At 70.6% G+C, this 54,812-nt stretch carries 54 protein-coding genes and 3 pseudogenes (1 of these 57 only partly in view); 31 read left to right on the plus strand and 26 right to left on the minus strand.

Features of this window, described 5'->3' with window-relative positions; genetic code table 11:
- Both ACWD35_RS12445 and ACWD35_RS12450 read left to right on the plus strand, forming a co-directional pair.
- Window positions 1-662, plus strand: the 3' portion of a protein-coding gene (locus ACWD35_RS12445; protein WP_451351156.1) for an MFS transporter. It extends 616 nt beyond the left edge of the window; the window shows 662 of its 1,278 coding nt (coding positions 617-1,278); its start codon lies beyond the left edge, outside the window; its stop codon occupies window positions 660-662.
- Window positions 659-1,696, plus strand: coding sequence for a TolB family protein (locus ACWD35_RS12450; RefSeq protein ID WP_451351157.1), 1,038 nt, complete (start codon window positions 659-661; stop codon window positions 1,694-1,696). Before ACWD35_RS12445 ends, ACWD35_RS12450 begins: the two co-directional genes overlap by 4 nt.
- 3 nt (window positions 1,697-1,699) lie before the next feature.
- Here ACWD35_RS12450 and ACWD35_RS12455 read toward each other — a convergent pair whose 3' ends face one another.
- Entirely contained in the window at window positions 1,700-2,383 is a 684-nt protein-coding gene (locus ACWD35_RS12455) for a DUF899 family protein (RefSeq protein ID WP_451351158.1), read from the minus strand.
- Between the two features lie 165 nt (window positions 2,384-2,548).
- Here ACWD35_RS12455 and ACWD35_RS12460 point away from each other — a divergent pair, with 165 nt between their 5' ends.
- The gene (locus ACWD35_RS12460; RefSeq protein ID WP_451351159.1) at window positions 2,549-3,208 is read left to right on the plus strand and encodes an NADPH-dependent FMN reductase; all 660 of its coding nucleotides are present in this window, start codon (window positions 2,549-2,551) and stop codon (window positions 3,206-3,208) included.
- A 10-nt stretch (window positions 3,209-3,218) separates the two neighbouring features.
- Here ACWD35_RS12460 and ACWD35_RS12465 read toward each other — a convergent pair whose 3' ends face one another.
- Window positions 3,219-4,328 (minus strand): PP2C family protein-serine/threonine phosphatase, encoded by a 1,110-nt coding sequence (locus ACWD35_RS12465; protein WP_451351160.1) that lies wholly within the window; start codon window positions 4,326-4,328, stop codon window positions 3,219-3,221.
- A gap of 179 nt (window positions 4,329-4,507) precedes the next feature.
- A complete protein-coding gene (glnA, locus tag ACWD35_RS12470; RefSeq protein ID WP_451351161.1) occupies window positions 4,508-5,869 on the minus strand; it encodes a type I glutamate--ammonia ligase in 1,362 nt (453 codons plus the stop codon).
- A 359-nt stretch (window positions 5,870-6,228) separates the two neighbouring features.
- On the opposite strand from glnA, the gene ACWD35_RS12475 reads away from it, so the two are divergent.
- The gene (locus tag ACWD35_RS12475) at window positions 6,229-7,413 is read left to right on the plus strand and encodes a globin domain-containing protein (RefSeq protein WP_451351162.1); all 1,185 of its coding nucleotides are present in this window, start codon (window positions 6,229-6,231) and stop codon (window positions 7,411-7,413) included.
- 172 nt (window positions 7,414-7,585) lie between these two features.
- Here the strand turns inward: ACWD35_RS12475 and ACWD35_RS12480 are convergent, their stop codons facing one another.
- Window positions 7,586-8,029: an RrF2 family transcriptional regulator gene (locus ACWD35_RS12480; protein WP_451351163.1), complete on the minus strand. Its 444-nt coding sequence runs from the start codon at window positions 8,027-8,029 to the stop codon at window positions 7,586-7,588.
- Between the two features lie 143 nt (window positions 8,030-8,172).
- On the opposite strand from ACWD35_RS12480, the gene ACWD35_RS12485 reads away from it, so the two are divergent.
- From ACWD35_RS12485 to ACWD35_RS12495, 3 genes are all read left to right on the plus strand, one after another.
- The gene (locus tag ACWD35_RS12485; protein WP_451351164.1) at window positions 8,173-8,823 is read left to right on the plus strand and encodes a DUF3105 domain-containing protein; all 651 of its coding nucleotides are present in this window, start codon (window positions 8,173-8,175) and stop codon (window positions 8,821-8,823) included.
- The gene (locus ACWD35_RS12490; RefSeq protein ID WP_451351165.1) at window positions 8,823-9,443 is read left to right on the plus strand and encodes a DUF305 domain-containing protein; all 621 of its coding nucleotides are present in this window, start codon (window positions 8,823-8,825) and stop codon (window positions 9,441-9,443) included. The genes ACWD35_RS12485 and ACWD35_RS12490 overlap by 1 nt, the downstream gene beginning before the upstream one ends.
- 210 nt (window positions 9,444-9,653) lie before the next feature.
- Window positions 9,654-11,597, plus strand: a complete 1,944-nt coding sequence (locus ACWD35_RS12495; protein ID WP_451351166.1) for a S53 family peptidase — start codon at window positions 9,654-9,656, stop codon at window positions 11,595-11,597.
- Between the two features lie 220 nt (window positions 11,598-11,817).
- Here ACWD35_RS12495 and ACWD35_RS12500 read toward each other — a convergent pair.
- A pseudogene (locus tag ACWD35_RS12500) lies at window positions 11,818-12,273 on the minus strand (MFS transporter); the annotation flags it as partial.
- On the opposite strand from ACWD35_RS12500, the gene ACWD35_RS12505 reads away from it, so the two are divergent.
- Window positions 12,272-12,937, plus strand: a complete 666-nt coding sequence (locus ACWD35_RS12505) for a TetR/AcrR family transcriptional regulator (RefSeq protein ID WP_451351167.1) — start codon at window positions 12,272-12,274, stop codon at window positions 12,935-12,937. The pseudogene ACWD35_RS12500 and the gene ACWD35_RS12505 overlap by 2 nt on opposite strands.
- Before the next feature lie 45 nt (window positions 12,938-12,982).
- On the opposite strand, the gene ACWD35_RS12510 is transcribed toward ACWD35_RS12505, so the two are convergent.
- The 4 genes from ACWD35_RS12510 to ACWD35_RS12525 form a co-directional block, all read right to left on the minus strand.
- Window positions 12,983-14,203, minus strand: coding sequence for an MFS transporter (locus ACWD35_RS12510; RefSeq protein ID WP_451351168.1), 1,221 nt, complete (start codon window positions 14,201-14,203; stop codon window positions 12,983-12,985).
- A gap of 101 nt (window positions 14,204-14,304) precedes the next feature.
- The gene (locus ACWD35_RS12515) at window positions 14,305-15,354 is read right to left on the minus strand and encodes an endonuclease/exonuclease/phosphatase family protein (protein ID WP_451351169.1); all 1,050 of its coding nucleotides are present in this window, start codon (window positions 15,352-15,354) and stop codon (window positions 14,305-14,307) included.
- Window positions 15,355-15,565: 211 nt separating this feature from the next.
- On the minus strand, window positions 15,566-16,195 hold the full coding sequence (locus ACWD35_RS12520) for a TetR/AcrR family transcriptional regulator (protein ID WP_451351170.1): 630 nt from the start codon (window positions 16,193-16,195) through the stop codon (window positions 15,566-15,568).
- Between the two features lie 75 nt (window positions 16,196-16,270).
- Window positions 16,271-17,857, minus strand: coding sequence for an MFS transporter (locus tag ACWD35_RS12525; RefSeq protein ID WP_451351171.1), 1,587 nt, complete (start codon window positions 17,855-17,857; stop codon window positions 16,271-16,273).
- 209 nt (window positions 17,858-18,066) lie between these two features.
- Here ACWD35_RS12525 and panB point away from each other — a divergent pair, with 209 nt between their 5' ends.
- The 3 genes from panB (at window position 18,067) to ACWD35_RS12540 (ending at window position 21,057) form a co-directional block, all read left to right on the plus strand.
- Window positions 18,067-18,933 carry a 3-methyl-2-oxobutanoate hydroxymethyltransferase gene (gene panB / locus ACWD35_RS12530; protein WP_451351172.1) on the plus strand — a complete coding sequence of 289 codons (867 nt, stop codon included), beginning with the start codon at window positions 18,067-18,069 and terminating at the stop codon, window positions 18,931-18,933.
- A gap of 205 nt (window positions 18,934-19,138) precedes the next feature.
- Window positions 19,139-20,164 (plus strand): ATP-binding cassette domain-containing protein, encoded by a 1,026-nt coding sequence (locus ACWD35_RS12535; RefSeq protein WP_451351173.1) that lies wholly within the window; start codon window positions 19,139-19,141, stop codon window positions 20,162-20,164.
- 113 nt (window positions 20,165-20,277) lie between these two features.
- Window positions 20,278-21,057, plus strand: a complete 780-nt coding sequence (locus ACWD35_RS12540; protein WP_451351420.1) for an ABC transporter permease — start codon at window positions 20,278-20,280, stop codon at window positions 21,055-21,057.
- An 11-nt stretch (window positions 21,058-21,068) separates the two neighbouring features.
- Here the strand turns inward: ACWD35_RS12540 and ACWD35_RS12545 are convergent, their stop codons facing one another.
- Together ACWD35_RS12545 and ACWD35_RS12550 are read right to left on the minus strand one after the other, a co-directional pair.
- Window positions 21,069-24,341 carry a BTAD domain-containing putative transcriptional regulator gene (locus tag ACWD35_RS12545; protein WP_451351174.1) on the minus strand — a complete coding sequence of 1,091 codons (3,273 nt, stop codon included), beginning with the start codon at window positions 24,339-24,341 and terminating at the stop codon, window positions 21,069-21,071.
- Between the two features lie 14 nt (window positions 24,342-24,355).
- A complete protein-coding gene (locus ACWD35_RS12550; RefSeq protein WP_451351175.1) occupies window positions 24,356-24,844 on the minus strand; it encodes a DUF6578 domain-containing protein in 489 nt (162 codons plus the stop codon).
- Window positions 24,845-24,992: 148 nt separating this feature from the next.
- On the opposite strand from ACWD35_RS12550, the gene ACWD35_RS12555 reads away from it, so the two are divergent.
- Both ACWD35_RS12555 and ACWD35_RS12560 read left to right on the plus strand, forming a co-directional pair.
- On the plus strand, window positions 24,993-26,396 hold the full coding sequence (locus ACWD35_RS12555; RefSeq protein ID WP_451351176.1) for a recombinase family protein: 1,404 nt from the start codon (window positions 24,993-24,995) through the stop codon (window positions 26,394-26,396).
- A 144-nt stretch (window positions 26,397-26,540) separates the two neighbouring features.
- Window positions 26,541-27,338 (plus strand): site-2 protease family protein, encoded by a 798-nt coding sequence (locus tag ACWD35_RS12560; RefSeq protein ID WP_451351177.1) that lies wholly within the window; start codon window positions 26,541-26,543, stop codon window positions 27,336-27,338.
- Here ACWD35_RS12560 and ACWD35_RS12565 read toward each other — a convergent pair.
- The 3 genes from ACWD35_RS12565 to ACWD35_RS12575 form a co-directional block, all read right to left on the minus strand.
- A complete protein-coding gene (locus ACWD35_RS12565; protein ID WP_451351178.1) occupies window positions 27,328-27,519 on the minus strand; it encodes a hypothetical protein in 192 nt (63 codons plus the stop codon). The two genes, ACWD35_RS12560 and ACWD35_RS12565, sit on opposite strands and share 11 nt — an antisense overlap.
- A 61-nt stretch (window positions 27,520-27,580) precedes the next feature.
- A complete protein-coding gene (npdG, locus tag ACWD35_RS12570) occupies window positions 27,581-28,294 on the minus strand; it encodes an NADPH-dependent F420 reductase (RefSeq protein ID WP_451351179.1) in 714 nt (237 codons plus the stop codon).
- Between the two features lie 37 nt (window positions 28,295-28,331).
- Window positions 28,332-29,411, minus strand: a complete 1,080-nt coding sequence (locus ACWD35_RS12575) for a sialidase family protein (RefSeq protein ID WP_451351180.1) — start codon at window positions 29,409-29,411, stop codon at window positions 28,332-28,334.
- A gap of 145 nt (window positions 29,412-29,556) precedes the next feature.
- On the opposite strand from ACWD35_RS12575, the gene ACWD35_RS12580 reads away from it, so the two are divergent.
- A complete protein-coding gene (locus ACWD35_RS12580) occupies window positions 29,557-30,150 on the plus strand; it encodes a hypothetical protein (RefSeq protein WP_451351181.1) in 594 nt (197 codons plus the stop codon).
- A gap of 66 nt (window positions 30,151-30,216) precedes the next feature.
- A complete protein-coding gene (locus ACWD35_RS12585; protein ID WP_451351182.1) occupies window positions 30,217-31,485 on the plus strand; it encodes an MFS transporter in 1,269 nt (422 codons plus the stop codon).
- A 32-nt stretch (window positions 31,486-31,517) separates the two neighbouring features.
- On the opposite strand, the gene ACWD35_RS12590 is transcribed toward ACWD35_RS12585, so the two are convergent.
- The gene (locus ACWD35_RS12590; RefSeq protein WP_451351183.1) at window positions 31,518-31,751 is read right to left on the minus strand and encodes a hypothetical protein; all 234 of its coding nucleotides are present in this window, start codon (window positions 31,749-31,751) and stop codon (window positions 31,518-31,520) included.
- 58 nt (window positions 31,752-31,809) lie between these two features.
- Here ACWD35_RS12590 and map point away from each other — a divergent pair, with 58 nt between their 5' ends.
- A complete protein-coding gene (gene map, locus ACWD35_RS12595) occupies window positions 31,810-32,667 on the plus strand; it encodes a type I methionyl aminopeptidase (RefSeq protein ID WP_451351184.1) in 858 nt (285 codons plus the stop codon).
- A 157-nt stretch (window positions 32,668-32,824) separates the two neighbouring features.
- A pseudogene (locus ACWD35_RS12600) lies at window positions 32,825-33,470 on the plus strand (biliverdin-producing heme oxygenase).
- Window positions 33,471-33,487: 17 nt separating this feature from the next.
- Here the strand turns inward: ACWD35_RS12600 and ACWD35_RS12605 are convergent.
- On the minus strand, window positions 33,488-34,132 hold the full coding sequence (locus ACWD35_RS12605; RefSeq protein WP_451351185.1) for a PhzF family phenazine biosynthesis protein: 645 nt from the start codon (window positions 34,130-34,132) through the stop codon (window positions 33,488-33,490).
- A gap of 197 nt (window positions 34,133-34,329) precedes the next feature.
- On the opposite strand from ACWD35_RS12605, the gene efeO reads away from it, so the two are divergent.
- Genes efeO through ACWD35_RS12625 form a run of 4 tightly spaced genes read left to right on the plus strand, consistent with a single transcriptional unit; the run spans window position 34,330 to window position 38,612 of the window.
- A complete protein-coding gene (gene efeO / locus ACWD35_RS12610; RefSeq protein WP_451351186.1) occupies window positions 34,330-35,466 on the plus strand; it encodes an iron uptake system protein EfeO in 1,137 nt (378 codons plus the stop codon).
- Between the two features lie 28 nt (window positions 35,467-35,494).
- Window positions 35,495-36,772 (plus strand): iron uptake transporter deferrochelatase/peroxidase subunit, encoded by a 1,278-nt coding sequence (efeB, locus tag ACWD35_RS12615; protein WP_451351187.1) that lies wholly within the window; start codon window positions 35,495-35,497, stop codon window positions 36,770-36,772.
- A gap of 3 nt (window positions 36,773-36,775) precedes the next feature.
- Window positions 36,776-37,648, plus strand: coding sequence for an iron uptake transporter permease EfeU (efeU, locus tag ACWD35_RS12620; RefSeq protein ID WP_451351188.1), 873 nt, complete (start codon window positions 36,776-36,778; stop codon window positions 37,646-37,648).
- A complete protein-coding gene (locus ACWD35_RS12625; protein WP_451351189.1) occupies window positions 37,608-38,612 on the plus strand; it encodes a hypothetical protein in 1,005 nt (334 codons plus the stop codon). The genes efeU and ACWD35_RS12625 overlap by 41 nt, the downstream gene beginning before the upstream one ends.
- Before the next feature lie 15 nt (window positions 38,613-38,627).
- On the opposite strand, the gene ACWD35_RS12630 is transcribed toward ACWD35_RS12625, so the two are convergent.
- The 4 genes from ACWD35_RS12630 to ACWD35_RS12645 all read right to left on the minus strand — a co-directional run bounded on the left by ACWD35_RS12630 (window position 38,628) and on the right by ACWD35_RS12645 (window position 42,968).
- Window positions 38,628-39,368 (minus strand): bifunctional DNA primase/polymerase, encoded by a 741-nt coding sequence (locus ACWD35_RS12630; protein ID WP_451351421.1) that lies wholly within the window; start codon window positions 39,366-39,368, stop codon window positions 38,628-38,630.
- A gap of 107 nt (window positions 39,369-39,475) precedes the next feature.
- Window positions 39,476-40,468, minus strand: a complete 993-nt coding sequence (locus ACWD35_RS12635) for a small ribosomal subunit Rsm22 family protein (protein WP_451351190.1) — start codon at window positions 40,466-40,468, stop codon at window positions 39,476-39,478.
- A gap of 83 nt (window positions 40,469-40,551) precedes the next feature.
- A complete protein-coding gene (locus ACWD35_RS12640) occupies window positions 40,552-41,721 on the minus strand; it encodes a serine hydrolase domain-containing protein (RefSeq protein ID WP_451351191.1) in 1,170 nt (389 codons plus the stop codon).
- Window positions 41,673-42,968 (minus strand): multidrug effflux MFS transporter, encoded by a 1,296-nt coding sequence (locus tag ACWD35_RS12645; RefSeq protein ID WP_451351192.1) that lies wholly within the window; start codon window positions 42,966-42,968, stop codon window positions 41,673-41,675. The genes ACWD35_RS12640 and ACWD35_RS12645 overlap by 49 nt, the downstream gene beginning before the upstream one ends.
- 177 nt (window positions 42,969-43,145) lie before the next feature.
- On the opposite strand from ACWD35_RS12645, the gene ACWD35_RS12650 reads away from it, so the two are divergent.
- Window positions 43,146-43,904, plus strand: a complete 759-nt coding sequence (locus tag ACWD35_RS12650; protein ID WP_451351193.1) for an SDR family oxidoreductase — start codon at window positions 43,146-43,148, stop codon at window positions 43,902-43,904.
- 333 nt (window positions 43,905-44,237) lie between these two features.
- On the opposite strand, the gene ACWD35_RS12655 is transcribed toward ACWD35_RS12650, so the two are convergent.
- Complete coding sequence (locus ACWD35_RS12655; protein WP_451351194.1) at window positions 44,238-45,422, minus strand: D-alanyl-D-alanine carboxypeptidase family protein; 1,185 nt, start codon at window positions 45,420-45,422, stop codon at window positions 44,238-44,240.
- A 152-nt stretch (window positions 45,423-45,574) separates the two neighbouring features.
- Window positions 45,575-45,901 carry a nuclear transport factor 2 family protein gene (locus ACWD35_RS12660; RefSeq protein ID WP_451351195.1) on the minus strand — a complete coding sequence of 109 codons (327 nt, stop codon included), beginning with the start codon at window positions 45,899-45,901 and terminating at the stop codon, window positions 45,575-45,577.
- 144 nt (window positions 45,902-46,045) lie between these two features.
- Between ACWD35_RS12660 and ACWD35_RS12665 the strand changes: the two genes are divergently transcribed.
- Both ACWD35_RS12665 and ACWD35_RS12670 read left to right on the plus strand, forming a co-directional pair.
- Window positions 46,046-46,591, plus strand: a complete 546-nt coding sequence (locus ACWD35_RS12665) for a DoxX family protein (RefSeq protein ID WP_451351196.1) — start codon at window positions 46,046-46,048, stop codon at window positions 46,589-46,591.
- A 36-nt stretch (window positions 46,592-46,627) separates the two neighbouring features.
- Window positions 46,628-46,981 (plus strand): MazG-like family protein, encoded by a 354-nt coding sequence (locus ACWD35_RS12670; protein ID WP_451351197.1) that lies wholly within the window; start codon window positions 46,628-46,630, stop codon window positions 46,979-46,981.
- A 47-nt stretch (window positions 46,982-47,028) separates the two neighbouring features.
- Here ACWD35_RS12670 and ACWD35_RS12675 read toward each other — a convergent pair whose 3' ends face one another.
- Window positions 47,029-47,961 (minus strand): S1 family peptidase, encoded by a 933-nt coding sequence (locus tag ACWD35_RS12675; RefSeq protein WP_451351422.1) that lies wholly within the window; start codon window positions 47,959-47,961, stop codon window positions 47,029-47,031.
- A gap of 299 nt (window positions 47,962-48,260) precedes the next feature.
- Here ACWD35_RS12675 and ACWD35_RS12680 point away from each other — a divergent pair, with 299 nt between their 5' ends.
- A complete protein-coding gene (locus ACWD35_RS12680) occupies window positions 48,261-49,145 on the plus strand; it encodes a lamin tail domain-containing protein (RefSeq protein WP_451351198.1) in 885 nt (294 codons plus the stop codon).
- A 102-nt stretch (window positions 49,146-49,247) separates the two neighbouring features.
- Here the strand turns inward: ACWD35_RS12680 and ACWD35_RS12685 are convergent, their stop codons facing one another.
- The 3 genes and pseudogenes from ACWD35_RS12685 to ACWD35_RS12695 all read right to left on the minus strand — a co-directional run.
- Complete coding sequence (locus ACWD35_RS12685) at window positions 49,248-49,601, minus strand: hypothetical protein (RefSeq protein ID WP_451351199.1); 354 nt, start codon at window positions 49,599-49,601, stop codon at window positions 49,248-49,250.
- A 16-nt stretch (window positions 49,602-49,617) separates the two neighbouring features.
- A complete protein-coding gene (locus ACWD35_RS12690; protein WP_451351423.1) occupies window positions 49,618-50,601 on the minus strand; it encodes a transcriptional regulator in 984 nt (327 codons plus the stop codon).
- Window positions 50,602-50,742: 141 nt separating this feature from the next.
- Window positions 50,743-50,871, minus strand: a pseudogene (locus ACWD35_RS12695) (helix-turn-helix domain-containing protein); the annotation flags it as partial.
- 232 nt (window positions 50,872-51,103) lie between these two features.
- On the opposite strand from ACWD35_RS12695, the gene ACWD35_RS12700 reads away from it, so the two are divergent.
- The 6 genes from ACWD35_RS12700 to ACWD35_RS12725 all read left to right on the plus strand — a co-directional run bounded on the left by ACWD35_RS12700 (window position 51,104) and on the right by ACWD35_RS12725 (window position 54,407).
- Complete coding sequence (locus tag ACWD35_RS12700) at window positions 51,104-51,271, plus strand: hypothetical protein (protein ID WP_451351200.1); 168 nt, start codon at window positions 51,104-51,106, stop codon at window positions 51,269-51,271.
- Window positions 51,268-51,474: a hypothetical protein gene (locus ACWD35_RS12705; RefSeq protein ID WP_451351201.1), complete on the plus strand. Its 207-nt coding sequence runs from the start codon at window positions 51,268-51,270 to the stop codon at window positions 51,472-51,474. The genes ACWD35_RS12700 and ACWD35_RS12705 overlap by 4 nt, the downstream gene beginning before the upstream one ends.
- A gap of 230 nt (window positions 51,475-51,704) precedes the next feature.
- On the plus strand, window positions 51,705-51,965 hold the full coding sequence (gene tgmA, locus ACWD35_RS12710; protein WP_451351202.1) for a putative ATP-grasp-modified RiPP: 261 nt from the start codon (window positions 51,705-51,707) through the stop codon (window positions 51,963-51,965).
- Between the two features lie 5 nt (window positions 51,966-51,970).
- Window positions 51,971-52,933, plus strand: a complete 963-nt coding sequence (tgmB, locus tag ACWD35_RS12715; RefSeq protein ID WP_451351203.1) for an ATP-grasp ribosomal peptide maturase — start codon at window positions 51,971-51,973, stop codon at window positions 52,931-52,933.
- On the plus strand, window positions 52,930-54,093 hold the full coding sequence (gene tgmC / locus ACWD35_RS12720; RefSeq protein ID WP_451351204.1) for an ATP-grasp peptide maturase system methyltransferase: 1,164 nt from the start codon (window positions 52,930-52,932) through the stop codon (window positions 54,091-54,093). Before tgmB ends, tgmC begins: the two co-directional genes overlap by 4 nt.
- A 17-nt stretch (window positions 54,094-54,110) precedes the next feature.
- Entirely contained in the window at window positions 54,111-54,407 is a 297-nt protein-coding gene (locus tag ACWD35_RS12725) for a DUF6087 family protein (protein WP_451351205.1), read from the plus strand.
- The last annotated feature ends 405 nt before the right edge of the window (window positions 54,408-54,812 follow it).

A 54,812-nucleotide genomic window follows, 5' to 3' on the forward strand; every position in this document is an offset into this window, starting at 1 on the left:
TCCTGGTGCTCTTCGTGCCGGGTGGGGCCAGGGGGAAGCAGGAGACACCGGCCGAGCGTCCCACCCTGCGGGCCGCCGTGGGGCTGCTTGGGCAGCGCGATCTGCGGCGGATCACCGTGTGCGCGTTGCTGCTGGGCCTCGCCACGGTCAGCGACTCGTTCGTGTACCTGCTGCTGCAGCGCAGGCTCGGGGTCCCGGACCGCTGGTTCGCGCTGCTGCCGCTCGGCACGGCCGCCGCGTTCCTGCTGCTCGCGGTGCCGCTCGGGCGGCTAGCGGACCGGGTGGGCCGGTGGACCGTGTTCCTGGCCGGTCATGGCGCGCTGCTGCTGGCGTATGCGCTGCTGCTCACCTCGTGGCACGGGAGCGGTCTGCCGTACGTCGTGCTCGCCCTGCACGGCGGCTTCTACGCGGCCACCGACGGCGTACTGATGGCGGTGGCCTCGGCGAGCGTGCCGGAGGCACTGCGCTCCTCCGGGCTGGCGCTCGTACAGACCGGGCAGGCGATGACCCGGTTCGCCTGTTCGCTGCTGTTCGGCGCGGCCTGGACGGCGTGGGGCGACCGTACGGCGCTGGCCGGGGCAGCGGTGGCGCTGGCGGCGTGTGCCGCGTACTCCCTCACCCTGCGACCGCGAAACGAACGGGAAGGCACCTCGACCGCATGACCGTACGCACCCGCATCCTCGTCCTGCTCTCGGCCGTCGTCGCCCTGGCGGCGGTCGGGGTGGCGTCCGTGCTGCACGCCTCGGCGCGGGCGGACCGCCGCAACCACACCCAGGCGGGCGGCCCGCAGATCACCCCCGGCACGGTGACCCTGACAGAGCACGGGCGGATGGTCTTCCGGAACATGGCGTGGGGGCCCCATCGCGACGAGCTGGTGTCGGTCCCGGCGAACGACCCGGCCGGTCCGCGTACCGCCTCCGGGGTCAAGTGCCTGCGGTTCTACGCCGCTTCGGGCACCGGAGTGTGTCTCCAGGCGGTGCACGGGCCGGTCTCGGACACCTACCGTGCACTGATCCTGGACGCCCGCCTGAAGGAGCGCGACCGCTACGACGTTCCCGGCATCCCCTCCCGCGCCCGGGTCTCCCCCACCGGGCACTACGCCGCGTGGACGGCGTTCGTGGGCGGTGACTCGTACGCCGGTACGAACTTCTCCACGCGCGCCGCGATCGTGGACACCCGCACAGGCGAGCTGATCTCGTCCCTGGAGACCTTCCGGATCATCAAGTACGGGCACTCGTACCGGTCCGCGGACGCGAACTTCTGGGGGGTGACGTTCGCGTCGGACGACCGCACCTTCTACGCCACGATGGCGACCAAGGGGAAGACGTACCTGATCCGCGGGGATCTGCGTGCCCGTACGGTCACCACCGTGCACACCAACGTCGAGTGTCCTTCGCTTTCGCCCGACGGCACCCGCATCGCGTTCAAGAAGCGCGTCAAGGGCCTGTCCAAGGATGCTCCCTGGCGTCTTTACGTGCTCGATCTGCGGACGATGAGGGAGACCCCGCTCGGGGTGTCCCGCAGCGTGGACGACCAGGCCGTGTGGGAGGACGACCGGACGATCGTCTACGCCCTGCCCGGGGACTTCGGCGCCGATCTGTACCAGGTTCCGGCGGACGGGTCGGGGCAGCCGCGGCGGATCGCCCGCTCGGCCGTGTCTCCGGCCTTCCTCGGGGACACGGGGGCGGTGTCCTGACCGTCAGTAGTCCAGGCCGGCGTACCAGTCGCCACGCCCGCCCGGTGTCAGGTCCAGGAGGTGCCAGACGGGGTTGAGCAGGTCGATGCCGCGCTGGTCGATGTCCTCGGCCATGCGCGGGTGAGCGGAGTAGAAGTGGCGGACCGTGCCGTCGGCGTCCCGGGTGAAGACCGAGACGGTGGAGTCCTGTGCGCCGTCCTCGTCCTCGCTGCCGAGGTCGTACTTGAAGGTGCTGTCACCGCAGCTGAGCAGCCGGAGCCGGGACCAGCCCCGGTTGCGGGCGTGCCGGCGCAGGGTGGGCGGGTCGGCCGCGGCGGCGATGGCGAAGTCGGCGTTCTGCGCGATCTGGTGGGCTACGCCGTTGAAGCCGTCGATCCACAGGGTGCACATCGGGCAGGGGTCGGTCTGCCCTTTGCCGTACATGAAGTGGTAGATGATCAGCGGGCGGTCCGGCGCGGTGAACAGCTCGCTCAGGGCGACCTCGCGGACGGGGGTGTCGCCCAGGTCGAGGGCGGCCGGGCCTTCGAGGAAGCGGTAGTCGTCGACGGCGGGGCCCGGGGGCAGTGACCGGCGCAGGGCCGCGACGTTCTCCCGGTGCCGCATGAGCTCGATCTCGGCGAGCCGGAGTTCCTCGCGGGCGACGAGCTGCTCCTCGGTCTCGCCGGGCAGTCGGGTCTGCCGCAGCATCACGTCCTCCTGGGTGGGAAGCCTCCTACGTTTCCACGGTGTGCCTGCGAGCGAGCGGGCGCCACCGCGCGGCCCTCTGTCGGTCGCGCGTCGGCCCCCTCGGAACCACACTGGTCATCGGGGCGCCTCGCCAAAGGCGCGTGCCCGCGACAAAAGGACGGACCCATGCCCACAGACACGCATCCCGGCCCCCTGCGATTCCTGGTCTTCGGTGCGGCGCTGCGGGCCGATTCGGCCAACGCCCGCCTCGCCTCCCTCGTGGCCCGGCTCATCTCCGACACCGGTGCCACCGTCGACCTCGCCCACATGCGCGACTTCGACATGCCCTTGTACGACGGCGACAGGGAGGCCGACGAAGGGCTGCCGCGCGGCGCCCTCGCCCTGCGCGACCGGCTTGAGCAGAGCGACGCCTTCGTCATTTCCTCACCGGAGTACAACGCCTCCGTGCCGGGAGTACTGAAGAACGCGATCGACTGGGTCTCCCGTGTCCGGCCGCAGCCGTTCAAGACCAAGCACGCGATGCTCGTCTCCGCCTCGCCGTCCCTGGTCGGCGGCAACCGCGGGCTGTGGGCCCTGAGGATTCCCCTGGAACACCTGGGCACCCGCGTCTACCCGGACATGTTCAGCGTGGCCGACAGCTACCAGGCCTTCACCGAGGACGGAGCGCTGGCCGACGCCGGGCTGCAGCAACGTCTCACCGAGACCGTGGCGGGCTTCCTCAGCCTCGTCGAGGCGGACGTGCGCTACGTCTGCCTGGAACGCCGGTGGTACGAGTTCCTGGGAGACCGCACCGAGGCAGCCATCACCCAACGGGCCGAGGCGTAGCGGGCCGGGTTCACAGGCGCACGATGACCAGGGCGGTGTCGTCGGTGGCGCCACCGGGTGGGAGCAGGTCGTCGAGCACGGCGTCGGCGAGGGCTTCGGGGTCGTCCGCCCGGTGGCGGGCCAGGGAGTCGGCGAGCCGGGCGAGGCCGGTGTCGATGTCTTCGCGGCGGCGTTCGATCAGGCCGTCGGTGTAGAGCACGAGAACGGCGCCCTCGCAGAAGGCCGCGACATCCTGGATCCGGGGGGCGTGTTCAGGGCGGGCGGCCAGTGGCGGGTCGGTGGCCTGGTCCAGGAACTCGACGGTCCCGTCCCTCTGCAGGAGCCCGGGTGGGGGGTGGCCGGCACTGCTGTAGGTGATGGTGCGGGTCTCCCAGTCGATGAATGCCGTGGCCACGGTGGTGTTCTCGGCGCCGTCGACGGTGCGCGCGTACAGCCCGAGGACTTCCAGGGCGCGGGCGGGGCCTTCGGCGACGAGGGAGACGGCGGTGAGGGCGCTGCGCAGCTGTCCCATGACGCCGGCGGCGGGCAGGCCGTGGCCGACGACGTCACCGACGGCGACGGCGATGCGATCGCCGGGCAGGTCGACCAGGTCGTACCAGTCGCCGGCCACATTCAGCGCTTCGGCGGCGGGCCGGTAGCGTACGGCCGCCGGATGCCGACCGACCGGGCGGGGAGCGGGCAGCATGGCTTGTTGCAGGGTCAGCGCGACTTCACGGGCGCGGATGAGTTCGGTGACGTCCTCCACCCGGTGCAGCAGCAGCGTCACCCGCCCGTCAGGTCCGAACACGGGAACGTTGGTCAGGTTGAAGTACCGCTCGTCCCAGACCCCGGGCTGCTCGGGGTCCTCCACGTCGTAGCGCTGCAGCGCCACGATGCTGCGCTCACCGGTGTCCGCCGTCCGGCGCAGTGACGCCAGAATCCTGAGCAGGAGAGGCTCGACGGGGTCTTTTTCGGGATGGTCCTCGGGCAGGAAATGGCCGATCACCTGCTCGCGGGGGCGGCCCCGGATGCGCAAGAACTCTGCGTTGGCGTCCGCGTAGATCAGCTCCGGGGTCACCAGCGCCACCGCCCCGGGAAGGGCCTGGAACACCGCCGCGTAGTCGACCGCCGGTACCTTCATGACTTCCCTGCCTTGCTACGGCACAGCTGCGTCTCCTTTCACGATACGAGCGGGCAGTCACAGCTCGCCCCATGAGCGCCGGACCACATCCGGCACAGGTGCAGGACACTTCGGGGCCGGCGGTCCGCGACCGCCGGCCCCAAGAGGTCGTTTCGCCGAAAGCCGGCCCTGACCTGCGCCTACAGCACCGGCAGGTTCTTGCGCAGCTCGAACGCCGTGACCTCCGAGCGGTACTCCTCCCACTCGGAGCGCTTGTTGCGCAGGAAGAAGTCGAAGACGTGCTCGCCGAGGGTGTCGGCGACCAGGTCGCTGCGCTCCATGAGGGAGAGGGCCTCGCCCAGGTTCTGCGGGAGGGGCTCGATGCCCATCGCGCGGCGCTCGGCGTCGGAGAGGGCCCAGACGTCGTCCTCGGCGCCCGGCGGCAGCTCGTAGCCCTCCTCGACACCCTTCAGGCCGGCGGCGAGGAGGACGGCGTAGGCCAGGTACGGGTTGGTGCCCGAGTCGAGGGAGCGGACCTCGATGCGCGCGGAGCCGGTCTTGCCGGGCTTGTACATCGGGACGCGGACGAGGGCCGAACGGTTGTTGTGGCCCCAGCAGATGTACGACGGGGCCTCACCGCCGGCGCCGGCGGTGCGTTCGGCGCCGCCCCAGATGCGCTTGTAGGAGTTCACCCACTGGTTGGTGACCGCGGAGGTCTCCGCCGCGTGCTTGAGCAGGCCCGCGATGAAGGAGCGGCCGACCTTGGAGAGCTGGTACTCGGAGCCGGACTCGTAGAACGCGTTCCGGTCGCCCTCGAAGAGGGAGAGGTGCGTGTGCATGCCGCTGCCGGGGTGCTCGGAGAACGGCTTCGGCATGAAGGTGGCCTGGACGCCCTGCTCCAGCGCGACCTGCTTCATGACCAGGCGGAACGTCATGATGTTGTCGGCGGTGGAGAGCGCGTCGGCGTAGCGCAGGTCGATCTCCTGCTGGCCGGGGGCGCCCTCGTGGTGGGAGAACTCGACCGAGATGCCCATCGACTCCAGCATGGTGATCGCCTGGCGGCGGAAGTCCATGCCGACGTTGGTCGGGGTGTGGTCGAAGTAGCCCGAGTTGTCGGCCGGGGTGGGGCGGGAGCCGTCGAGGGGGCGGTCCTTCAGCAGGAAGAACTCGATCTCCGGGTGGGTGTAGAAGGTGAAGCCCAGGTCGGAGGTGCGGGCGAGGGCGCGCTTGAGTACGTAGCGCGGGTCGGCGAAGGACGGGGAGCCGTCCGGCATGAGGATGTCGCAGAACATGCGGGCGGTGCCGGGGGCCTCGGCACGCCAGGGCAGGATCTGGAAGGTGGAGGGGTCCGGCTTGGCGATCATGTCGGACTCGTAGACGCGGGCGAAGCCCTCGATGGCGGAGCCGTCGAAGCCGATGCCCTCGTCGAAGGCCTGCTCCAGTTCGGCGGGGGCCACGGCGACCGACTTGAGGAAGCCCAGCACGTCCGTGAACCACAGGCGTACGAACCGGATGTCGCGCTCCTCCAAGGTCCGGAGCACGAACTCCTGCTGCTTGTCCATCTTCCGCTTCCCCATCCTTGCTGGTCAGGCCGCCTGTCCGCCGTAGCACGGGAGGCGGTCGGGCACCTGAGCATCCCACCACAACACCATTTCATGCGCGTTGCAGACCTTGATCGCACGAGCGTCTTCGGGCTGAACGCCTGTCGTCCGGCAGGTGTACTGCTCTGTCGCCCATCTTGCCTGCTCGGACCGGTATCCGTAATGGCCGATCCGGCTTCCGCACAAGGGCCGACCGGCCCAAGTGCCGCGTGAGGGACCCCACCCCGATTTAAGTTGCATCTCAGATGCAACTTTATTAATTTGCATCGCAGATGCAAGTTTTCATCCCGTCCTGATCAGCCCCGATCAGAGGAGTCCCGATGCTGACCGAGCCGTCCGCCGCCACCGTCCGCGCCACCCTGCCCGCCGTCGCCGGAGCCATCGGCGAGATCACCGAGCGCTTCTACGCCCGCCTCTTCGCCGCCCACCCCGAGCTGCTGCGGAACCTGTTCAACCGGGGCAACCAGGCCTCCGGCGCCCAGAAGCAGGCCCTCGCCGGCTCCATCGCCGCCTTCGCCGTGCATCTGCTGGACCACCCGGACCAGCGGCCCGACGCCCTGCTGAGCCGCATCGCGCACAAGCACGCCTCCCTGGGCGTCAGGCCCGAGCAGTACGAGGTCGTCCACGAGCACCTCTTCGCCGCCATCGCCGAGATCCTCGGCGAGGCTGTCACGCCCGAGGTGGCGGCGGCCTGGGACGAGGTCTACTGGCTGATGGCGAACGCGCTCATCGCGATCGAGCGGCGGCTGTACGAGGAGAGCGGCGGGCCCGTGTGGCGGGAGTGGGAGGTCGTGACGCGGGTCGCCGAGACCGCGGACGTCGCCACCTTCCGGCTGCGGCCGGTGGACGGGGGTCCGGTGGCCGGCTTCCGCGCCGGGCAGTACGTCTCCGTCCGCGTCGCCCTTGCGGACGGCGCCCGGCAGATACGCCAGTACAGCCTCTCCGGGGCCCCGGGCGAGACGGTCCGGCAGATCAGCGTCAAGCGCGTGCACGACGGTACGGCGCCCGACGGCGAGGTCTCCAGCCACCTCCACGCGCACGTGCGCGAGGGCGACGTCGTCGAACTGTCCGAGCCGTACGGCGACCTCGTGCTCGGCGCCACCGGCGACCGTCCCCTGCTGCTCGCCTCCGCGGGCATCGGTGTGACCCCGATGGTGGCGATGCTCGCCGCGCTCGCGGCCGACGGCCACCGCGCCCCGGTCACCGTCGTGCACGGCGACCGCTCCCCCGCCGACCACGCCCTGCGCACCGACCACGTGGCATACGCCGGGAAGCTGCCCGAGGCGTCCGTGCACCTCTTCTACGAGCGCGACGCCGAGCCCGGCACCCGTACCGGACTGGTCGACCTGGCCGGCATCGACGTACCGGCGGGCACGCGCGCGTACCTGTGCGGCCCGCTGCCCTTCATGCGCGCGGTCCGCGCCCAGCTGATCGAGCAGGGCGTGGCCCCGGCCGACATCCACTACGAGGTGTTCGGCCCGGACCTGTGGCTGGCCCAGGGCTAGGTCCTGTCGTCAAATTCCCGTCGTCCGCCCGCAGGGCGGGCCCCGCGGCGTCTGGTGCGTGCGATCGCAAGGCGCCGGAGCGTCCGCGTGGCGGAGTCACGTGGGCGCTCCGGCAACGCGGCGAGCGTGCGTGCCAGACGCCGCGGGGCAGGCGGGAATTTGACGACAGGGCCTAGGCGGCCGGCGGCCTGCTGGAGATGCCCAGGAGCAGCGGGCCCGTCGGCTCGGCGACGATCTCCTCGATCGTCACCGGGTCGAGCGTGGCGAAGAACGCCTCCTGGGCCCGGCGCAGCGCGCCCCTCAGGCGGCAGCCGGTGTTCAGGGGGCAGGGGTGCTCCCCCTCGCACTCGACCACCTCGCCGTCGCCCTCGAAGGTGCGCACGACCTTGCCGACGGACACCGTGCGGCCCCGCTCGGTGAGGCTCAGGCCGCCGCCCCGGCCCCGGCGGGCGTCGACCAGGCCCAGGTGCTGGAGCTCGGCGACGACCTTCGCGGCATGCGTGTAGGGCACGCCCATGTCCTCCGCCACCTGGCGGGTCGTGGGCGTGGTGTCGCCGACCGTGGCGAGGCGCATGAGGAAGCGCAGGGCCAGATCGGTGGAGCGGAGCAGCCGCATACCGCGAGGGTAGGTAATGGGCATCCGGGGTTCAAATTTATCCGGTGGATATCCTGCCCTTGCCTACGGTGGGACACGTCTGGCGCATTACGATCGGTGCGCCCCACCGTCCACGCCCCTTTCCCCCCAGAAGGACACGTCTCATGGGTTCCGCCAAGAACAAGAGCAGCGCGGCGCGCAAGGCGCGAATAGAGGAGATGCGGCGCGCCGAGCGCGCCCGCGAGCGCCGCGGCCGGGCGCTCACCATCGGCGCGTCCGTGGTGATAGTCGCCGGTCTGGTGGTCGGCGGCGTGGTCCTCGTGAACTCGCAGTCCGACGACAGCAAGAACGAAGCCTCCGGGCACTGGGTCACCGCCGCGGACGGCGTGAAGACCTGGTCCGGCAAGCTGGGCCGGACGCACGTCACGGGCAAGGTGTCGTACCCGATGCACCCGCCGGTCGGCGGCAACCACAACCCGGTCTGGCTGAACTGCAACGGCGACGTCTACACCAAGCCGGTGCAGGACGAGAACGCGGTGCACGCCCTGGAGCACGGCGCGGTCTGGGTGACGTACACCAGCAAGGCGAACAAGGCCGACGTCGACGCGCTCGCCGCCAAGGTCAAGAAGACGCCGTACTCGCTGATGAGCCCGTACGAGAACCAGGCCGCCCCGCTGACCCTGTCGGCCTGGGGCCACCAGGTGAACGTGAAGAGCGCGAGCGACCCCGAGGTGAACAAGTTCTTCTCCACCTACGTGCAGGGCAAGCAGACGCCCGAGCCGGGCGCCTCCTGCACCGGCGGAGCCATGAAGTGATGCGGCGGCACGTCGGCTGGATCGCGGGAGCCGCGGCGGCAGTGCTCGTCGCGGCCGGCGCGGTCACCTACTCGCTCGCCGAGGGCGGCGGGGACGACACGCCGGGTGCGGAGTCGGCGGACGCCGGGTTCGCACGGGACATGGCCGTGCACCATCAGCAGGCCGTGGAGATGTCGTACATCATCCGCGACCGCACGACCGACGCGGACGTGCGACGCCTCGCCTACGACATCGCGCAGACGCAGTCCAACCAGCGCGGCATGATGCTGGGCTGGCTGGATCTGTGGGGGCTGCCGAAGGTGTCCGCCGAGCCGCCGATGACCTGGATGGGCATGGGCGACATGGCCGACGGCAAGGACGGCGCGCTGATGCCTGGCATGGCGACCAACACCGACCTGAAGAAGCTCCAGTCGCTGAAGGGCAAGCAGGCGGAGATCCTCTACCTCCAGCTGATGACGAACCATCACAAGGGCGGCATCCACATGGCCGAGGGGTGTGTCGTCAAGTGCAAGGTCGGCGTGGAGAAGCGGCTCGCGCAGGGCATGGTCGACGCGCAGCAGTCGGAGCTCCAGGTGATGGCCGGCATGCTCAAGGAACGGGGCGCACAACCCCGTTCGTAACACCGCCGTAAGGATAAAAGGCTCAAATCACCCCGGTTGACGATTACTTGAGCTTCTCTTGACTTTTACGTTCCCCTGACATGAACGGTTCATCGAAAGAGTGGCCACCATCGTGTGATCCATTCGCCGGCCGACGCCGCCGCGGGCCGGTGCCCGGAACCACGACGTACCGACCACTACATGCATGCGAACCGCATCGCAGGGGGTTCTATGAGATCCAACCGCGCCAAGGTGCGCGCCAGCGTGAGCATGGCAGCGACACTGCCCATGATCGCCGGCGCGCTGGCGCTGGGCATACCCGCGGCGCACGCCGCGGACAGCCCGGCCCGTAATGCGCTGGCGGGCACCAAGCCCGCGTGGGCCACTGCCACGGCGGACAAGGGCGCCGCAGCCGACAACGCCCAGGTCCACGCCCGGGTCTACCTGGCCGGGCGGGACGCGGCCGGACTCGCCGCCTACGCCAAGGCCGTGTCCGACCCCAGCTCTCCGCTGTACGGCAAGTACCTGAACGCCAAGAAGACGCAGGCCCGCTTCGGGGCCACCAAGGCCCAGGTGGCCGCCGTCAAGTCCTGGCTGAAGTCGGCCGGACTGACCGTCACCGACGTGACCGCGCACTACGTCTCCGTCTCCGGTGACGTGGCCGCCGCCGAGAAGGCCTTCGGCACCCAGCTGCGCAACTACGCCAAGGGCTCGAAGGTTTACCGCGCCCCGGCGAAGACCGCCTCCGTCCCGGCCGGCCTGAAGGGCGCCGTCCTGACCGTCACCGGTCTGGACACCGCCCCGCACAAGTCGACCCACGACGACCAGCTGCCGCCGCCGGACGCCGTGTTCAAGAACTCCGGGCCGTTCTCCTCGTACTACGGCTCGAACATCGCGAGCACGCTGCCGGACGCGTACGGCCAGAAGATCCCGTACGCCATCAAGGGCTACACCGGCAAGCAGCTGCGCGCCGCCTACGGCGCGGGCACCTACACCGGCAAGAACGTGCGCATCGCCATCACGGACGCGTACGCCTCGCCGACCATCGCCTTCGACGCGGGCACCTACGCGATGAAGAACGGTGACGCGGCCTGGAAGACCGGTCAGCTGCACCAGTCGCTGCCGAAGAACTACACCAAGACCAAGGAGTGCGGCGCGGCCGGCTGGTACGGCGAGGAGACCCTCGACGTCGAGGCCGTGCACGCGGTCGCGCCGGCCGCCGACGTCACCTACGTCGGTGCGGCGTCCTGCTACGACGCCGACCTGCTCGACTCGCTCAGCAAGGTCGTCGACAACCACCTGGCCGACATCGTCTCCAACTCCTGGGGCGACGTCGAGGCCAACCAGACGCCGGACCTGGCCGCCGCGTACGACCAGGTCTTCCAGCTGGGCGCGGTCCAGGGCATCGGCTTCTACTTCTCCTCCGGTGACGACGGCGACCAGGTCGCCAACACCGGTACGAAGCAGGTCGACACCCCGGCCAACTCCGCCTGGGTGACCGCGGTCGGCGGTACCTCGCTGGCCGTCGGCAAGGACAACACGTACCAGTGGGAGACCGGCTGGGGCACCGAGAAGGCGGTCCTGTCCGCCGACGGCAAGTCCTGGACCAACTTCCCCGGCGCGTTCAACTCGGGCGCGGGCGGCGGCACCAGCAAGACCGTGGGGCAGCCGTACTACCAGAAGGGCGTCGTCCCGGACTCGCTCGCCAAGGCCAACAGCGCCGACGGCAACCGCGTCGTCCCGGACATCGCGGCCATCGCCGACCCCAACACCGGCTTCCTGGTGGGTCAGACCCAGACCTTCCCGGACGGCACGGAGCAGTACAGCGAGTACCGCATCGGCGGCACCTCGCTGGCCGCGCCGGTGATCGCGGCGATCCAGGCCCTGGCCCAGGAGGCGAAGGGCGGCAAGGCCATCGGCTTCGCCAACCCTGCGATCTACGCCAAGTACGGCAAGAAGGGCGCCTTCCACGACGTCACGGACAACCCGACAGGCTCCGACCTGGCGGTCGCCCGCATCGACTTCGTGAACCGCTACGACGCCACCGGCGGCCTCGCGACCTCGGTCCGCAGCCTCGGCAAGGACAGCTCGCTGAAGGCCGTGAAGGGCTACGACGACGTGACCGGCGTGGGTACGCCTGCGGGCGGGTACGTGCAGTCGTTCCGCCGCCACTGAGTTTCGGTGACGCGCTGATCCGCTGAGCGGAGGGGGCGTGGGGTCTTCGGACCTCACGCCCCTTTGCGTGATCGGTGGATCTGTTCCACCCGTGCAGCGTGAAGGCGCGTGACGTGCAGGCGTTCCCCCTTGCTCGCCTGGGACGAATTCACCAATCACAGCCTGCGCAGCCCAACATGCCCCATCACGGTTGTGGTGGCCCGGCAGCGCATCTGCCGGCCAGACCACCCGCCAGCACCCCCAGCGCTCCGCCCGCTGCGTTCACCCCGCTCCACACTCCGAGCGCGCGTACGCGCTGCGGGCCCTCGGTGAACGTGGTGGTGAGCATCGCCAGCGTGGCCGGGGTGGCTGCGGCGGCTCCCAGGCCCTGACCGGCGCGGGCAGCGATCAGTTGCCAGGGGGCCTGGGCCAACCCGCCCACAAGCGAGCACAGCCCGAAGGCGGCCAGGCCCAGCACGAAGAGCCGACGCCGGCCGTACAGGTCGCATGCGCGGCCACCCAGCAGCAGAAATCCGCCGAGCGTGAGCGCGTATACGTGTACGACCCACGACAGGTCGAGCGGTGCGAACCCTAACGCGGTGCGCATGGCGGGCAGGGCGACGTTGACCACCGACAGGTCCAAGGCGACGGCGAACTGGGCAACGGCCCTCGACGCCTGGGGGATGATGATGGGCATGCCGCAACCGTCCGTACCGCGCAAAGCCCTCGGCCGACCTCCCCGCATCTCCCGCGAGGAAATCATCGCAACGGCCCGCCGGATCGTGGACGCGGAAGGCGTGGACCGGCTGACCATGCGGCGTCTGGCCACGGAGATCGGCAGCACGCCGATGGCGCTCTACCACCACGTCCGCAACAAGGAAGAACTGCTCGTCCTGCTGCTGGACGACTACGCCGCGCGGGCGCTGCACCGACCCGAACTGCCCGCCCAGCCTCGCGAGCGCGTCGTCGTCGCCGCTGCCGCGATCCACGAGGCGCTCGCCGCCTGCGCGTGGATCGCGGAGGTGCTCACCGCCGACGACCTGATGTCCACATCCGCCTTGTGGTTCGTCGAGCAGATCATCGACGGTCTGATCGAATGCGGACTGACCTCCGAGCAGGCCGTACACGGATACCGCGCGATCTGGTACTACACCGCCGGAGAGATCGTGGTCCGGACGGCGGCAGCCCGGCGGCGCACAGACGACCGCCCCACCTACCGCGAACGAGTCTTCGCCGACCTCGACCCGAGCGAGCTACCGCGCTTGGCGCAGGTCGCCGACCGTTGGGCACCACTGACCGCCGAGAACACCTACCTCGATGGGCTCCGAGCCCTGGTGGACGGCCTCCTCGCTGCCCGCTGACCCAACGGCAACCGACCCGGCACCGGCCCGCCCTCACCCCCTGGGTCAGCCGTGCAGCGCGCCCTGCTGCTCAGGTACGTGCGTCGCGACCACCCGTTCCCGCCCCGCCGGCGGAGTCTCCCGGCGCCGGTCCACCGCGTACGCCACGCTCGCCACGCCCAGGCCGAGGACGGCGAGGGCCGCACCCGCCGGAGCCGGGGACGTAACCCCGAAGCCCGCAGCCAGCGCCAAGCCGCCGATCCAGGCGCCGCCGGCGTTGGCCAGGTTGAAGGCCGCCTGGTTGGCGGAGGACGCCAGGGACGGGGCTGCCGATGCCTTCTCCATGACCATCAGTTGCAGCGGGGAGCCGGTGACGAACGCCGCCATGCCCAGCAGGGTCACCGCAACGGCCGCGCTCCACTCGGCGCGCATGAGGAGGGGGAAGAGCAGGAGTACCGCCGCCAGCGCGGCCAGGCCGCCGAAGAGGGTGCCGCGGAGGGAGTGGTCCGCCAGGCGTCCGCCCAGCAGGTTGCCCGCCGTCGCGCCCACGCCGAACAGGGCCAGGAGCAGGGTCACGCTGCCCTCGGCGTAGCCCGCCGCCTCCGTCAGCATCGGCGTGACGTAGCTGTACGCCGCGAAGAGCGCGCCGAAGCCCGCCACCGTCGTACCCAGCGCCAGCCACACCGGCACCGACCGCAGCGCGGCCAGTTCGCCGCGCAGGCCCGTCTCGGGGGCTGCGGTCCGATCCCGCGGGATCAGGAGGGCCAGCGACGCTATCGCCGCTATGCCGATCGCGCTGACGCCGAGGAACGTCACCCGCCAGCCCAGGTGCTGGCCCATGAGGGTCGCCACCGGCACGCCCGCGATGTTGGCGACGGTCAGGCCCAGGAACATCAGGGACACCGAGCGGGCCTTGCGCTCCGGCGGGACCATCGCCGTGGCGACGACCGCGCCGACGCCGAAGAAGGCCCCGTGCGGCAGGCCGCTGAGGAAGCGGGCGGCCAGGAGAGAGTCGTAGCCGGGGGCGAGGGCGGAGAGCGCGTTGCCCGCGACGAACAGGGCCATGAGGCCCATCAGGACCGTGCGGCGGGACATCCGCGCGGTCAGGGCCGCCAGCAGCGGGGCGCCGATCACCACGCCCAGGGCGTACGCCGAGACCAGGTGCCCGGCGGTGGGGATCGAGATGTGCAGGTCGTCCGCGACGTCGGGCAGCAGGCCCATCATCACGAACTCGGTCGTGCCGATACCGAAAGCGCCGACGGCCAGGGCGAGCAGGGCCAGGGGCATGAAGGGCCTGTGCCTTTCGAAGGAGAAGCGGGAGAGCGGAGTTCCGCACCTATTATGTTCAGGTACGGAACAAAGTCTCTCAGGCCCAGTATTCCGGCTGGTTACGAGGACGTGTCCAGCTTCACTCGGGCCGCCACCGGGAGGTGGTCGCTGCCCGTCCGGGCCAGGGTCCAGGAGCTCTCCGGCTCGACGCCCTTGACCATGATCTGGTCGATCCGGGCCATCGGGAACGACGCCGGCCAGCTGAACCCGAAGCCGCTGCCCGCCGCGCCCTGCGTGGAGCGCAGCTGCGAGGTGACGGCCTTCAGCGCGCGGTCGTTCATCGTGCCGTTGAGGTCGCCCAGCAGGACCACCCGCTTCAGCGGCTCGTCGGCGATCGCCTCACCCAGCGCGTCCGCGCTCTTGTCGCGCTGGCGGGCGGTGAACCCGGCCGCCATCTTCACGCGCACCGAGGGGAGATGGGCGACGTAGACCGCGATCGGACCCTTCGGGGTCGTCACCGTCGCGCGCATCGCGCGCTTCCAGCCGAGCTTGATGTCGACGGCCTCGACGCCGGTCATCGGGTACTTGCTCCACAGGCCGACGGTGCCGACGACCGCGTGGTACTTGTACGTCGCCGCCAGCGCCTTCTCGTACACCGGCACGGCGGACGCGGGCAGTTCCTCCAGCGCCAGCAGGTCCGCGCCGGAGCCCGCCACGTCCCGCGCGGTGCCCGCCGGGTCGGGGTTCTCGGCGTTGACGTTGTGCGTGGCCACCATGAGGTCGCCGCCGGCGCCTGTCTTGTCGGTGAGCAGCCCGCCGAAGACGTTCAGCCAGACGATCGCCGGGAGGACGACCGCGATGAGCGCGGTCGCGGACCTGCGGAGCAGGCCGAGGATCACCAGCACCGGGATGAGCAGGCCCAGCCAGGGCAGGAAGGTCTCGGTGAGGGAGCCGAGGTTGCCCACGGCGTTGGGGATGTGCGCGTGCAGCAGCATCACCAGGGCGAGGAGCAGCGCGATCGCCGCGAGGACGAGGCCGCGGCGCCAGATGTTGGCCTCACCGCGCCAGCCCTCGAACAGGCGGTGCAACAGGCGCCGGATCCGGGTCCACGGTCGCTCGGGCCCCGAGCCGCCGTTGTCCGTCTCCGTCATGTACGCCTGCTGCGCCATACCGTCTGCCTCACTGCCTGCCGTGCACACCGTCGCCCCTGTGTTCTTCCGACCCTAGGGGATGTTCGGCTCCGCTCCTGCCGTCCCATGACGGCCGTACGCAAGACGAGGACGAACAAGGCGACGCCCGGAGTTCCGGTTACCGCCGTGAGCGGCGTGGACTGTGACGAAACGCGCACATTGGCGCCCGCCCCGCTTCAGGCGATCGGCGCTATGACCCGGGCGAGCTGACAGGCCGTAGGCCGGCCAGGACCGTGTCGACGATGCTCTCCGACAGGCCTTCGGGCAGGTCGGCGTCGGGGCGCATGAGGGTGCGCACCAGCATGGGGCCGACGATCATGTCGTTGGCCAGGTCCAGGTCGACGTCCGTGCGCAGTTCGCCGTTGCGCTGGCCGCGCTGCAGCAGTTCGAGGCAGAGGGTGCGCCGCGGCGCGACGACCGCGGCGTGGTACGCCGTCCAGATCTTGGGGCTGGACTTCATCTGGGCGTACGCGTTGTGCAGGATCGCCGAGGAACGGCTGACCAGCCCGCGCAGCCGCAGGTGTTCCAGCACCACGACGAGGTCGTCCCGCATGGAGGTGCCGGGCAGCACCGGGTCGGGCGGTTCGGCGGCGCGCATGACGTCGACGAACAGCTCCTCCTTGCCGCTCCACCGGCGGTAGATGGTGGCCTTGCCGACCCCGGCCGTGCGCGCGACGCGCTCGATGGAGACCTCGGCGAGGGGCACGCCCTCCTCCATGAGCTTCATCACGCCTTCCAGAATGGCCCGTTCCACGGCCTCGCTGCGGGGGCGGCCCCTTGCGGGCCCGTCCGGGCGAGTCCGGCTGCTGACAAGGCTCACGTCGATCCGTCCTTTCGCTGCGCTCGGGCAATCCTCTCGCAACCACCTCCCTCTTCCGTGGAGTCCCGCTCGATCTCAGTCCCCGGCGTTCACCAACTCCGGTTCCGGCCTGCTCTGCTGACCGGCCGGCGGCTTGCCCGGCAGGAACAGGGCGACCACCACGGCGCCGAACAGCGCGACGCCCATGCCGCACAGGGCGGTGACGTGCATGGCGTGCAGGAAGGCGTCGTCGGCGGGTGTGACCAGCGCCTTGCCCTGGGGGCCGAGCTTCTGGGCGATGCCCAGCGTGGCCTCGATGGACTCGCCGGCGCTGTCGCGCAGGCCCGGCGGCAGCAGGCCGAGCTTGCCCTCGATGCCGTTGCGGTAGGCGGCGGAGAGCACCGAGCCGAGGACGGCGATGCCGAGGGCGCCGCCGACCTGGCGGAAGGTGTTGCTGAGCGCGGAGGCCGAGCCGGCCTTCTCGCGCGGCAGCGTCTGCATGATGACGACGGACATCGGCGTCATGATGTGCGCCATGCCGGTGCCCATGAGGAAGAAGACGACCTCCAGCAGCCAGATCGGCGTGTCGGCCTCGAAGGTCGCGAACGCGGCGAGCGTCGCGGCGACCAGCACCAGGCCGGCGGTGGTCGTGGCCTTGTTGCCGAACCGCTGGACGACCAGCCGGGCGCGCGGCGCGAAGATCATCTGCGCGGCGGCCAGCGGCAGCATCAGCATGCCCGACTGGAGCGGCGAGTAGCCGCGCACGCTCTGGGTGTAGAAGACGCCGAAGAACGTGACGCCCATCAGCGCGAAGAACACCAGCGCGATGGCGCTCATGGCGGCCGAGAACACCTTGTTCTGGAAGTAGGTGACATCCAGGGACGGGTGGTCGCTGCGCTTCTCGAAGACGACGAATGCGGCGAGGACGGCGAGACCGGCACCGATGGTGGACAGCACGGTGGTGTCGGTGAAGTCGGCCAGCTCACCGCCCTTGATGATGCCGTAGACCAGCAGGACCAGGCCCACGACGGACAGCGCCACGCCCACGGGGTCGAGACGGCCCGGGTTGGGATCGCGGGAGTCGGGGACCAGCCACAGCATCAGGGCGAGCGCGACGATCACGATCGGCACGTTGACGAAGAAGACCGAGCCCCACCAGAAGTGGTCGAGCAGGAAGCCGCCCGTGATCGGCCCGATCGCGATGGCGAGGCCGACACCGCCCGCCCAGATGCCGATGGCCTTGGGCTGCTCGTCGCGCTCGAAGACGTTCATGAGCACCGCGAGGGTCGCGGGCATGACGAACGCGGCACCGAGGGCCATCAGGGCGCGGAAGGCGATCAGCTGCCCCGGGGAGCCGGACTCGGCGGCCAGGGCCGAGCCGATGCCGAACACGAGCAGCCCGCCGAGCAGGACCTTCTTGCGGCCCAGGCGGTCGCCGACCAGGCCCGCGGTGAACAGCAGGCCCGCGAAGGCCAGGGTGTAGGCGTTGATCGCCCACTCGATCTCGCTCTGCGTGGCGCCGAGGCCGGTCGGCGCGGGGCTCGCGATGGTCTTCACGGCGACGTTCAGGATCGAGTTGTCGAGCACGACGATGAGCAGGCTCAGCATCAGGACGCCGAGGATCACCCAACGGCGCCGGTGCACGGCTTCCGGTATCCGGGAAGCGGGGACGGGCGTTGTCATGCGTCCGAGCGTACGCTCATTTCGATACGACACCGTCTCGTATCTAAATTCCTTTGCCGAGGTATTGCGCGGCGGGGCTTCGGCCGCGGTCGACACGGCCGAAGGGATCACAGGGCCTCCCCCTGGCTCTCCTTGGCACGAAGTGCCACCATGGAGTCGATCCGGGGACGCCGTCAGGGCGCCTCGAGATGACTGAAGGAGCCGTTGCCATGACGCAGCTTTCGGCTGCCCAGAACAAGCCTTCCGACGGCAGCAAGGCCCTGTACGGAGGGAAGGGCACCCGCCGCATCACCGTGCGCGACCTCGCCCTCGCCAAGGAGCGGGGCGAGAAGTGGCCCATGCTCACCGCCTACGACGCGATGACCGCGTCCGTCTTCGACGAGGCCGGGATCCCGGTGATCCTGGTCGGCGACTCGGCGGGCAACTGCCACCTCGGGTACGAGACGACCGTGCCCGTCACGCTGGACGAAATGACGATGCTGTCCGCCGCCGTCGTACGCGGCACGCAGCGCGCCCTGATCGTGGGCGACCTGCCCTTCGGGTCCTACCAGGAGGGTCCGGTGCAGGCGCTGCGCTCGGCGACCCGGCTGGTGAAGGACGCCGGGGTCGGCGCGGTCAAGCTGGAGGGCGGCGAGCGCTCGCACGAACAGATCCGGCTGCTGGTGGAAGCCGGCATCCCGGTGATGGCCCACATCGGCCTGACCCCGCAGTCCGTCAACGCGATGGGCTACCGCGTGCAGGGGCGCGGCGAGGAGGCGGCACAGCAGCTGCTGCGCGACGCGAAGGCCGTGCAGGACGCGGGTGCGTTCGCGGTCGTCCTGGAGCTGGTTCCGGCGGAGCTGGCGGCCGAGGTGACGCGGGTGCTGCACATCCCGACGGTCGGTATCGGCGCCGGGCCGGAGACGGATGCGCAGGTGCTGGTGTGGACCGACATGCTCGGGCTGACGAGCGGGCGGGTCCCGAAGTTCGTCAAGAAGTACGCGAACCTGCGTGAGGTCATGGGGAACGCGGTGAAGGAGTTCGCGGAGGACGTCGTCGGCGGGGCGTTCCCGCTGGAGGAGCACTCCGTCCACTAGGCCATTGCGGCACAAAGGCAGCCCGCCGATCTTCCCCCGTCGGCGGGCTGCCGTGCTTTGCGCCTAAACCGGCGCCGCTCTCGCGGAGGTGGTTGCTCGCCATCGTGGTGGCTCAATTGATGGTTGCGGTGGTCGTCGGGGAGTTGTCGGTGGCTGTCGGTCACCTGTCGGCGGTTTGTCGGTCGGCGCTGACAGCGTGTTCCACATGACGCGAATCGACAACAGCCCCGCCGGCGGGCGTTCCGCCGTGACCGTACGGGGACTGGTCAAGCACTACGGCGAGACCAAGGCACTGGACGGTGTCGACCTGGACGTCCGCGAGGGCACCGTGATGGGTGTCCTCGGGCCGAACGGCGCCGGCAAGACCACCCTCGTACGCATCCTGTCCACCCTGCTCACCCCCGACGCCGGAACGGCCACCGTGGCCGGCTACGACGTCGTACGCCAGCCCCGGCAGCTGCGCCGGGTCATCGGCCTCACCGGGCAGTACGCCTCGGTGGACGAGAAGCTCCCGGGCTGGGAGAACCTGTACATGATCGGGCGGCTGCTGGACCTGCCCCGCAAGGACGCCCGCGCCCGCGCCGACGAGCTGCTGGAGCGGTTCTCCCTCACCGAGGCCGCCAAGCGCCCGGCGAGCACGTACTCCGGCGGTATGCGCAGGCGGCTGGACCTGGCCGCCTCGATGATCGGCCGGCCGGCCGTGCTGTACCTGGACGAGCCGACGACCGGCCTCGACCCCCGCACCCGCAACGAGGTGTGGGACGAGGTCAAGGCGATGGTCGGCGACGGCGTCACCGTGCTGCTCACCACCCAGTACATGGAGGAGGCCGAGCAGCTCGCCTCCGAGCTGACCGTGGTGGACCGCGGCCAGGTCATCGCGAAGGGCGGCATCGAGGAGCTGAAGGCCAAGGTCGGCGGGCGCACCCTGCGCATCCGGCCGCTCGACCCGCTGGAGCTGAGCCCGCTCGCCACGATGCTGGACGAGCTGGGCGTCACCGGGCTCGCGAGCACCGCCGTGGACAACGAGACCGGGTCCCTGCTGGTGCCGGTCCTCAGCGACGAGCAGCTGACCGCTGTGGTCGGCGCGGTCATCGCGCGCGGCATCACCCTCTCCTCCGTCACCACCGAACTCCCCAGCCTGGACGAGGTGTTCCTGTCCCTCACCGGCCACCGTGCCGGTGACGCGCAGGACGCCGTCGCCGCCGACTCCCGCCAGGAGGTCGCCGCATGAGCGCCCGCCCGTCTCCCACCACCACCCTGACCGAGGCGCTTCGCGCCGCCCCTTCGAACACCACCACTGTTTCCGCGGCCGACGTCGCCGCCCCCGCCGACAACCTCAGCGACATGCGGATTCCGCTGCGCGGGCATCTGCGCCACACCGGCGCGCTGATCCGCCGCAATCTGCTGTGGATCCGCCAGGACCCCGAGTCGATGTTCGACGCGGTGTTCATGCCGATCGTCTTCACGCTGCTCTTCGTGTACGTCTTCGGCGGCTCGATCGGGATGGCGCTGGGCGGCGGTCAGGACCGGTACGTGCAGTACGTCATCCCCGGCATGCTGGCGATGATGAGCATGACGATGTCGCAGGGCGTCGGCACCGGCTTCAGCCAGGACTTCAACAGCGGTGTCATGGACCGCTTCCGGTCGATGCCGATCGGGCGCGGCTCGGTGCTGTTCGCGAAGATCGCGGTGGAGCTGGGCCGGATGCTGGTCGCGACGGCCATCCTGATGGTCGTCGCCGTCCTGGTCGGCTTCCACATCCACCACTGGGCGGGCCTGTTCGCGACCGTCGGCCTGGCCGCGCTGTTCGCCTCGTCGGTCATGTGGGTGTTCCTCACCCTCGGTGTCGTCCTGAAGAACGCGCAGTCCGTGCAGGCGATGGGCTTCCTGGTGCTGTTCCCGCTCCAGTTCGGCTCGTCCATCTTCGCCCCGACCAAGTCGATGCCGGGCTGGCTGCAGCACTTCACCGACTACAACCCGCTGTCCACGCTCGCGGACTCGGCGCGCGGCCTCATGCTGGGCGGCCCGGTCGCGCACGACGTGTGGGTCACGGTCATCTGGTCGCTGGGCATCACCGCGGTGATGGCACCGGTCGCCATCCACAAGTTCCGCACGAAGATCTGACGTTCGCCGAGTCAGACCAGGGCGGTGGCCTCCGCGAGGGAGAGGCCACCGCCCTCGGCGTACGCCGCCGTGTACGACTCCTCGTCCAGCGCGGCCCGGATGGACTCCTCGGTGAGGTCGTACACCCGCTTCTCCACACCGGTGGACACATGGCCGCCCGGCAGCAGCGCGTCGGCGGCGGCCAGGCAGCGGGCGGCGTCGGCGGCGCGCCTGCCGCCGTCGACGCCGGCGAGGGCCGCCGCCGCGACCGTGAGGCAGATGGAGTGCATGTGCGGGACGACGGCCTCGGACAGCGGGTCCACGGCCAGGCCCAAGGCCCTGCGGACCCGGGTCAGGGCGTCCTCGGACCGGCCGTCGAGGGTGTCCAGCCAGGCCTCCTGGACGAGGATCATGGCGTCGAACACGATGAAGTGCGACATCCTGAACTCTTCGCGCAGCAGCCGGAGTTGTTCGCGCGCCTCGCCCGTCCGGTCGGTCAGGCCGAGCCAGCAGGCGAGGAAGAGCCGGGCGGCTGGCATGGCCTCGTTGTGGGAGCCGTCGTGGCTCGCGACGACGTCCCAGAGCATCCGCTCGCCGCGTTCGGTCTCGCCCGCATCCATGAGCACGTTGCCGAGACGGGAGCGCAGCATGCCCAGCTGGGCGCGGGCGCCGAGGCGTTCGGCGTGCTCGATGGCCTCCGAGTAGTCGGCGGCGGCCTGCTCGTAGGCGCCCTTGCGCTCGTGGGACTCGCCGCGGGCGGACAGCGCCTCGGCGGCGCCCCAGCCGTCGCCGAGGCGGCGGCAGATCTCCAGGGCCTCGTCGGCGTCGCGGGTGGCGTCCCCCGCCCACGCGGTGCGGTTGGCGAGGATGTTGGCGCGCAGGTAGAGGGCTCCGGCCAGCTCCCACTCGAAGCCCGGGGTGTCCCGGCAGGTCTGCACGACCGCGTCGGTGATCGTCCGCAGCCGTTCGGCGCCGCCGGTCAGCATCTCGGCGAAGATCCACATCATGCCCGGGGCGCGACAGGTCTGCGGCAGGCCGGGCTCGTAGACCTGGGTGACGACGCGCAGCTTGGCCTGCGCCTCGGGGGTCTGCCAGGCCTCCATCTCGGTGTCCATGCAGGCGAGATGGGCGAGGTGGACACCGCGCCGGGCCTCGGCGAGGACCTCGCCGGTGTACGGCGGCGGGGCGTCGGTGCAGCGCTGCCACACGGGCTGGGCGTGGCGCACCGGTTCGGCGAACGGGTCGGGGCCGAGCGCCATGACCTCCCGGCTCCAGGCGCGGGTCTCATGGCGCTGGTCGCGCATCTGCCAGAACCAGTGCAGGGACAGCACCAGGCACAGGCCCTCCTGCTCGTCGCCGAGCGCGACGGCGTGCCGCAGGGCGGTGCGCAGGTTCTCGTACTCCAGCTGGAACCGGGCGATGGCGGCGCTCTGTTCGGGGCCGCGCAGCAACGGGTCGGTGGTGCGGGCGAGTTCGCGGTAGTACGTCAGATGCGCGCGCTCGGCCTCGGCGCGGCGCCCGGTCTCGGCCAGCCGTTCGGCGGCGTACTCCGCGACGGTCTCCAGCAGCCGGTAGCGCATCGCGCCGTCCACCGAAGGGGCGGCCACCACCAGGGACTTGTCGACCAGGGAGCCGAGCGCGTCCAGGGCGACCGGGCCGCACACGGCCTCGGCGGCGGCCAGGTCGCAGCCGCCCGCGAAGACCGACAGCCGGGACAGGACGTCCCGTTCGTCCGCGTCCAGCAGCTCCCAGGACCAGTCGACGACGGCGCGCAGGGTCTGCTGGCGGGGCAGCACGGTGCGGCTGCCGGAGGTGAGCAGCCGGAAGCGGTCGTCCAGCCGGTCGGCTATCTGGCGGGGCGTCAGCATGCGCAGGCGGGCCGCCGCCAGCTCGATCGCGAGGGGCAGGCCGTCGAGCCGCCGGCAGATCTCGGCGCAGGCCGCCGGGTCGCCCTCGACGCTGAATCCGGGGCGGGCCGCGGCGCCCCGCTCGGTGAGCAGGCGCAGCGCGACCGGCTCCGGCAGCGGCTCCACGGGCCGCAGCAACTCCCCCGGCACGCCGAGGGGTTCGCGGCTGGTGGCCAGCACGGTCAGCTGCGGGCAGCGGGCCAGCAGATGCTCCACGAGCCGGGCGGCGGCCTCCACGACGTGCTCGCAGTTGTCGAGGATGAGCAGCATCCGGCGCCGGGCGCAGTGCTCCACGAGCCGTTCGACGGGGTCGTCCCAGTCGCCGGCCGCGCGCATGGTCTCGACACCGGCGCCGTACAGCACGGTCTCGCGGGCGCCGATCGCGGTGAGCACAGCCTGCGGGACGGCGTCCGGCTCGTCCACGGGCGCCAGTTCGGCCAGCCACACCCCGTCCCGGGCGGTGTGCCGTACGGCCTCGGCGGCCTCCTGCGACAGCCGGGTCTTCCCGGCGCCGCCGGGGCCGAGCAGGGTGACCAGCCGGGCCGCCCGGAGGTCGGCGCCGATGGCCTCGATGTCGGCCTCACGGCCGACGAAGGAGGTGAGCCGGGCGGGCAGGTTGCCGAGCGCCTCCGGAGCCGGAGGGCGCGCGGGGGGCTCGGGTTCCGCAGCGGGCCCGGCCAGCAACTCTGCGTGCAGCGCGCGCAGTTCGGGCCCGGGGTCGGAGCCGAGCCGGTCCGCGAGGAGCCGTCGTACGTCCTGGTAGGCGGCGAGCGCCTGGGCCGGGCGGCCCGCATCGCGCAGCGCGCGCAGGCGCAGCGCCTGGAGCGGCTCGTCCAGGGGGTGGCTGTCGCACAGGGCGGTCAGCTCGGGCAGCGACTGCTCGGCGTGGCCGAGGGCGAGGGCGGCGGTGTGCCGGGCGCGCAGGGCGTCGAGCCGGCGGGTTTCCCAGCGGGCCGCCTCGGCGGTGTGGTCGGGCAGGTCGACGAGGGCGGGGCCGCGCCACAGGGCGAGGGCGTCGTCCAGGACGACCGCGGCCTTGGCCGGGTCGCCGTCGGCCAGGGCGCGCAGCCCCTCGCCGGTCAGCCGGTCGAACCGGCCGAGGTCGATGTCGTCGGGCGTGGCCGTGAGCCGGTAGCCGCCGTCGACGGAGGCGACGGCGTCCGCGCCGAGCGCCCGGCGCAGCCGTCCGACCAGCGCCTGGAGGGCACCGGCGGCGTCGGCGGGCGGGTCGGCGCCCCACACCTCGTCCACCAGCACGCCTGCCGGCACGGTACGGCCGGCCCGCAGGGCGAGCACGGAGAGCAGGGCACGCAGCCGCGTCCCGCCGACCGGGAGCTGCGTGCCGTCGGGACGGAGTGCCTGGGTGGAGCCGAGGAGGCGATAGCGCACAGGGTCCATTGTCTCCGGTGCCGTCAGAACCGGTCACCGGGCTGCGGCGGGGTGGCGTCCGTGACTTCCAGGGTGACGAGGACACCGACGGCACGGCGGACCCGGTACGGCACCCGCCGCGGTGGCGGTTCCTCGTCCTCGAACTTGTCGAACCACTTCGGGCAGGCGCCGAGGGGCTCCTGGGTCCGTCCGCCGGGCACCGGTTCCAGCTTGCGCCCGGTCCCGCGGATGACCAGCGTCCCGGGTTCCGGGTCGGGAAGCTCGACGGCGCGGGGGTCGTGGTGAGCCAGGTACTCCTGCCGCACCAGGTCGACAGAGCGCACGCGCCCGGCGGTCGGCCGGGCGGGGCCGCCGTGGTTCTCCACCCACGCCTGCGCGCCGTACCCGACGCCGTCCCGCGGGGCCTTCGCGTCGTAGGCGACGAGCTTCCAGGCCACCGCGTCCCCCACCGCGAACGGCGTGCCGCAGCACTCCATCTGCCAGTCCTCGTAGAACACCCTCATCAGTGCCATTCCCCCACCCTTCCGGAACCCGGGGGCGACCGCGAGACGTTTTCCCCGTATCCCCGCATCCTCTCGGATCCGGGACCGCCGGAAAGGTCCGGCCATTTGGTTTACCTAACTCTCAGTCCCTTAGATACAAACACGCTAGCCTCAAGCCATGGAACGACCTCCCAGGGCACTGATCGCCATCCGGCTGACCGTCCGGACCGAATCGACCACCAGCCCTGCACGGCAGCTCGAAGAGTGCAGGTCCTTCTGCGAGTTACGTGGCTGGGAGGTCGTCGGTGTCGCCGAAGACCTATCCGTCTCCGCCACCGCAGTGCCGCCGTGGAAGCGTCCAGAACTCTCCCGATGGCTCGACGACCGAGCACCCGAATTCGACGTCATCGTCTTCTGGCGACTCGACCGGTTCGTTCGCCGAGTCGGTGACCTGCACGAGATGATCGAGTGGGCTGAGGGCCACGGACGCAAGGGGCTGGTTTCCGCTACCGAACCATTCGATCTCACGAGTTCGACGGGAAAGGAGACAGCCACCGTGATCGCTACATTCGCCCAGATGGAAGCCCGTGCCGCCGCTGATCGGGTTGCGTCGGCACGTGCCCACCTACTCACGTCCACGCGATGGGGCGGCAGTTCACCCCCTTTCGGCTATCGCACCTACGCGAAGGACGGCGCACGCTACCTGGAGATCAACCCGGAAACGGCGGCCATTGTCCGGGAAGCTGCTCGGCGCGTCATTGACGGGGAGCCGGTCAATGCCATCTGCCGAGACTTCGAAGACCGCGGGCTGCCTGCACCCGCGGACACGTACCAACGAAACAAGTCCGGCAAGGACTTCGTCTGGTATCCCCGCACACTCAAGGGAATTCTCACGTCTCCCACCCTGCTGGGATGGAAGACACGCAGCGAGGACGTTGCCGGCAAGAAGTACAAGAAGCGAGTCCTCGTGAACGACCAGGACGGCCGTCCCATCCGCGTAGCCGAAGCGGTGCTGGACCAAGATGCCTTCAATCGGCTTCAGGACGCCTTGACCCGTTCTGCCTCCCCGGTCACCCGACGCTCGGCAACGCCCAGGACCCCGCTCCTCAACGTGATCAAGTGCGGAGGGTGCGGCAAGAATCTGCAGCTGCACACGTCAAGGAGGCGACGCAAGGACGGGACGTACCGGATGACCGAAAAAGTCCGCTGTCTTTCGCGAGTCGGATCCCCGGCATGCCCCGGCTACGTGTTCCTGCCGGACGAGGAGATCGTCACTCCCATCCGGCACATGTTGATCCAGACAATCGGAGATGCGCCTGTCACCCGTCGCGTCTACGTCCCACGTGTCCAGGCCAAGGCCGAGTCGAGCAATCCGTCACATGGGGCCGATGAGGATCACTGGCGGTTCGTGCCGCTCGGTGCCACCTTCGCCGAGCGGTGGCAGAGCATGGAAACCACCGAGATCGGTGAGGATCTGATCCAGGCCGGCATCACAGTCAGCTGCCACCCGCGAGAACGCGGTGGCCATGTTCTGGAGATCCCCGAAGACTTCAGGGAGCGCCTTGCGAAGTTTCTGAGTTAGTCGAGCCCCCACGGCTGCCGGGCCCCACGCGCTCCCTGCTTCTCCGCTCCGGGAGACTCACAGCCGGGCGAGTCGTTGTCTCCACGTCCACCATCACGATCGAAGCTTCCCCCGTTCGGCCACCACGTCCCAGGAGCCCCGCCCATGACCACCACCTCCCGCACGAGCGAACAGCGGATCAGCCCGGTATTCCTCGGAATCAGTGCTGTTACGGCAGCCACTGCATGGGCGGTGTGGGCAGGTTTCGCTTCGTCTCCAGGACTCGCTGTCTTCCTCTTCGTCACCTCGGCCTGGGTGATATCTCTCTGTCTCCATGAGTACGCACACGCGCGCACCGCACTGCACGCAGGCGACATCACCGTCCGATCCAAGGGCTACTTGAGCCTCAATCCTCTCGCCTACACACATGCCCTGCTCAGCGTCGTGCTGCCCGTGCTGTTCGTGATCATGGGCGGGATCGGTCTGCCGGGCGGGGCGGTGTTCATCGAGCGGGGCCGCATCCGGGGCCGCTGGCGGCACAGCCTGATCTCGGCGGCGGGCCCGCTGACGAACGTGCTGTTCGCGGCGGTGTGCACCGCGCCCTTCTGGCTGCACGCCCTGGACGGGGTGCCCCGCGACTTCCGGTACGCGCTGGCGTTCCTCGCCCTGCTCCAGGTGACGGCGGCGATCCTGAACTTCCTGCCGGTGCCGGGCCTGGACGGCTACGGCGTCCTCGAACCCTGGCTGTCGTACGACATCAAGCGCCAGGTGGCGCCCTTCGCGCCGTTCGGGCTGATGTTCGTGTTCGCGCTGCTGTGGCTGCCGTCGCTCAACCACACGTTCTTCGACCTGATCCACTCGCTCCTGCGCGACCTGGGCGTCGGCGAGGACGAGACGTACTGCGGATACGACCTGTTCCGCTTCTGGCGGGAGAGCGACCCCTACTGCGCGGTCAGCCCGTGACCGACTTCTTGCCCTGCCCGGTGGCCCGGCCGCGCTTGTAGTAGTACCAGGTCATGTTGGAGGACACGCCCGCCATCAGCACCCAGAAGATCCCCAGCCAGCTGCCCTGAGCGAAGGAGACGACCGCCGCGGCCACGGCGAGCACGCAGACGGCGAGGGTGTAGAGGGCGATGCGGGGCATGACGGGGGCTCCGGCTCCTGTCGGGGGGACACTGCTACGGCCACCAGTGTCCCCCATGGGCTCAGACGTCCGTGACGCGGAGCCCGGCGTGTGCCTTGTAGCGGCGGTTGACGGAGATCAGGTTCGCGACCAGTGCCTCGACCTGGTGGGCGCCCCGCAGCCGGCCCGCGAAGACACCGCGCATGCCCGGGATGCGCCCGGCCAGCGCCTGAACGATCTCGACATCCGCGCGCTGCTCGCCGAGCACCATCACATCGGTGTCGATCTGCTCGATCTCCGGGTCCTCGAGCAGCACGGCCGACAGGTGGTGGAAGGCGGCGGTGACCCGGGAGTCCGGCAGCAGGGCGGCGGCCTGCTGCGCCGCGCTGCCCTCCTCCGGCTTCAGGGCGTAGGCGCCCTGCTTGTCGAAGCCGAGCGGGTTGACGCAGTCGACGACGAGCTTGCCGGCCAGTTCCTCGCGCAGCGACTCCAGCGTCTTGGCATGGCCGTCCCACGGCACAGCGACGATCACGATGTCGCTGCGGCGCGCGGTCTCGGCGTTGTCGGCGCCCTCGATGCCGTACCCCAGTTCCGCGGCGGCGGCCTGGGCGCGCTCGGTGGCCCGGGAGCCGATGATCACCTTCTGGCCGGCCCTGGCGAGCCGGTAGGCCAGGCCCTTGCCCTGCGGGCCGGTGCCGCCGAGCACGCCGACGACGAGTCCGGAGACGTCGGGCAGGTCCCAGGGGTCCTTCGCCGGGGCCTTGGCGGGGGTCTGTGCGCTGTCGGTAGAGGTCATGGGCCGACTCTACGTCCGTGGCGCAGACGGCACCGGGTCAGGTGAGCCGCATCACGGGCACCCGGCGGAAGGTGATCGTCTCGTAGGGGCCGAAGTCCCCTGTCTCGTACAGGAGTCCGACGGTGTCCCGGTCGATCCGGACGAGGTCGGAGTAGGCGGCGGGCAGCCCGTCGAGGGTGACCGCCGTGCGCCAGGTGGTGCCGCCGTCGACCGAGGCCCGGATGGTCATCAGGGCGCGGGCGGCGGGGTCCGCGGGGGCGGAGAAGAGGAGCAGGTCGGGGTCGCGGAGCTGGAGGACGGAGGCCTCGCAGACGGGCGCGGTGAGCCCGGCCTGCGGGCGGAAGGGCTTGGCCAGGGTCTTCCCGCCGTCCTTGGAGTGGGCGTCGGCGCGGTTGCCGGGTGAGGGCGAATCGTTGCGGGTGTTGAAGTAGACGCGGCCGTCGGGGAGTTCGGCAGCCGTGGTCTCGTTGACGTTGACGTATCCGTCGGTGTTCTCGTCCACGTAGCCGAGGCGCCAGCTCTCGCCGCGGTCGTCGCTGAGCAGGCAGTGGCCGGAGTTGTACCGGGCCTCTGAGCCGGTGTCGGTGCCGGTGGGCGGGACGGTGTGGTTGGCGGGGACGACGACGCGGCCGGTGCGCAGTTGCAGCGCGTGCCCGGGGGTGGTGGCGTACCAGCGCCAGCCGGGCTTCTTCACCTGCGTGGTGATCTCCCGCGGCGCGGACCAGGTCGTGCCGTCGTCGTCGCTGTGCTGCACCCAGACGCGCCGTCCGTCGGCGTCACTGACCTGGCCGTGCAGGATGGCGGCCTCGGTGGCGGTGGCGGCGGCCCGGATGTGCACGAGCAGGATGCGGCCGGTGTCGAGGACGACGGGGGCGGGGTTGCCGGCGAGGTTCTTGCCGTTGCGCGCGGCGACCGTCAACGGCCCCCAGGTACGGCCGCCGTCCGTGGACCGCTTGAGCACGATGTCGATGTGCCCGTGGTCGGAGGCGGAGCCGACGCGGCCCTCGCAGAAGGCGAGCAGAGTGCCGGCCCGGGTGGCGACGACGGCCGGGATACGGAAACTCGCGTAGCCCTCGTGGCCGGAGCGGAAGGGAACGGTGACATCGGCATCGGTCATGTGGCGGCTCCTCGGGGTGAACGGGAGTGAACGGCAGTGAACCGGAGTGGACGGACGTTCGACGCCGGGGGGTCTTTCCCCGTGTCGGACGAATTCGCGGTGAACTCCCCGTCACGAGTGAGGGGTTGCGGCAGGATGCGGTCGCATGGACGCCGTACGGGTCGCGCTGCTGCGGGAAGTGCTCGCCGGGACCGAGTGGTTGGGGGCCACCCGGAGATTCGCGGGGGTGCTGCGCGGCTCGGTGGTGACACACGGGGGCGGGCTGCTGCTCGTGGGCACGCCCGAGTACGAGCCCTGGCACCTGGCCGCGCACCTGGTCGACGAGGCGGCCTGGTCGGGCACACCGGAACTGGCACCCACGCTGGTACGGCACCACGCGCGCCCTTCCGACCCCGCGCACTTGTCCGTCGGCCCGGGCCGGATCGAGGCGGCGCGCCGCGGCGAAACGCTGCTCGTCGTGGCCCCCGAGGAACCCGCGCCACTGCTGGAGCGGGTGCACGCGGCGAGGCGGGCCGGGGTGACGGTACTGACCCTCGGCGCGGGCGACGGCGAGCTGGCGGCAATGGCCCACGACACGCTCGCCGTACCGGAGGGCGCGGAACTGGACCTGGACAGCGTGCAGCACCTGGTGGGGGCAGCGGCGGGCGAGAATCCCTCCCCGAGGGCAGGCCGAAGATTCCGCGACCGCCTGTCGAGGCTGGCGGAGGCCATAACGGCACCGCCGCCTGCCCCTTGGTGATTCGCCCACCCAGTGGTGCCTCGAAAAGCAGTTGCTCGGTGGTCACGTCCGGCCGAGCATGCCTCAGTGACCCGTGCTCTCCTCCCCGACCTCGCCCCCTGGCGGGCTTCCGCGGACTTCCGTCGGCTCTGGTTCTCCGGTCTGATCAGCAACTTCGGCAGCTTCCTGACCTTCGTCGCGGTGCCGGTCCAGCTGAAGGACCTCACCGGCTCCGCGGCGGCGGTCGGCGCGATCGGCGCCGTAGAGCTACTGCCCCTCATCGTCTGCGGACTCTACGGCGGCGCCCTCGCCGACGCCCTGGACAAGCGCGGGCTCATCGTCTGGACGGAGGCGGGCCAGGGCCTCCTCAGCGCGGCCCTCCTGCTCAACGCACTGCTGCCGCACCCGGCGGTGTGGCCGCTGTACGCCGTCGCCGCGCTCTCCTCCGCCCTGGGCTCCATACAGCGACCCGCCCTGGACTCCCTGTGGCCCCGGATCGTGGCCCACGACCACATGCCCGCCGCGGCCTCCCTGAACTCCCTGCGCTGGACCGTCGGCGGGGTCGCCGGCCCGGCGGTCGCGGGCGTGGTCGTCGCCTACGCGGGCCTCGGCTGGGCGTACGCCGCCGACCTGCTCACCTTCGCCGTCTCGCTGGCGTTCATCGTGCGCATCGCCCCCTCCCCCGCCTCCCACGAGGCCGCGAAGCCCTCGCTGCGGGCCATCGCCGAGGGCGCCCGGTACGCGTGGAACCGCAAGGAACTCCTCGGCACCTACGTCGTCGACCTCGCGGCGATGTTCCTGGCCATGCCGCTGGCCGTCCTGCCGTTCCTCGCCGACGAACTGCACGCCGAGTGGGCCCTCGGGCTGATGTACGCGTCCCTTCCGGCGGGGGCGCTGGTGGTGAGCCTGACCAGCGGCTGGACCTCCCGGATCCACCGGCACGGGCTGATGGTGCTGGCGTCGGCCACCGGCTGGGGCCTGGCCGTCGCGGCGGCCGGCGGCTGCGGGAACGTCTGGCTCGTCCTGCTCTTCCTGACCCTCGGCGGCGGCTTCGACATGGTCAGCGGGATCTTCCGGGCCGCCATGTGGAACCAGACGATCCCGGACGAGCTGCGCGGCCGGCTCGCCGGGATCGAACTGCTCTCGTACTCGGTGGGCCCGCAGCTCGGCCAGGTCCGGGCGGGTGGCCTCGCCGTCTGGGCGGGCATACGGACGTCCGTCGTCTCCGGCGGCCTGGCCTGCGCGGGCGCGATGGGCCTGCTCGCCCTGTGCCTGCCGGGGCTCATGACGTACGACGCCCGGACGAACGAACACGCGGTACGGATGCGCGAGCGGCGCGCAGCCGTACAGGCGTGATCAGCACGGAACAGGCTCAGTACGGAACGGGCTCAGTCCTCGTCGGCGTCCCCGCCGGCCGGCGCATCGTGCCAGCGCGGGTCGTTCTCCCACTCCAGGTTGCGCTCGCGGGCGGTCTCCATCGCCTGCTCGGCCTCCGTCCGGGTGGCGTACGGCCCGAAGCGGTCCTTGGCCGGGCACTCGGGGCCCTCCTCGACCTTCTTGTGCTCCAGGCAGTAGTACCACTCGCCCGGCTTGCCGACGGTGCGCTTCTTGAACAGGGCCATGGACAGCTCCTCTCGCCACCGTCATGTTCCCCCATGTCCGCTGGTTAGACTCGCTGGCATGTCTGGCCAGTCGCTGCTCGTACCAGGGGAGCTGTCCCCCACCCGTTCGGTACCCGGAAACATCCGCCGCCCCGAGTACGTCGGCAAGCCCGCGCCGACGCCGTACACCGGTCCGGAGGTGCAGACCCCCGAGACCATCGAGGCGATGCGCGTCGCGGGCCGTATCGCCGCGCAGGCGATGGCCGAGGCCGCGAAGATCATCGCGCCCGGCGTCACCACCGACGAACTGGACAAGGTCGCGCACGACTACATGTGCGACCACGGCGCCTACCCGTCCACGCTCGGCTATCGCGGCTTCCCGAAGTCCCTGTGCACCTCGGTCAACGAGGTCATCTGCCACGGCATCCCGGACTCGACGGTCCTCAGGGACGGCGACATCGTCAACCTGGACGTGACGGCGTACATCGGCGGGGTGCACGGCGACAACAACGCCACCTACCTGGTCGGGGACGTGGACGAGGAGTCGCGGCTGCTGGTGGAGCGGACCCGCGAGTCCCTCAACCGCGCGATCAAGGCGGTCAGGCCGGGCCGGCAGATCAACATCATCGGCCGGGTCATCGAGTCGTACGCCAAGCGCTTCGGGTACGGCGTCGTGCGTGACTTCACCGGGCACGGCATCAACACGTCGTTCCACTCCGGCCTGATCATCCCGCACTACGACAGCCCGCACGCGACGACGGTCATGCAGCCCGGCATGACCTTCACGATCGAGCCGATGCTGACGCTGGGCACCCACGAGTACGACATGTGGGACGACGGCTGGACGGTCGTGACGAAGGACCGCAAGCGGACGGCCCAGTTCGAGCACACGCTGGTGGTGACGGACACGGGGGCGGACATCCTGACCCTGCCGTAGCCGCCACCCGCGCCGAAAAGGCCCGCTCTGACGCCCAGGGCGGGCTTTTTCATGCCCTCTTCCCGGCTCCTCCACCGACCCTTGATGTTTTTCCGACAGCCTGTCGGTAAACTTACCGACAGAAGGTCGGCAAACCGAGGAGTGTGCCGGAGTGTCCATGGAGTCGTTCTCGACCCTCATCCGCACCGCCTCCCACGAGCAGCACGTGGAGGCGGAGACGTCGACGTTCATGAGCGACCTGCTCGGCGGCCGGCTGGGCGTGCCGGCGTACGCGCGCTACACCGAGCAACTGTGGTTCGTCTACGAGGCGCTGGAGAGCACCGCCGAGCAGCTGGCGGCGGACCCGGTGGCCGGCCCCTTCATCCGCCCGGAGCTCTTCCGGCTGCCCGCGCTGGAGCGGGACCTGGCGCATCTGCGCGGGCCGGGGTGGCGGTCGGGCCTGTCCGCCCTGCCCGCCACACGTGCGTACGCGGACCGGGTCCGGGAGTGCGCCGAGCGCTGGCCCGGCGGTTATGTGGCCCACCACTACACCCGTTACCTCGGCGACCTGTCCGGCGGCCAGATCATCCGCGACAAGGCGGAGCAGACGTGGGGCTTCGCGAAGAAGGGCGACGGCGTCCGCTTCTACGTCTTCGAGGGCATCGCCAACCCGGCCGCGTTCAAGCGGAGTTACCGCGCGCTGCTGGACGCGGTCCGGGCGGACGACCTGGAGCAGCAGCGGATCGTCGCGGAGTGCAAGCGGGCGTTCGCCCTGAACACCGGGGTCTTCCGGGCCCTGGGCGGAGTTCCCGCTGAGCGCCTAGCGCCTAGCGCCTAGCGCCTAGCGCTCCAGGAACACCCGGCCGCCGACCTCCACCCACCCGTGCGGCTGCGGAGCGGTGAGGATCTGGGAGCCCTTGCCCTGGGTGATGTTCAGTGCCCTGCCCAACTGGTCGGTGAGGAGCAGGGCCGCCGCGCCCGTCGCCTCGTCCTCCTCGATGCCGTCGTCACGGCCGGGGAAGGCGCGGGCGCGGATGCGGCCGGCCGCCTCGTCCTCCCAGGCCCAGGCGTAGATCCACTCGCCGGCCGGGGGGACGTCGAGGGCGTCGACCTCGGCGGCGTTGGCGTACTGGCGCAGGGTGCGCGGCGGGGCCCACTCGGCCCGTGCCTCGATCCAGCTGAACTCGCCGTCCAGCCGGGTCCCGACGACCCCGGCGGGCGTGACCAGTTCGGGTACGTCCAGCAGCCAGGCCGTGCCGACGCAGGGGTGACCGGCGAAGGGCAGGCGCAGGGTGGGGGTGTAGATGTCGATGACCCCGCGCTCGGGGTCGTCCACGAACACGGTCTCGCTGAAGCCGAGTTTCGCGGCGAACTCCTGCCGGTCGCTGCGCTCCGGCAGCACCGAGCCGTCGCGGACGACGCCGAGTTCGTTGCCGTAGCCGCCGTTCGGTCCGCAGAAGACGCGGAGCACGTCGTAGTCAGTCACTCGGAAATTGATACCCCCACCCCCTACCCCTTGACTCTCCCTTTACCATTTGATGGCGTCGCTTTTGAGCCGTCGAGATCAAGCCGTTCCCGTGATCGTTCCGTGAGAGCTGAATCACGAACCCGAGGGGTATAGGTAAGGCAAGCCTCATGTAAGTTAGGCCAGCCTCACCAGACCAGATTCGCCTTGGAGCCTGCATGCGAGCCGTCCGACTGACCGTCACCGCCGCCGCCACCGCGGCCGCTCTGACCGCCCTCTCGGCCTGCACCGCGAAAAGCGATGCCAAGGACGGCGACGCCATCAAGGTGACGGCCGCCGACTCGAAGTGCGAAACGTCCGCGAAGTCGGTCCCGGCCGGCCAGGTCACGCTGAAGATCGAGAACAAGGGCTCCAAGGCCACCGAGGTCGAGATCCTGTTCCCGGACGACCGGATAGTCTCCGAGAAGGAGAACATCGGCTCGGGCACGAAGTACACGCTCACCGCCGAGGTGAAGGCCGGCTCGTACGAGATCGCCTGCCGTCCCGGCATGAAGGGCAAGGGCGTCCGGCAGAAGCTCACCGTCACCGGCTCCGGCGCGAGCGCCCAGCACGACCCGAAGCTGGACAAGGCCGTCGCCGACTACCGCCAGTACGCGCAGGACCAGGCCGACCAGACCCTGCCGCTCGTCGAGACCTTCGTGAAGGCCGTCAAGGCCGGTGACCTGAACGCCGCCAAGAAGGCCTACGCCCCCTCCCGCCTCGGCTGGGAGCGGACCGAGCCGATCGCCGAGTCCTTCGGTGACATCGACCCCGAGACCGACACCCGCGCCGACGGCCTGGAGGCCGGCCAGAAGTGGACCGGCTGGCACCGGCTGGAGAAGTCCCTCTGGCAGGACAAGAAGATCGGCGGCGAGGAGAAGGCCCTCGCCGACCAGCTGCTCACCGACCTGAAGGACTGGCAGGGGCGGGTCGGCAAGGCCGTGATCACCCCGACCTCCATGGCCAACGGCGCCAAGGAACTGCTGGACGAGGTCGCCACCGGCAAGGTCACCGGTGAGGAGGAGCGCTACTCGCACACCGACCTCGTCGACTTCAAGGGCAACGTCGAGGGCGCGCAGCAGGCGTACGAGCTGCTGAAGCCGGTCGCCGCCAAGAACGACCCGGCGCTGGCCAAGGAGCTGGACAAGCAGTTCACCGCCCTCAACGCGCTGCTGGACAAGTACCGCTCGGGCAAGACCTCCTACGAGTTCGTCTCGTACGACAAGGTCACCAAGAGCCAGCGCAAGGAGCTGTCGGACGCGGTGAACGCCCTCGCGGAGCCGCTGTCCAAGCTCGCCGCCGCGGTCGTGAAGTAAGCAAGAAGAAGGCAGAGGGGCAAGGGCGATGACCGAGACCGAGGAGACCCGGCAGGCCGGCGCGAGGAAGCCGTCGCGGCGCTCGCTGATCGGCTGGGGCGGGGCCGGGCTGGCCTTCGGTGCCGCCGCGGCCGGCGGCGCGGTGGCGATGAGCAGGGCCGGCCACGACGCCGACCCGGCCGCCGCCGACGCGGGCGGCGCGGTGGAGTTCCACGGCGCGAACCAGGCCGGCATCGCCACCCCGGTGCAGGACCGGCTGCACTTCGCCGCGTTCGACGTGAAGACCGAGGACCGCGACGAGTTCGTGCAGATGCTGAAGGACTGGACGGCCGCGGCCCGGCGGATGACCGCCGGCCAGACGGTCGGCGAGGGGGCCTACGACGGCCTTGCCGAGGCCCCGCCGGACGACACCGGTGAGGCGCTCGGGCTGAAGCCGTCCCGGCTGACGCTGACGATCGGGTTCGGGCCCTCGCTGTTCGACAAGTTCGGCCTCGCGGACCGGCGGCCGGAGGCGCTCGTCGACCTGCCCCAGTTCGCGGGCGACAACCTCGACAAGACCCGCACCGGCGGCGACCTGTGCGTCCAGGCCTGCGCGGACGACCCGCAGGTCGCCGTGCACGCGATCCGCAACCTGGCCCGCATCGGCTTCGGCAAGGTCGCCATCCGCTGGTCCCAGCTGGGCTTCGGCAAGACGTCCTCGACCACCCCGGACGCGCAGACCCCGCGCAACCTCATGGGCTTCAAGGACGGCACCCGCAACATCGCGGGCACCGAGACCGACCGGCTGAAGCAGCACGTGTGGGTCGGCGACGGCGACGAGGGCGCCAAGTCGTCCTGGATGACCGGTGGTTCGTACCTCGTCGCCCGGCGCATCCGCATGCACATCGAGACCTGGGACCGGACCCCGCTCCAGGAGCAGGAGGACATCTTCGGCCGGGACAAGAAGGAAGGTGCCCCGGTCGGCAAGGCCAAGGAGCACGACAAGCCGTTCCTGAAGGCGATGAAGCCGGACGCGCACGTGCGCCTCGCGCACCCCGACTCCAACAACGGAATCACCATCCTGCGCCGGGGCTACTCCTTCACAGACGGCACCGACGGCATGGGCCGCCTGGAGGCGGGCCTGTTCTTCCTCGCCTACCAGCGGGACGTGCGCAAGGGCTTCATCCCGCTCCAGCGCAACCTGTCGGCACACGACGCGCTCAACGAGTACATCCAGCACGTGGGTTCGGCGGTCTTCGCCGTTCCGCCCGGCGTCAAGGACTCCGGCGACTGGTGGGGCCGCACGCTGTTCTCGAAGGAGGCGTAGCCCGTGTTCTCCAACTACCTGATCGGTCTGCGTGAGGGTCTCGAAGCCTCGCTCGTCGTCTGCATCCTGATCGCCTACCTGGTCAAGACCGGCCGCCGGGACGCCATCAAGCCGATCTGGATCGGCATCGGCATCGCGGTCGCCATCGCGATGGGCTTCGGCAGCGCCCTCGAATACGGCTCCGAGGAGCTGACGTTCGAGGCGCAGGAGGCGCTCGGCGGTTCGCTGTCGATCGTCGCCGTGGGCCTGGTGACCTGGATGGTGTTCTGGATGCGGCGCACCGCCCGGCACCTGAAGTCGGAGCTGCACGGCAAGCTCGACGCGGCCCTCTCGATGGGCACGGGCGCACTGGTCGCCACCGCCTTCCTGGCCGTCGGCCGGGAGGGCCTGGAGACCGCGCTGTTCGTGTGGGCCTCGGTGCACGCGGCCTCCGACGGCACCCCGCGCCCGCTGATCGGTGTGGCCCTGGGCCTCGCCACGGCGGTGTTCCTCGGCTGGCTGTTCTACCGCGGCGCCCTGAAGATCAACCTGGCCAAGTTCTTCACCTGGACCGGCGGCATGCTGGTCGTCGTCGCGGCGGGCGTGCTTGCGTACGGCTTCCACGACCTCCAGGAGGCCAACTGGATCCCGGGTCTGACGAACCAGGCCTTCGACATCAGCGACACCATCCCGCCGGACAGCTGGTACGGCACGCTGCTGAAGGGCGTGTTCAACTTCCAGCCCGACCCGACGGTCCTCCAGGTCACGATGTGGGCGCTCTACCTGATCCCCACGCTCGCGCTGTTCTTCGCCCCGGTAGGGTTCGCCTCCGGGAAGGGGAAGGTGAAGGCACCTGATGAGCAGGGATCGCGGCCCTCGAAGGCTCCGCAGGCTTGACCGGCGCGTACTGACAGCGGCCTCGCTGACCGCGCTGTCGGCCGCACTGTCGTTGACGGCGAGCGGTTGCGTGGTGGTGCACGGGGAGCGCGAGGTGCTCCCCTCTGCCACCCGCGCCGAGGCCGCCAAGGCGCTCGCCGCGTTCACGGACGCGTACAACAAGGCCGACGAGGCCTACGACAGCTCCCTGGACGCCGCCCATGTCACCGGCGCCGTCCAGGACATCGACGGTGCCCGGCTCAAGGCCGGGCACGTCAACAGCCCGTCGGGGAACCCGGACCACACCCCGCTGAAGCTGACGGACGCGAAGTTCACGATCCCGAAGAAGGCCGGCTGGCCCCGCTGGTTCGTCGCCGACGCCCAGGGCAACAAGGGCGGAAACGCCCGCTGGCTGCTGGTGTTCACGCGGGGCGACCTCGGCGATCCCTGGCAGGTGGCGTATCTGACGCTGTTCGCGCCCGGTTCCGTACCGGAGTTCAAGAAGGACAAGGACGGCTGGGCCGAGGCCGTACCGGCCGACTCGGCCCAACTGGCCGTCAAGCCCAATGACTTGAGCCAGAGCTACGCCACCTATCTGCAGAGCGGCGGGAAGACCTTCGCGGACGGGCCCGAGACCAGCGGCCTGCGCACGGCGCGCGAGAAGGCGGCGCGGAAGCCGGGCCTGGTCCGGCAGTTCATCGACGAGCCGCTGACCCACGGGGACTACGCGCCGCTCGCGCTGCGGACGGCGGACGGCGGGGCGCTGGTGTTCTTCACCACGCACCACTACCAGAAGCAGACCGCCGCCGCGGGCACCTCCGTGCCCCAGCAGAACAAGGACGTGCAGGCCCTGACCAAGGGCGAGGTGAAGCAGTCGCTGACGCTGGAGTTCATCTCCAACGAGGCCGCCCTGGACCCGGCCGGAAGCGGCCCGGTGAAGGTGGTCTCGCAGCTCCAGGGCCTGACGGCGGCGCAGGGCGAGTAGGCGGACAGCCGGGGCTCAGTGGCGCAGGGGCCAGGATCCGTGCGGGTGGTCGGCCTCCGCGTCGGCGTACCGGGCGCAGGCGTCGGTGAGTGCCTCCAGGAGGGTCAGCGGGTCGGGCAGCGCGTGCTCGGGGCCGCGCACCCAGCGCACCTGCTGGTCGTCGTCGCCGGGCAGCCGGGCGGGCGGTACGAGGACGTAGGAGCCCCGGCAGTGCCAGCGCAGGCCGGGGTGCTCGTCCATGGTCTCGGGGCGGCAGTCCAGCTCGCACGGCCACCACTCGTCCTCGTCCTCAGGGGTGCCGCGGGTGAGGGTGAAGAAGAACATGCGCCCGTCGTCACTCTCGGCGACCGGCCCGACGTCGACTCCGGAGTCGAGCAGCCGCTCCAGCGCCTCCCGGCCGGCCTCCAGCGGCACGTCGAGGACGTCGTGGGTCATGCCGGTCGCCGTGATGAAGTTCGCCTGCGGCTGGTGGCGGGCCCAGCGCTCGATCTGGGCGCGGTCGGTGGTGGACTGCGTCTGCCAGGCGAACGACACCGGGTGCCGGGCCGGGGTGGGACAGCCGACGCGGACGCACGAGCACCGGTAGCCGTCGGCGGGGTGCGCGGCGGGCGCGAGCGGCAGTCCCGCGGCGGCGGCGGCGAGCAGCAGGGCCTCACGGCCGCCGTCGTCGGCGGCTGCCTCCTTCGGGCGGCGTCCACGCAGCCACTGGGAGAGTGTGCCCTGCCGGCCGCTCCGGCCGCCGAACGTCGCGCTCATCAATCCCCTCGCCTCGCTGGGTGTGCGGACAGCATGCCTCATGGTCCCACCTTCAAGTGCCTCGGGGGGCCGAAGAGCGGATCCGGGGGCAGGGGACGAGACGCGGCTCACAGCTCCTCAGCGGGCGGCCAGGCGTCGCCCCAGTCGGCGTCCCGGGCCTCCTTGTACAGGTCGCCGTGGCGCTTGGTGACCGTCGTGCGGCGCAGCTGCCCCTCGGCCTCGCACAGGTCGAGGAGCACCTGGCCCTTGCGGATCTGCGGGCGCCGGACCACGCGGGCGGGGGCCGGGTCGACGGGCAGGCGGGTGGCGGCGACGTAGCTGAACTTCTCGTCCTCGTACGCCAGCGAGCCGCCCTTGACCTGGCGGTGCAGCGAGGAGCGGCTGACCCGGGCGGAGAAGTGGCACCAGTCCTTGCCGGGCTCGATGGGGCAGGCGGCGCTGTGCGGGCAGGGGGCGGCGACGCGGAACCCGGCCCTGATCAGCCGGTCGCGGGCCTCGATGATCCGGTCGTAGCCGGCCGGGGTGCCCGCCTCCACGATCACCACGGCCTGCGCGGCGGAGGCGGCGGCGTCGACGAGCGCGGCGCGGTCCGCCTCGGCAAGTTCGTTGAGGACGTACGACACCGTGACGAGGTCGGTGTCCTCGATGGTGAGCGCCGAGCCGATCCGGGCGCGCTGCCAGCGGGCGTCGCGCAGCGCGGGGTTGGCGGCGGCGATCTCCCGGCCGAGGGCGAGGGCTGGTTCGGCCCAGTCCAGCACGGTGACGCTGCGCTCGCCCGGCCAGGTCGCCGTGACGGCCCAGGTGGCGGCGCCGGTGCCACCGCCGACGTCGACGTGGCCGGCGGGCGTCCAGTCGGGCACGGCTTCCGCGAACGCCTCCAGCGCGGAGTGGACCGCTTCGAAGGTGGCGGGCATGCGGTAGGCGGCGTACGCGGCCACGTCGGCGCGGTCGCGCAGGATCGGGGCGTTGGTCGGGGTGTCGCCCCGGTAGTTGGCGATCAGCCTCTCCACGGCTCCGGCGGCCTGGGACGGCGGCAGTCCCGCGAGCAGGTCGGAAAGGGCGGCGCGAAGCTGCTCGGCCGGGGGTACGGGGTGGTTCACCCACCGATTGTATGGGTGCCCGGCGCTGCCACGACCGCCCTGGGGGCTCCGCCCCCAGACCCCCGTTTTGCCGAGACGTCGGGTCAGATCACCGCCCTCGCCAAGTGCGTCCCCAGCTTCGCTCTCGGTGTGCTGTCCGGGTGGCGACGTCTTGGGTGGACGGTGTTGGCCAGGAGGACGAGGAACGTGTCCGTGGCCGGGTCCAGGACCAGGGAGGTTCCCGTGAAGCCCGTGTGGCCCGCCGCTCCGTGGCCCGCCAGTTCGCCCATGAACCAGGGCTGGTCCACGGTGAAGCCGAGGCCCGGTGGGGTCAGGAGGAGTCCGACGTGGTCGGGGGCGAGGATGCGTGCGGGGCCGTAGGAGCCGCCCGCCAGCAGGGCCCGGCAGAAGACCGCCAGGTCGGGCGCGGTGGAGAAGAGGCCCGCGTGGCCGGCCACCCCGCCGAGCGCCCAGGCGTTCTCGTCGTGGACGACGCCCCGCAGCATCCCCCGGTCCGCCTTGGCCCACGGCCGCCGCTGGTCCTCCGTCGCCGCCGCCCCGGGGCAGGGCCCGAAGCGGGTCCGCGTCATGCCGAGCGGGCGGGTGATGCCGTCCTCGATCAGGACGTCGAGGGTCCGGCCGGTGACGCGCTCCAGCACGGACTGGAGCAGGAGCATGTTCAGGTCGGAGTAGACGTAGGTGCCTGGGGCGGTCGTCGGGGGTTCTGCTCGCAGCAGTGCCAGGCGGGCCCTGTCGTCCTGGCAGTCGTACAGCGGGAGTTCGGGGCGCAGCCCGGAGGTGTGGGTGAGCAGCTGCCGTACGGTGATGCCGTGTCGCACGGCGGCGTGGAAGTCGGGCAGGTGGTCGCCGACCCGGGCGTCTATGCCGAGGGTGCCCCGCTCGATCTGCTGGACGGCGGTGACGGACGTGAAGAGCTTGGTCAGGGAGGCCAGGTCGAAGGGGGTGTCCACGGTCATGGGGACCCGGGCGGAGGCCGGAAGTTCGACGCCTGTGTCGGTCTCGGGGTCGTAGGCCGCGTAACGCACCGCCCAGCCCGCGGCCTCGGCCACGGCGATCACGGGTCCGCGTCCGGCCACGACGACGGCGCCGGTCGCCCAGGGGCGCTCTCCGCGGGTGAGGGCGTGCACCTCGCCGACCAGGTGCCCGAGTTCCGCCGGGTCCAGTCCGGCCCGCTGCGCTGTGTCGGCGCGCAGTCTCGGTGCGCTCAGTGCTCGTCTCCCTCCGGCCCTGTGCGTGAATTCCAGGGACGGCACATTCCCACGAAGCAGGCCGCGGCGACCAGAGCTCCGGCCAGTTGGACCACAGCCATGGGCACGGCGGTGTGCTCCCCGGCGATGCCGACGAGCGGGGAGGCGACCGCGCCGACGAGGAAGGAGGACGTGCCGAGCAGGGCGGAGGCGGAGCCGGCGGCCTGGCGCGTGCGCAGCAGGGCCAGGGACTGGGCGTTGGGCAGGGTGAGGCCCATCGCGGACACGAGGACGAAGAGCGCCGCGGCTACGGGAGCGAGGCCGACCTCGCCGAAGGCACCGGCGGACATCAGCAGCAGGGCGGTCGCGGCGAGCGCGATCACGGTCAGGCCGGTGGCCAGCACCTTGTCCAGGCGGACCCGGCCGACCAGCACCTTCCCGTTGAGCTGCCCGGTCAGCACGAAGCCGACCGAGTTGAGGCCGAAGAGCAGGCTGAAGGTCTGCGGGGAGGCGCCGTAGATCTCCTGGATGACGTACGGCGAGGCGGACAGGTAGGCGAACAGCGCGGCGAAGGCGAAGCCGCCGGCGAGCAGGTAGCCGGTGAAGGGCGGGTCCGCGAGCAGGCCGCGCATCGTGCGCAGGGCCGCCGCGACTCCGCCGCCGTGCCGGTCGGCGGGCGGGAGGGTCTCCGGCAGCCGCAGCCAGGCGGTGGCGGCGAGCGCGGCGCCGATCAGCGTGAGCACCACGAACACGCCCCGCCAGTCCGTCACCCTGAGGATCTGCCCGCCGATCAGCGGCGCCACGATCGGGGCGGCTCCGGAGACCAGCATCAGGGTGGAGAAGAAGCGGGCCATGGCGAGGCCGTCGTACAGGTCGCGTACGACGGCCCGTGCGATCACTATCCCGGACGCGCCCGTGAGGCCCTGGGCCAGCCGGAAGGCGATCAGGGTCTGGATGTCCGGGGCGAGGGCGCAGAGGGCCGTGGCGACCAGGTAGCCGGCGAGGCCCGCGAGGAGCGGGCGGCGGCGGCCCCAGCGGTCGCTCATCGGGCCCACGACCAGCTGCCCGAGCGCCATGCCGGTCAGGCAGGCGGTGAGGGTGAGCTGGGCGGTGGCGGCGGAGGCGTGCAGGGAGCGGGTGACCTCCGGCAGGGATGGGAGGTACATGTCCAGCGCGAGCGGGAGGGAGGCGGTGAGTCCGCCGAGGAGGAGGGTGAGGAGCAGGCCGGTGGCGGGCGCGGCGGCGGCCGGGGGCGGTGCCGGGGTGGATGGCTGTTCCGCGTCCGGTGTCGGCGCAGCCGCGTGCTCGGCCATGTGCCCCTCCCTCTGGCGTCCCTGTCGCGTCCCCCGCGTGTCCCCCGCCCGCTGAACGGGCAGCCATGATCTCAGCTCGCGCCCGCTGCCGGGGCGCACACGGGCGAGGGTGCCACCTGTGCCGTATGGCGGACAGGCGATTCCGCATGGCGGACTGTCGACCTACGCTGCTGAGCCATGACTGACAGACGATCGAAGATCGCGGTGGTGACCGGCGCCGGTTCCGGCATCGGGCGGGCCGTCGCCGTGGAGCTGCTGCGCGCGGGGTGGTCGGTGACGCTGGCCGGGCGGCGCACCGAGACGCTGGAGGCGACGGCGGCGCTGGCGCCGGAGGGCCCCTGGCTCGCCGTGCGCACGGACGTGTCCCGGCCCGAGGACGTGGACGCCCTGTTCGCGGCGACGGTCGAGCGCTACGGACGCGTCGACCTGCTGTTCAACAACGCGGGCACCTTCGGCCCGGGCGGGGTCGCCGTCGAGGACCTGTCCTACGACGCCTGGCGGCACGTGGTGGACACCAACCTCAACGGGGCGTTCCTGTGCGCGCAGGCGGCGTACCGGCAGATGAAGGAGCAGGACCCGCAGGGCGGCCGGATCATCAACAACGGCTCCATCTCGGCGCACACGCCGCGCCCGAACTCGGTCGCCTACACCGCGACCAAGCACGCGCTGACCGGCCTGACCAAGTCGCTCTCGCTGGACGGGCGGCCGTACGACATCGCGGTCGGGCAGATCGACATCGGCAACGCGGCCACCGACATGACGGCCCGGATGGAGAAGGGCGTGCAGCAGGCGAACGGGCAGATCGTGCCGGAACCCGTCATGGACGTGGCCGACGTGGCACGCACCGTGCGGCACATGGCCGAGCTGCCGCTCTCGGCGAACGTGCAGTTCGCGACGGTGCTGGCGACGGCGATGCCGTACATCGGGCGGGGCTGAGGGTGGGGCTGAGCGTGGGGCCGAGGGCACGCTCGAGGCGCGATCGAGGCGTGGTTCAGGTGTGATTCAGGCGCGGTTGAGGGAACGCCTGGACAGCCCCCACAAGCGGAATTTGAACATCCGCGCTATTGCGGCCTGTCGGCGACATATGCTCAACTTTCCTCCACGAGAGCTTCACAGTTGAAGCACGAAGCCTCCGCAGCCACCTTGAGGGGGGAGGCGGCAGCCGTTCCACCGCACCGGAGTTGGGGGTGGACCCCGCGTGGGACCGCGGGGTACGCACCGGTGGGTGGAACGGCTGCCGCGCACTTTCGGCGCGGGTCCGGCACGGGTTCAGCGCCGGTGCCTGCCCGCTGACTCGGACTCCGTCGCGCCCCTCGCCGCCGTCAGGCGCCGCCGCAGCGCCCAGGCGCCCGCGCCCAGCAGGGCGACCGTGCCTGCGGCGCCCTCCAGCAGGTGCCAGGGCGAGAAGCGGCCGTTCGCCGAGCCGGCCGCGCCGACCGCCGCGTGGACCGCCTTCTTCGCGGGCGCCGCACTCGCCTTCGCCCCGCCCTCGCTGAGCGGCTCGACCAGCGTGCCCACGGACTGCGCCGAACGCCCGTGCCCGAAGCCCCAGTCGAGCAGCGCGGCGGTCTGCTCGTAGACGGCGTTGGCGCCTTCGGCCGGGTGCATCACGGTGACCAGCAGCGTGCGCCCGCCGCGAGTGGCCGCGCCGGTGAAGGTGTTGCCCGCGTGACTGGTGTAGCCGTTCTTGACACCGATCAGGCCCTGGTACGTACCCAGGCCCCACGCCCCGGTCAGCAGGCGGTCGGTGTTCTGGATCTGGAAGGTCTTCTTGCCGCCCGCCGGGAAGTCGGCGGTCCGCGTGCCGCAGTAGCCGCGGAAGTCGTCGTTGCGCAGGCCGTGGCGGGCGAAGAGCGTGAGGTCGTACGCCGACGAGAGCTGGCCCGGGTGGTCGAAGCCGTCGGGGCTGACGACGTGGGTGTCCAGGGCCTGCAGGTCCTCGGCCTTGGCCTGCATCTGCGCGACCGTCTTGGCGACCCCGCCGTTCATGTGCGCGAGCACGTGCACCGCGTCGTTGCCGGAGCGCAGGAACACGCCCTGCCACAGCTGCTCGACGGTGTAGGTGATGCCGGGCTTGATGCCGACGAGGCTGGAGCCGAGCGGGATGTCGGACAGGTCGGTGTCGGTGACCTTGTGCCGCTCGGTGCGGTCGAACTTCTCCAGCACGGTGTCCGCGAACAGCATCTTCAGCGTGGACGCGGGTGCGAGCCGCCGGTGCGCGCCGAACGAGGCGAGCACCTCTCCGCTCGCGAAGTCGGCGATCAGCCAGGAGCGGGCGGAGAGCTTTGTGGGCAGTCCACTGGCCCCGCTCACCTGGATCCCGGTACGGGCCAGCCGCTCTCCGCCGATGACGTTCGCCTCGGCCGCGGCGGCGGGGGTGGTCATGGACAGGGGCAGGGCGGCGGCCGAGAGTCCGAGGAGGGCACGCCTGCTGAGCGGAGAACAATCGCGCATCCCGGGACCGTACACCGAATCGATTACGTCGTTCTTTCGGGCCTGACCCGCGTCTTACGCAGTCCTCTCACCCGGCCCTCGCACCCCGCCTCGTACCGCGCCTCTTACCGCCTCTTGCCCCGCCTCCTACCCCGCCTCGTCATCCGCCGGGGTCAGGCCTGCTCGGTCTCGAAGCGGGAGATCCGCCCGTCGTCCTCGACGGTGAAGCTCCACCGGGTGCGCATCTCGCCCCAGGCGTCGTTGCGGTAATGGGCCACGAGGGCACGGCCGCCCTTGAGTTCCTTGTCGACCTCCATGTGGCCGTTGGAGGCGAAGATCTCCCGGTCGATCCATTCGTCGAGGTCGCGGTCGGCGCCGTCGTCGGCCATGGTCGCGTCGGCCGTGAGGAGGGCCTTGAAGCGCGCGCGGTCATGGTCGTTGACGGCGCTGACGAAGGCCCGGACGGCCGGATCGCTGAGCTTGGCTGGCTGAATCGTCATGGCGCCAGGCTCACACCGCTCCCGGGGCCCCGCCACCCGAACGCCCGCCAGGACGGGCCCGGTGGTGTGCTGGGTGCGACGGTGGAAACACGGACGCGAAGGGGGGCCGTCCGCTCGTCCTGCAGCCTCTCCCCGGGAGCCACCGTGACCTGCTTCGACCGACGTGATCTGGGCCTGCTGCTGCTCCGGCTGGGCACCGGCGGCGTGCTCGCCGCGCATGGCGCGCAGAAGCTGTTCGGCTGGTTCGGCGGGCACGGCCTGGAGGGCACCGGCCAGTTCATGGAGTCCGTCGGCTACACACCCGGCAGGGCGAGCGCGACCGCGGCGGGCCTGGCGGAGGCGGGCGGCGGGGCGCTGCTGGCGCTCGGCTTCGCGACCCCGGCGGCGGGCGCGGCGGCGGCCGGCGCGATGGCGGGCGCCGCCGCGGTGCACATGCCCAACGGCTTCTTCGCCCAGTCGGGTGGCTACGAGTACGCGGCGACCCTGGGCCTGGCCGCGACGGGCCTCGCGATCGCCGGCCCCGGCCGGCTCTCCCTCGACCACGCCCTCGGCCATGTCTTCGACCGCGGCTGGATGGTCCCGCTGGCCCTCGGCGCGACGGCGGCGGGAACGGCCCTGATCGTCGGCGCCCGCAACCGGCGGGTCCGGGCGAAGGCGGAGGGCGAGCAGGAGGCCCTTTTCGAGGAGTAGGCCGGGCCGCGCGCGACGCCATGGCAGGCTTCCCGCATGACGGAACAGCAGCTGACCCCCGCCGCCGGCCGTGCCGAACTCTGGTCGGCCGTGGACGAACTCTGGGACCGCCTGGAGTCCACCAGCACGCACACCGGGACGGAGAACGTCCTGTTGCGCGTCCTGAAGCTGTCGGAGGAGGCCGGCGAGGTCGCCCAGGCGGTGATCGGCGCGACCGGCCACAACCCCCGCAAGGGCTTCTCGCACACCTGGGACGACGTCCAGGCCGAACTCTGCGACGTGGCGATCACGGCTCTGGTGACCCTGCGCTCGCTCACCCCGGACGCGCGGGAGGTCTTCGAGGCGCACCTGAAGGGGGTACGGGAGCGTCCGACGACTCCCCCGGCCTGAGCGGCCCCCCGAAGGGATGCCGCTCAGGCCAGGTCCCGAGGAAGGACCTAGTACACGCTGACGCCGTACGCGCTCAGCGCTTCGGTCACCGGCTGGAAGAAGGTCGTACCGCCGGAGGTGCAGTCGCCGCTGCCGCCGGAGGTCAGGCCTATGGCCTTGGTGCCGTCGAACAGCGAACCGCCGGAGTCGCCCGGCTCGGCGCAGACGTTCGTCTGGATGAGGCCGTAGACGATGTCGCCTCCGCCGTAGTTCACGGTGGCGTTGAGGGCCTGGACGGTGCCGCTGTGGACGCCGGTGGTGGAGCCGCTGCGCTTGACGGACTCGCCGACGAACGCGTTGGCGGCGGAGGTGATGTCCTGGCTGGTGCCGTTGTACAGGTTGACGGTGCCGGGGTGGGTGACGCCGGTGTTGTCGTAGCGGACGATGCCGTAGTCGTTGGTCGGGAAGCTGGACCCCACGGTGGGGCCGATGTAGGTGCTGAAGCTGGAGCTGGTGTACCAGTTCGGGAAGCCTTGGGTGCAGTGCCCCGCGGTCAGGAAGTAGTAGGTGCCGCTGCTGCTGCGGACGTTGAAGCCGACGGAACACCGCCAGCCGGCGTCGGCGTAGATCGCGGTGCCGCCGTTGAGCAGCTTCTTGAAGGTGCCGCTGACGCGCTTGACGGTGACGGCGTCACCGTAGGAGGCGGTGGCGGACCGGAGCTTGGCCAGCTCGGCGCGCGAGACGCGGCTGTCGGCGCTCACTACGAGGGTGTTGCTCTTGGGGTCGACGGCCCAGGCGGTGCCGGGGATGTCGGCGGCCTTGACGGCAGCACCGGCCCTGGCGAGCTGAGCGGAGCTGTGGGTGGGGGCGGCGTGGGCGACGGGCGTCGCGAGCGCCGCGGCGAGGAGCCCTGACGCCACGGCGATCAGCCCGGAGCGTCTGACGATGCGAGGGGTCTTGACCTTCACTCGTTCCTCCTGGGTGGTGGGGAGGCCGGCCAGGTGGCACGCGATGATCCCGGGGTTTTCGACGTGCTCCTGACAAGCGCGCACGGAATGGAGTATTCAGCTCCCCACAGGTGACGGACAAGCGGTCGACAGCAGAAATTACGCGCGTAACACATTGGCCTGGACCTGCCGCCAAATCCTCCAAGCCCCCAGCGGTCCAATCAGGCTGATGACCAGTCAGAAGCAGGCACAGCGAAAACCACGGCCAAGCCCCCGCTCCCGGAGCGAACCGAACCCGGCGGGGACTTCGTCGTACCCAGCATCCGCAAGCGGACACCGACAGGGAGAGACCCATGAAGAACCGCACGGCCATAACCGCGCTCGCCGCCATGACCGCCGTCCTCGGCATCGCCATGCCCGCACACGCCACGGGTACCACCACCACCGACGACGTCGCCGCGATCCGGTTCGTGTCCGTCCACTGGTGGGACCCGTCGTCGAACGGCATGAACACGTACGTGCAGTTCAAGAACACGGGCACCCAGACGGTCGACCTGAGCGGTGCCACGCTGGAGACCCTCGACCAGGACAACGGCGTCAGATACGGCATGAACTTCGATCCGGGCACCAGACTGGCGCCCGGGAAGACGATGGTCGTCACCATCGGAGGCCGGCCCAGACTGGCGAACTACTACGCGTGGACCTCCGAGTTCGGGGCCTTCTACAAGCAGCTCTCCCTCAGGCCCGCGAACCACGAGCTGTACGGCATCGGCTGCGTGCTCAACCCGGTCCCCGACTATGACTACGACGTCCACACGGGACCCAAGTCGGCCGACAGCTTCTGCTCCGGCTATCGCCGCTCGTCGGTCCGCATGGCCAAGGTGTACTCCGACTCGCCGGGCTCCGACACCGGGACCAACTCCAGCCTGAACGCCGAGTACGTGCAACTGAAGAACTACGGCACCACGGACGTGAAGATCGGCGGGGACACGATCTACAACGGCGTCGACAGCCTGTACAAGCTGCCCACGTTCACACTGAAGCCCGGGAAGACGGTCACCGTGCGCACCGGAAAGGGCACGAACACGACGAGCACCCTGTACATGAACCGCACCTCGTACTTCTGGCCGAACCGGAAGTCGTCCGGGTTCCTGTCCGACAGCAGCAACCGACGCCTGTCGAACTGCTCCTACGACGACTCCGAGCACCAGGGCTGGCAGTACTGCACCCACAACTGAACCAGAACAGCCGGGGGCGCTTCCGTGGCTATCTGGATGGCTACATAAGGAGACGCCCCCGCCCTGGAGCGGTCCGGACGGAGGCTTCGCCGTTCTCGCAGATCAGACAGCCTGTTCGATGCGCTCGAAGATGTCCGAGTCCGTCTCCTGCTGCCAGGTCGGCAGGTCGGCCCAGTCGGCGACGTATCCGGGCTTCGGGTCCTTGAAGTGCTTGAACATCTGGGCGGTCCAGCAGATCGCGACGAAGCGGCCCTTCTGCTCGCGGGTGAGCCTCGTGGCATGCCCTTCGCTGATCCTGATGAAGTCGCGCACCTGTCCGTACACGGCGGCGGCAGCCTCGCGCTCCCACTCGGGTGTCTCGTCCCACGGCGTGACATAGCCAGGCTTCGGCTCACCGGGGTAGTGCTTGGTCACACCGGCGATCCACGCCTCGCGGAAGATCCGACCGTCACTCATGCACGTGTCCCTCTCGTCATGCGGTACGCGAAAGCGCCGCGATTCGGTGATCCAGATCCGAGACTCGGCCATCGGACATCAGCGGGGCAAGACGCCCTCGGAGTCCGTCCAGCTTCTTGCCGATGAATCCCGAGTTCGACCGGTCGGCCAGACCAAGAGCTGCCTCCGCGTACTGCACGACCTGATCGATATCGCCCCAGTGGATCCCGAGGACGGCAAGGTCGCTCAGCACAGCGGCGCGGCGGCGCAGCGACAAGGGTTGGGCGAGGGCTGCGGAGAGGGCGTCTTCCGCGAGGTCGGGACGGCCGAGCTGGAGGTAGCAGGCTCCTCGCTCCTCGGAGAGACGGGAACCGTCGAAGCGAAGCCAGCCACCATTGTGGGAGTGGCCATCGAGGGAGTGCACCTTCTCAGCCTCGTCGAGGGCCCTGGTGCATCCGTCGATGTCTCCCATGGCCGCGTACGCCTGAGCCTGGACGGAGGCGACCCAGTGGCGGGTGGACAGTGCGCTGTCGCCCCGCCGGGCGATCCGGGAGGCCGCCGCCAGCAGGGGCTGGGCAGCGGGCGCGCGTCGCGCGTACAACTCGACGTAGGCGTGGCGGGTCATGGCACAGGCCCAGAGGTCGTGGTCACCACCGGCATGGGCGGCGTTGGCGGCGAGCGTGTAGCACTGGGCAGCGTCGGTGTACCGGTTGGCGTCGAAGAAGAGTTCGCCGGCGAGTTGGTAGAGGTCGGCCGTCATCGTGCACAGCCGGGCCCGGTCCGCTGGGGTACGCGCCTCGGCCAGGCCCTTCGTCAGGACGTCGAGTTGCTTGCGGACCGCCGGAAAGACGGTCGGCTTGGAATCCGAGAGGGTGAAGACCTGCCACAGACTGCGGTGCAGCTCCTCCCCTGTCTCCAGGAGCGCCACCACTGTGTGTCCTCGCGGGGCCTCGTCCGAACTGGGCAGGGTGACCAGCGCGCCCGTGACGGCGAGCAGGCCCAGGACATCGCGGCGCTTCATATCGTCATCATCACCGTGGAGGAGGGGTGGGGTGTCAGGAAGCACGGCGGTTTCGGCTGGCTGTTCTTCGAAGAGAAGCCCTTCCAGCTCGGAGAGGGTGACTCCTAACAGGCTGGCGATCGTGGGCCGTTGGTGTGGCTGTGGGGTGGCACGGCCACTTTCCCAACGGACCACGGTGGACGCGGCCACCGTAAGAGCTTCTGCGAATTCCTCCTGAGAGTAACCCTTTGCCACCCTCCGCTCGGCAAAGCGCCTACGCCTTAAAGCCATTTGGCCTCCCCTCACGAAGAGCACCTTCCTCGCTCGCAACACCCGATGCCCGGAAAACGCCTGATCAATGCGCGGGGTCCGCTCTGGGAGACGGTAACGGATCGTCGTTCACTGGTCACACGCCGCTCAGAGGTTGAAGGACCCTCGGGCGGCTCCCCCGAGGCAGCGGGCCGCGCGCTGCGTCCCGTTCAGGCTGCGGCCGGCTGCTGCCCCATCAGAGAGGAGCGACCACGTGACAACCTCCGAACTGCCCCGCATGAACCCCGGCGCCGGCGGCCGTACGTACACGCCGCCGAAGCCCCAACCGGGTGCACCGAGCCGGGCTCTGCGGGTACGGGCGGCCGGCGGCTGGGAAAGGTTTATGCGCCGCATCGAGGCCCGGCAGGAGACGGGGACGTGAACCCGGTCGGGCCCGACGGCTACGAGCAGCACCCGCTCCTGAACACGAACGTCCGCGACATCGCCTCACGTGGGGAGGGTGTGCTCGTCGCCGTCACGCACAAGCTCCACAGCCACGGCACGGTCCGGGTCGCGCACATCCGGCCCGAGAGTGGCATCGAGTGGACGACCGCGGCCGACAACATCCAGGCGGCTCGCCTCTGAGGCGGTGTCCACGGATCGCCGTCCGCACGCTACCGGCGCGGGTGGAGAACAGCGCCCGATCCCTCCCCCTCCCCCAGCTCGGAGAGGGCCAGGAGGAGAACAGCCAGCTCTGCCCCCGTGGGGCAGACGTTCAAGCCCCGCTCACCCTGATCAGACCCTCGCCTTCGGGGACGTCCCGCATCTGGGTGAGCGGTTTCCTGCACCACTCCACTTTCAACTCAAGGAGTCTCATGACCACCTCCGTCGTACTTCCCACCCTGACGCGGCCGTGGGGTGTGGGCCGACTCGCGCCCTACCCGACGACCATCCGCCGGCCCCATGCCACGGTCGCCATCGACCCCACGACGCAGCTCGGGGTGTTCCGCGACCGCGCCGGGCAGGTGGTCGAGATGGGCAAGCACGGCACCAGCTCCGGTACCGAGACCTCCACGACGACGAACTCGGACTCCCGGAACGACCAGGGTCACGACCAGGACAGCAACCAGGACTGATGACCATGACCGAGAACGGGCCTGTTCTGGTGGCCACCGAGGCGGACGACATCACCGCCGACATGGTGATCACCGACCTCAACCGGCGCGATGTGCCGGTGGTCCGGTTCAACCCCGCCGACATCGGCGAGGACCTCACGGTCTCGGCTCGGTTCGGCACCTGCCCGGCCGCCCCTGTGGTCGGGCAGGTGCGCACCCCGTCGAAAACCGTCGACCTGCCCCGCGTCCGATCGGTGTACTGGCGCCGCCCGGAGTGGCCGTCATTCCCCAACCTGTCCCCGGACGACTCCCGTTTCGCGGCGGCGCAAGTCCGCTACGGGCTTGGGGGCACGCTCTACGCCTTGGACGGCCCGCTCTGGGTCAACCACCCATTACGCATGGCAGCGGCCGACTACAAACCCGCCCAACTCGCTCTCGCCCAGCAGCTCGGCTTCACCGTCGCACCCACCCTCGTCACCAACAACCCGTCCGAGGCGCGGGAGTTCATCCGCATCCAAGGAGACGCGATCTTCAAGACGCTGCGGTGGACTCCCTATACGCGTGATGGCGTGCCCGTGACCGGATGGGCTGACCCCGTCACCGTCGACGAGATCGACGACAGCGTTCGCGTCGCGCCCCACATGTTCCAGGCCCGCGTGGACAAGGTCGCCGACCTCCGCGTCCTGGTCGTGGGGCGGCGCACGTTCGCCGTGCGCATCGACTCCGAACTACTGGACTGGCGCAAGGACTACAGCGCCCTGACCTACACCGTGGAGCACCTTCCCGACCAGGTGGACAAGGCACTGCACGCCTACCTGAACCGACTGGAGCTGGTATCAGGAAGCTTCGACCTCGCGGTCGACCGGGCGGGAGACTACTGGTGGCTGGAGCTGAATCCCAATGGGCAGTGGGGGTGGCTGGAGACGGAGACCGGCCTCCCGATGTCCGCCGCCTTCGCCGACCTACTCATGCAAGGAGACCGCCGATGACCGACCCGGCATCCGAGCGGCGCCGCATGGCGGCCGTTCTCGCGAGCAAGGGCGTCCTGAAATCCCCCTGGCTGCGCGGAGCCGTCGAAACCGTCCCCCGTGAGCAGTTCCTCCATCCCGGAGTCTTCCTCGACGAGGGACGGACCTGGCGGCCCGTCACCGCCGTCGGTACGGACCCGGACGAGTGGCTGAAGATCGCGTACAGCCTCGACACCCTCACCACCCAGCTCGACGGCCACCTCACCTCCGACCAGACCGGCGAACCCGTCGCGGGCGTGCCCACGTCGTCCTCGACCGACCCGACCACGGTCGTCGGCATGATCGAGGCCCTGGATCTCAAGGCGGAACACCGTGCCCTGGAGATCGGCACAGGCACCGGCTACTCCACGGCCCTGATGTGCCACTACCTCGGCGAGGACAACGTCACCACGATTGAGGTCGACCCTCAGGTGGCGGCACGCGCCGACGCCGCCCTGGATTCCGCCGGCTGCTCGACGTGGACGGTGACGGGCGACGGACTCCTCGGTCACCCGCACCGGGCGCCGTACGACCGGGTCATCGCCACCTGCGCGGTCCGCCGCATCCCGTACGCGTGGATCAGGCAGACGAAGCCCGGTGGCATCGTCCTCGGCACGGTCGGCTCCTGGCCTTGGGGTACCGGCCTCGCGAAGGTCACCGTCGGCGAAGACGGTACCGCCGAGGGCACGATCATCGGACGCTCCTCCTTCATGCAGGCACGGGCCCAGGCGGTGACGCCCTTGGCCGGCGACCTCTCCGCCCGGACCGCCTACTCAGACAGTGAGCGGGTCACCCGGGTGGCCCCTCTCCTCCTGGAGGAGTGGATGCCCGCCTTCCTCGCACAGCTCGCCGCACCCGGTGCACAGTTCGTCCGCGCCGCCCGCGCCGACGGCTCACCCTTGCGGTACCTGTTCGCCCCGGAGCGGGAGTCGTTCGCCGAGTTCATCGCCGACGGCGAGAACTGGACCGTCCGCCAGGGCGGACCCGTGGCTCTGTGGGACGACATCGAACGCTCTCTTGTCGCCTGGCAGGACGCCGGGGCGCCGGACATCGACGCGATTCGGCTCCGGGTCACGTCCACATCCCACCTGTACTGGATCGACCGGAGCCCCTCGCTGCGCTGGGAACACCGGCTCGCCTGAGCCACTACCCTGCGGGAATGGACGATGAGTCGCTGTCCCAGTGGGCCGAGCGCCGTGACGCGAGGATCGGACAGCTCCGCGCCGTACCTCTCGTGAGCGGCGACGGCCCACGTGGGTCGCACCTGAAACCCGATGCGCCCCGGGTGATCCAGCGATGGAACGGGCACATGTGGGAGCCCTACGGTTTCGCAGCGAATCTCGCGGAGGCGAGGCGCGTTCTGTTTCCCGACACCGAGGTCGCCCGTTCCTCAGGGCCGGAACCGAAGCTCGGCCCCGGGACCGGCAAGCACAGGAAGCCTCAGGCGCCGCGATAGCCCTGAGGGGCAGACGAGTCGGGCTGTACGCCGGGGAGTGCCACCGCAGTGCTATGACCTGTGCAAACGTGCAGGGAGTGCGCTTGTGTGGCTACCTTGATGGCTACGTGCGACGACATCGCTCCCTGCAGCGGTCCGGACGGGGCCTTCGTCGCCACGCGGAAGGACACGTTGCTACAGGCGGCCGCCTTGAACGGAAGGACACGCAGTTACGCCTCCGTTCAAGCCACCAGCCCGCGCGCTCGCCGCGCGCAGCAGCGCGGCGGGCGACGCCACCTACTGGCGGCCCCGGAAGAGCATCGCCACACCTACTGGCGGCCGATGAGACCGCCCAGAGGGGCGACACCACGTCCTCGACCGGGCTACTCAAACTGCTCTATCAGGAACTGGCCAAGAAACCGGTCG

The sequence above is a fragment of the Streptomyces sp. NPDC002671 genome, from assembly GCF_053592475.1.

Excerpts from the sequence above, each read along its gene's own strand:
- ACWD35_RS12450 (WP_451351157.1), top strand. The coding sequence starts at position 659 with ATGACCGTACGCACCCGCATCCTCGTCCTGCTCTCGGCCGTCGTCGCC.
- ACWD35_RS12455 (WP_451351158.1), bottom strand. The coding sequence starts at position 2,383 with ATGCTGCGGCAGACCCGACTGCCCGGCGAGACCGAGGAGCAGCTCGTC.
- ACWD35_RS12460 (WP_451351159.1), top strand. The coding sequence starts at position 2,549 with ATGCCCACAGACACGCATCCCGGCCCCCTGCGATTCCTGGTCTTCGGT.
- ACWD35_RS12465 (WP_451351160.1), bottom strand. The coding sequence starts at position 4,328 with ATGAAGGTACCGGCGGTCGACTACGCGGCGGTGTTCCAGGCCCTTCCC.
- glnA (WP_451351161.1), bottom strand. The coding sequence starts at position 5,869 with ATGGACAAGCAGCAGGAGTTCGTGCTCCGGACCTTGGAGGAGCGCGAC.
- ACWD35_RS12475 (WP_451351162.1), top strand. The coding sequence starts at position 6,229 with ATGCTGACCGAGCCGTCCGCCGCCACCGTCCGCGCCACCCTGCCCGCC.
- ACWD35_RS12480 (WP_451351163.1), bottom strand. The coding sequence starts at position 8,029 with ATGCGGCTGCTCCGCTCCACCGATCTGGCCCTGCGCTTCCTCATGCGC.
- ACWD35_RS12485 (WP_451351164.1), top strand. The coding sequence starts at position 8,173 with ATGGGTTCCGCCAAGAACAAGAGCAGCGCGGCGCGCAAGGCGCGAATA.
- ACWD35_RS12490 (WP_451351165.1), top strand. The coding sequence starts at position 8,823 with ATGCGGCGGCACGTCGGCTGGATCGCGGGAGCCGCGGCGGCAGTGCTC.
- ACWD35_RS12495 (WP_451351166.1), top strand. The coding sequence starts at position 9,654 with ATGAGATCCAACCGCGCCAAGGTGCGCGCCAGCGTGAGCATGGCAGCG.
- ACWD35_RS12505 (WP_451351167.1), top strand. The coding sequence starts at position 12,272 with ATGCCGCAACCGTCCGTACCGCGCAAAGCCCTCGGCCGACCTCCCCGC.
- ACWD35_RS12510 (WP_451351168.1), bottom strand. The coding sequence starts at position 14,203 with ATGCCCCTGGCCCTGCTCGCCCTGGCCGTCGGCGCTTTCGGTATCGGC.
- ACWD35_RS12515 (WP_451351169.1), bottom strand. The coding sequence starts at position 15,354 with ATGGCGCAGCAGGCGTACATGACGGAGACGGACAACGGCGGCTCGGGG.
- ACWD35_RS12525 (WP_451351171.1), bottom strand. The coding sequence starts at position 17,857 with ATGACAACGCCCGTCCCCGCTTCCCGGATACCGGAAGCCGTGCACCGG.
- panB (WP_451351172.1), top strand. The coding sequence starts at position 18,067 with ATGACGCAGCTTTCGGCTGCCCAGAACAAGCCTTCCGACGGCAGCAAG.
- ACWD35_RS12535 (WP_451351173.1), top strand. The coding sequence starts at position 19,139 with ATGACGCGAATCGACAACAGCCCCGCCGGCGGGCGTTCCGCCGTGACC.
- ACWD35_RS12540 (WP_451351420.1), top strand. The coding sequence starts at position 20,278 with ATGCGGATTCCGCTGCGCGGGCATCTGCGCCACACCGGCGCGCTGATC.
- ACWD35_RS12545 (WP_451351174.1), bottom strand. The coding sequence starts at position 24,341 with ATGGACCCTGTGCGCTATCGCCTCCTCGGCTCCACCCAGGCACTCCGT.
- ACWD35_RS12550 (WP_451351175.1), bottom strand. The coding sequence starts at position 24,844 with ATGGCACTGATGAGGGTGTTCTACGAGGACTGGCAGATGGAGTGCTGC.
- ACWD35_RS12555 (WP_451351176.1), top strand. The coding sequence starts at position 24,993 with ATGGAACGACCTCCCAGGGCACTGATCGCCATCCGGCTGACCGTCCGG.
- ACWD35_RS12560 (WP_451351177.1), top strand. The coding sequence starts at position 26,541 with ATGACCACCACCTCCCGCACGAGCGAACAGCGGATCAGCCCGGTATTC.
- ACWD35_RS12565 (WP_451351178.1), bottom strand. The coding sequence starts at position 27,519 with ATGCCCCGCATCGCCCTCTACACCCTCGCCGTCTGCGTGCTCGCCGTG.
- npdG (WP_451351179.1), bottom strand. The coding sequence starts at position 28,294 with ATGACCTCTACCGACAGCGCACAGACCCCCGCCAAGGCCCCGGCGAAG.
- ACWD35_RS12575 (WP_451351180.1), bottom strand. The coding sequence starts at position 29,411 with ATGACCGATGCCGATGTCACCGTTCCCTTCCGCTCCGGCCACGAGGGC.
- ACWD35_RS12580 (WP_451351181.1), top strand. The coding sequence starts at position 29,557 with ATGGACGCCGTACGGGTCGCGCTGCTGCGGGAAGTGCTCGCCGGGACC.
- ACWD35_RS12590 (WP_451351183.1), bottom strand. The coding sequence starts at position 31,751 with ATGGCCCTGTTCAAGAAGCGCACCGTCGGCAAGCCGGGCGAGTGGTAC.
- map (WP_451351184.1), top strand. The coding sequence starts at position 31,810 with ATGTCTGGCCAGTCGCTGCTCGTACCAGGGGAGCTGTCCCCCACCCGT.
- efeO (WP_451351186.1), top strand. The coding sequence starts at position 34,330 with ATGCGAGCCGTCCGACTGACCGTCACCGCCGCCGCCACCGCGGCCGCT.
- efeB (WP_451351187.1), top strand. The coding sequence starts at position 35,495 with ATGACCGAGACCGAGGAGACCCGGCAGGCCGGCGCGAGGAAGCCGTCG.
- ACWD35_RS12625 (WP_451351189.1), top strand. The coding sequence starts at position 37,608 with ATGAGCAGGGATCGCGGCCCTCGAAGGCTCCGCAGGCTTGACCGGCGC.
- ACWD35_RS12630 (WP_451351421.1), bottom strand. The coding sequence starts at position 39,368 with ATGAGCGCGACGTTCGGCGGCCGGAGCGGCCGGCAGGGCACACTCTCC.
- ACWD35_RS12645 (WP_451351192.1), bottom strand. The coding sequence starts at position 42,968 with ATGGCCGAGCACGCGGCTGCGCCGACACCGGACGCGGAACAGCCATCC.
- ACWD35_RS12650 (WP_451351193.1), top strand. The coding sequence starts at position 43,146 with ATGACTGACAGACGATCGAAGATCGCGGTGGTGACCGGCGCCGGTTCC.
- ACWD35_RS12655 (WP_451351194.1), bottom strand. The coding sequence starts at position 45,422 with ATGCGCGATTGTTCTCCGCTCAGCAGGCGTGCCCTCCTCGGACTCTCG.
- ACWD35_RS12660 (WP_451351195.1), bottom strand. The coding sequence starts at position 45,901 with ATGACGATTCAGCCAGCCAAGCTCAGCGATCCGGCCGTCCGGGCCTTC.
- ACWD35_RS12670 (WP_451351197.1), top strand. The coding sequence starts at position 46,628 with ATGACGGAACAGCAGCTGACCCCCGCCGCCGGCCGTGCCGAACTCTGG.
- ACWD35_RS12680 (WP_451351198.1), top strand. The coding sequence starts at position 48,261 with ATGAAGAACCGCACGGCCATAACCGCGCTCGCCGCCATGACCGCCGTC.
- ACWD35_RS12685 (WP_451351199.1), bottom strand. The coding sequence starts at position 49,601 with ATGAGTGACGGTCGGATCTTCCGCGAGGCGTGGATCGCCGGTGTGACC.
- ACWD35_RS12690 (WP_451351423.1), bottom strand. The coding sequence starts at position 50,601 with ATGAAGCGCCGCGATGTCCTGGGCCTGCTCGCCGTCACGGGCGCGCTG.
- tgmA (WP_451351202.1), top strand. The coding sequence starts at position 51,705 with ATGACCACCTCCGTCGTACTTCCCACCCTGACGCGGCCGTGGGGTGTG.
- tgmB (WP_451351203.1), top strand. The coding sequence starts at position 51,971 with ATGACCGAGAACGGGCCTGTTCTGGTGGCCACCGAGGCGGACGACATC.
- tgmC (WP_451351204.1), top strand. The coding sequence starts at position 52,930 with ATGACCGACCCGGCATCCGAGCGGCGCCGCATGGCGGCCGTTCTCGCG.
- ACWD35_RS12725 (WP_451351205.1), top strand. The coding sequence starts at position 54,111 with ATGGACGATGAGTCGCTGTCCCAGTGGGCCGAGCGCCGTGACGCGAGG.